At 67.1% G+C, this 57,671-nt stretch carries 44 protein-coding genes, 1 tRNA gene, 1 rRNA gene and 1 riboswitch (1 of these 47 running past the window's edge); of the genes, 26 read left to right on the top strand and 20 right to left on the bottom strand.

Annotation, left to right across the window (positions count from 1 at the left end; all coding sequences use genetic code 11):
• The 4 genes from rrf to AC3A3W_RS10650 form a co-directional block, all read left to right on the top strand.
• A 5S ribosomal RNA gene (rrf, locus tag AC3A3W_RS10635) occupies window positions 1–77 on the top strand; the annotation flags it as partial.
• An 835-nt stretch (window positions 78–912) separates the two neighbouring features.
• The gene (locus AC3A3W_RS10640) at window positions 913–1,200 is read left to right on the top strand and encodes an HU family DNA-binding protein (RefSeq protein WP_056625601.1); all 288 of its coding nucleotides are present in this window, start codon (window positions 913–915) and stop codon (window positions 1,198–1,200) included.
• 171 nt (window positions 1,201–1,371) lie between these two features.
• The gene (locus tag AC3A3W_RS10645; protein WP_487442724.1) at window positions 1,372–3,501 is read left to right on the top strand and encodes a bifunctional copper resistance protein CopD/cytochrome c oxidase assembly protein; all 2,130 of its coding nucleotides are present in this window, start codon (window positions 1,372–1,374) and stop codon (window positions 3,499–3,501) included.
• Window positions 3,501–5,510, top strand: coding sequence for an NHL domain-containing thioredoxin family protein (locus AC3A3W_RS10650; RefSeq protein ID WP_487442616.1), 2,010 nt, complete (start codon window positions 3,501–3,503; stop codon window positions 5,508–5,510). The genes AC3A3W_RS10645 and AC3A3W_RS10650 overlap by 1 nt, the downstream gene beginning before the upstream one ends.
• A gap of 146 nt (window positions 5,511–5,656) precedes the next feature.
• On the opposite strand, the gene AC3A3W_RS10655 is transcribed toward AC3A3W_RS10650, so the two are convergent.
• Window positions 5,657–6,649, bottom strand: coding sequence for a hypothetical protein (locus AC3A3W_RS10655; RefSeq protein WP_487442618.1), 993 nt, complete (start codon window positions 6,647–6,649; stop codon window positions 5,657–5,659).
• A 128-nt stretch (window positions 6,650–6,777) separates the two neighbouring features.
• Window positions 6,778–8,472, bottom strand: coding sequence for a helicase HerA-like domain-containing protein (locus AC3A3W_RS10660; protein ID WP_487442620.1), 1,695 nt, complete (start codon window positions 8,470–8,472; stop codon window positions 6,778–6,780).
• 167 nt (window positions 8,473–8,639) lie between these two features.
• Here AC3A3W_RS10660 and AC3A3W_RS10665 point away from each other — a divergent pair, with 167 nt between their 5' ends.
• Both AC3A3W_RS10665 and AC3A3W_RS10670 read left to right on the top strand, forming a co-directional pair.
• Entirely contained in the window at window positions 8,640–9,629 is a 990-nt protein-coding gene (locus AC3A3W_RS10665; RefSeq protein WP_487442622.1) for an LLM class flavin-dependent oxidoreductase, read from the top strand.
• 181 nt (window positions 9,630–9,810) lie between these two features.
• Entirely contained in the window at window positions 9,811–12,441 is a 2,631-nt protein-coding gene (locus AC3A3W_RS10670; protein WP_487442624.1) for a trehalase-like domain-containing protein, read from the top strand.
• A 30-nt stretch (window positions 12,442–12,471) separates the two neighbouring features.
• On the opposite strand, the gene AC3A3W_RS10675 is transcribed toward AC3A3W_RS10670, so the two are convergent.
• The 4 genes from AC3A3W_RS10675 to AC3A3W_RS10690 form a co-directional block, all read right to left on the bottom strand.
• Complete coding sequence (locus tag AC3A3W_RS10675) at window positions 12,472–13,599, bottom strand: FAD-dependent oxidoreductase (RefSeq protein WP_487442626.1); 1,128 nt, start codon at window positions 13,597–13,599, stop codon at window positions 12,472–12,474.
• A 49-nt stretch (window positions 13,600–13,648) separates the two neighbouring features.
• Entirely contained in the window at window positions 13,649–14,575 is a 927-nt protein-coding gene (locus AC3A3W_RS10680; RefSeq protein WP_487442628.1) for an AEC family transporter, read from the bottom strand.
• 110 nt (window positions 14,576–14,685) lie between these two features.
• Window positions 14,686–15,114, bottom strand: a complete 429-nt coding sequence (gene panD / locus AC3A3W_RS10685) for an aspartate 1-decarboxylase (RefSeq protein WP_205652731.1) — start codon at window positions 15,112–15,114, stop codon at window positions 14,686–14,688.
• Between the two features lie 53 nt (window positions 15,115–15,167).
• Window positions 15,168–16,100 (bottom strand): LysR family transcriptional regulator, encoded by a 933-nt coding sequence (locus AC3A3W_RS10690; RefSeq protein ID WP_487442630.1) that lies wholly within the window; start codon window positions 16,098–16,100, stop codon window positions 15,168–15,170.
• A gap of 138 nt (window positions 16,101–16,238) precedes the next feature.
• Between AC3A3W_RS10690 and AC3A3W_RS10695 the strand changes: the two genes are divergently transcribed.
• Window positions 16,239–17,699, top strand: coding sequence for an amino acid permease (locus tag AC3A3W_RS10695; RefSeq protein ID WP_487442632.1), 1,461 nt, complete (start codon window positions 16,239–16,241; stop codon window positions 17,697–17,699).
• Window positions 17,700–18,016: 317 nt separating this feature from the next.
• Window positions 18,017–21,553 carry a proline dehydrogenase family protein gene (locus AC3A3W_RS10700; protein ID WP_487442634.1) on the top strand — a complete coding sequence of 1,179 codons (3,537 nt, stop codon included), beginning with the start codon at window positions 18,017–18,019 and terminating at the stop codon, window positions 21,551–21,553.
• A gap of 111 nt (window positions 21,554–21,664) precedes the next feature.
• Here the strand turns inward: AC3A3W_RS10700 and AC3A3W_RS10705 are convergent, their stop codons facing one another.
• Window positions 21,665–21,919 carry a hypothetical protein gene (locus tag AC3A3W_RS10705; RefSeq protein ID WP_487442636.1) on the bottom strand — a complete coding sequence of 85 codons (255 nt, stop codon included), beginning with the start codon at window positions 21,917–21,919 and terminating at the stop codon, window positions 21,665–21,667.
• Window positions 21,920–22,074: 155 nt separating this feature from the next.
• Window positions 22,075–22,929, bottom strand: coding sequence for a LysR substrate-binding domain-containing protein (locus AC3A3W_RS10710; RefSeq protein WP_487442638.1), 855 nt, complete (start codon window positions 22,927–22,929; stop codon window positions 22,075–22,077).
• A gap of 144 nt (window positions 22,930–23,073) precedes the next feature.
• On the opposite strand from AC3A3W_RS10710, the gene AC3A3W_RS10715 reads away from it, so the two are divergent.
• On the top strand, window positions 23,074–24,402 hold the full coding sequence (locus AC3A3W_RS10715; RefSeq protein WP_487442640.1) for an MFS transporter: 1,329 nt from the start codon (window positions 23,074–23,076) through the stop codon (window positions 24,400–24,402).
• A gap of 3 nt (window positions 24,403–24,405) precedes the next feature.
• Here the strand turns inward: AC3A3W_RS10715 and AC3A3W_RS10720 are convergent, their stop codons facing one another.
• Together AC3A3W_RS10720 and AC3A3W_RS10725 are read right to left on the bottom strand one after the other, a co-directional pair.
• Window positions 24,406–25,566, bottom strand: coding sequence for a N(5)-(carboxyethyl)ornithine synthase (locus AC3A3W_RS10720; protein ID WP_487442642.1), 1,161 nt, complete (start codon window positions 25,564–25,566; stop codon window positions 24,406–24,408).
• Window positions 25,567–25,799: 233 nt separating this feature from the next.
• Window positions 25,800–25,873: transfer RNA gene (locus AC3A3W_RS10725), tRNA-Gly, on the bottom strand.
• A 189-nt stretch (window positions 25,874–26,062) separates the two neighbouring features.
• On the opposite strand from AC3A3W_RS10725, the gene dcd reads away from it, so the two are divergent.
• Window positions 26,063–26,638, top strand: coding sequence for a dCTP deaminase (gene dcd / locus AC3A3W_RS10730; RefSeq protein WP_205652723.1), 576 nt, complete (start codon window positions 26,063–26,065; stop codon window positions 26,636–26,638).
• A 7-nt stretch (window positions 26,639–26,645) separates the two neighbouring features.
• On the opposite strand, the gene AC3A3W_RS10735 is transcribed toward dcd, so the two are convergent.
• The 3 genes from AC3A3W_RS10735 to AC3A3W_RS10745 all read right to left on the bottom strand — a co-directional run bounded on the left by AC3A3W_RS10735 (window position 26,646) and on the right by AC3A3W_RS10745 (window position 29,854).
• On the bottom strand, window positions 26,646–27,830 hold the full coding sequence (locus AC3A3W_RS10735; RefSeq protein WP_487442644.1) for a cation:proton antiporter: 1,185 nt from the start codon (window positions 27,828–27,830) through the stop codon (window positions 26,646–26,648).
• A 5-nt stretch (window positions 27,831–27,835) separates the two neighbouring features.
• A complete protein-coding gene (locus tag AC3A3W_RS10740; RefSeq protein WP_205652721.1) occupies window positions 27,836–28,318 on the bottom strand; it encodes a cation:proton antiporter regulatory subunit in 483 nt (160 codons plus the stop codon).
• Window positions 28,319–28,450: 132 nt separating this feature from the next.
• Window positions 28,451–29,854 (bottom strand): MFS transporter, encoded by a 1,404-nt coding sequence (locus AC3A3W_RS10745; protein ID WP_487442646.1) that lies wholly within the window; start codon window positions 29,852–29,854, stop codon window positions 28,451–28,453.
• Window positions 29,855–30,045: 191 nt separating this feature from the next.
• Here AC3A3W_RS10745 and AC3A3W_RS10750 point away from each other — a divergent pair, with 191 nt between their 5' ends.
• From AC3A3W_RS10750 to AC3A3W_RS10785, 8 genes are all read left to right on the top strand, one after another.
• Window positions 30,046–33,120, top strand: coding sequence for a Na+/H+ antiporter subunit A (locus AC3A3W_RS10750; RefSeq protein WP_487442647.1), 3,075 nt, complete (start codon window positions 30,046–30,048; stop codon window positions 33,118–33,120).
• Window positions 33,117–33,689: a Na(+)/H(+) antiporter subunit C gene (locus AC3A3W_RS10755; RefSeq protein WP_487442649.1), complete on the top strand. Its 573-nt coding sequence runs from the start codon at window positions 33,117–33,119 to the stop codon at window positions 33,687–33,689. Before AC3A3W_RS10750 ends, AC3A3W_RS10755 begins: the two co-directional genes overlap by 4 nt.
• On the top strand, window positions 33,686–35,329 hold the full coding sequence (locus AC3A3W_RS10760) for a Na+/H+ antiporter subunit D (RefSeq protein WP_487442650.1): 1,644 nt from the start codon (window positions 33,686–33,688) through the stop codon (window positions 35,327–35,329). Before AC3A3W_RS10755 ends, AC3A3W_RS10760 begins: the two co-directional genes overlap by 4 nt.
• The gene (locus AC3A3W_RS10765) at window positions 35,326–35,871 is read left to right on the top strand and encodes a Na+/H+ antiporter subunit E (RefSeq protein WP_487442652.1); all 546 of its coding nucleotides are present in this window, start codon (window positions 35,326–35,328) and stop codon (window positions 35,869–35,871) included. The genes AC3A3W_RS10760 and AC3A3W_RS10765 overlap by 4 nt, the downstream gene beginning before the upstream one ends.
• Entirely contained in the window at window positions 35,868–36,146 is a 279-nt protein-coding gene (locus AC3A3W_RS10770; RefSeq protein ID WP_487442654.1) for an MrpF/PhaF family protein, read from the top strand. Before AC3A3W_RS10765 ends, AC3A3W_RS10770 begins: the two co-directional genes overlap by 4 nt.
• Complete coding sequence (mnhG, locus tag AC3A3W_RS10775; RefSeq protein ID WP_487442656.1) at window positions 36,136–36,537, top strand: monovalent cation/H(+) antiporter subunit G; 402 nt, start codon at window positions 36,136–36,138, stop codon at window positions 36,535–36,537. The genes AC3A3W_RS10770 and mnhG overlap by 11 nt, the downstream gene beginning before the upstream one ends.
• A 121-nt stretch (window positions 36,538–36,658) precedes the next feature.
• Window positions 36,659–39,487 (top strand): PEP/pyruvate-binding domain-containing protein, encoded by a 2,829-nt coding sequence (locus AC3A3W_RS10780; RefSeq protein WP_487442658.1) that lies wholly within the window; start codon window positions 36,659–36,661, stop codon window positions 39,485–39,487.
• Between the two features lie 88 nt (window positions 39,488–39,575).
• Window positions 39,576–40,388 (top strand): universal stress protein, encoded by an 813-nt coding sequence (locus AC3A3W_RS10785; RefSeq protein WP_487442660.1) that lies wholly within the window; start codon window positions 39,576–39,578, stop codon window positions 40,386–40,388.
• Between the two features lie 12 nt (window positions 40,389–40,400).
• Here AC3A3W_RS10785 and AC3A3W_RS10790 read toward each other — a convergent pair whose 3' ends face one another.
• The 4 genes from AC3A3W_RS10790 to AC3A3W_RS10805 form a co-directional block, all read right to left on the bottom strand.
• A complete protein-coding gene (locus tag AC3A3W_RS10790; protein WP_487442662.1) occupies window positions 40,401–41,636 on the bottom strand; it encodes a TerC family protein in 1,236 nt (411 codons plus the stop codon).
• A gap of 203 nt (window positions 41,637–41,839) precedes the next feature.
• Complete coding sequence (locus AC3A3W_RS10795) at window positions 41,840–42,115, bottom strand: hypothetical protein (RefSeq protein ID WP_487442664.1); 276 nt, start codon at window positions 42,113–42,115, stop codon at window positions 41,840–41,842.
• Window positions 42,116–42,139: 24 nt separating this feature from the next.
• On the bottom strand, window positions 42,140–42,403 hold the full coding sequence (locus AC3A3W_RS10800; RefSeq protein ID WP_205652710.1) for a DUF4235 domain-containing protein: 264 nt from the start codon (window positions 42,401–42,403) through the stop codon (window positions 42,140–42,142).
• Window positions 42,404–42,439: 36 nt separating this feature from the next.
• Window positions 42,440–42,991: a heme-degrading domain-containing protein gene (locus AC3A3W_RS10805; RefSeq protein WP_487442666.1), complete on the bottom strand. Its 552-nt coding sequence runs from the start codon at window positions 42,989–42,991 to the stop codon at window positions 42,440–42,442.
• A gap of 85 nt (window positions 42,992–43,076) precedes the next feature.
• Window positions 43,077–43,218, top strand: a riboswitch (TPP riboswitch).
• Window positions 43,219–43,289: 71 nt separating this feature from the next.
• On the opposite strand from AC3A3W_RS10805, the gene AC3A3W_RS10810 reads away from it, so the two are divergent.
• Genes AC3A3W_RS10810 through AC3A3W_RS10820 form a run of 3 tightly spaced genes read left to right on the top strand, consistent with a single transcriptional unit; the run spans window position 43,290 to window position 46,347 of the window.
• Entirely contained in the window at window positions 43,290–43,910 is a 621-nt protein-coding gene (locus tag AC3A3W_RS10810; RefSeq protein ID WP_487442668.1) for an ECF transporter S component, read from the top strand.
• A complete protein-coding gene (locus AC3A3W_RS10815) occupies window positions 43,910–45,547 on the top strand; it encodes an ABC transporter ATP-binding protein (protein WP_487442670.1) in 1,638 nt (545 codons plus the stop codon). The genes AC3A3W_RS10810 and AC3A3W_RS10815 overlap by 1 nt, the downstream gene beginning before the upstream one ends.
• On the top strand, window positions 45,544–46,347 hold the full coding sequence (locus AC3A3W_RS10820) for an energy-coupling factor transporter transmembrane component T family protein (RefSeq protein ID WP_487442672.1): 804 nt from the start codon (window positions 45,544–45,546) through the stop codon (window positions 46,345–46,347). The genes AC3A3W_RS10815 and AC3A3W_RS10820 overlap by 4 nt, the downstream gene beginning before the upstream one ends.
• Before the next feature lie 39 nt (window positions 46,348–46,386).
• On the opposite strand, the gene AC3A3W_RS10825 is transcribed toward AC3A3W_RS10820, so the two are convergent.
• Window positions 46,387–47,352, bottom strand: a complete 966-nt coding sequence (locus AC3A3W_RS10825; protein WP_487442674.1) for a hypothetical protein — start codon at window positions 47,350–47,352, stop codon at window positions 46,387–46,389.
• A 272-nt stretch (window positions 47,353–47,624) separates the two neighbouring features.
• Between AC3A3W_RS10825 and AC3A3W_RS10830 the strand changes: the two genes are divergently transcribed.
• The 3 genes from AC3A3W_RS10830 (at window position 47,625) to AC3A3W_RS10840 (ending at window position 51,368) form a co-directional block, all read left to right on the top strand.
• On the top strand, window positions 47,625–49,148 hold the full coding sequence (locus AC3A3W_RS10830; protein ID WP_487442676.1) for a UDP-N-acetylglucosamine 1-carboxyvinyltransferase: 1,524 nt from the start codon (window positions 47,625–47,627) through the stop codon (window positions 49,146–49,148).
• Window positions 49,149–49,265: 117 nt separating this feature from the next.
• Window positions 49,266–50,501 (top strand): glutamate--cysteine ligase 2, encoded by a 1,236-nt coding sequence (locus tag AC3A3W_RS10835; RefSeq protein ID WP_487442678.1) that lies wholly within the window; start codon window positions 49,266–49,268, stop codon window positions 50,499–50,501.
• Window positions 50,502–50,714: 213 nt separating this feature from the next.
• On the top strand, window positions 50,715–51,368 hold the full coding sequence (locus AC3A3W_RS10840) for an aspartate/glutamate racemase family protein (protein WP_487442680.1): 654 nt from the start codon (window positions 50,715–50,717) through the stop codon (window positions 51,366–51,368).
• A 16-nt stretch (window positions 51,369–51,384) separates the two neighbouring features.
• Here AC3A3W_RS10840 and AC3A3W_RS10845 read toward each other — a convergent pair whose 3' ends face one another.
• Window positions 51,385–53,979 (bottom strand): AMP-binding protein, encoded by a 2,595-nt coding sequence (locus AC3A3W_RS10845; protein WP_487442682.1) that lies wholly within the window; start codon window positions 53,977–53,979, stop codon window positions 51,385–51,387.
• 73 nt (window positions 53,980–54,052) lie between these two features.
• On the opposite strand from AC3A3W_RS10845, the gene AC3A3W_RS10850 reads away from it, so the two are divergent.
• Both AC3A3W_RS10850 and AC3A3W_RS10855 read left to right on the top strand, forming a co-directional pair.
• Window positions 54,053–54,358, top strand: a complete 306-nt coding sequence (locus tag AC3A3W_RS10850; protein ID WP_487442684.1) for a DUF1905 domain-containing protein — start codon at window positions 54,053–54,055, stop codon at window positions 54,356–54,358.
• Window positions 54,359–54,535: 177 nt separating this feature from the next.
• The gene (locus tag AC3A3W_RS10855) at window positions 54,536–56,737 is read left to right on the top strand and encodes a PKD domain-containing protein (RefSeq protein ID WP_487442686.1); all 2,202 of its coding nucleotides are present in this window, start codon (window positions 54,536–54,538) and stop codon (window positions 56,735–56,737) included.
• Between the two features lie 37 nt (window positions 56,738–56,774).
• Here the strand turns inward: AC3A3W_RS10855 and AC3A3W_RS10860 are convergent, their stop codons facing one another.
• Window positions 56,775–57,671, bottom strand: the 3' portion of a protein-coding gene (locus AC3A3W_RS10860; protein ID WP_487442688.1) for an O-succinylhomoserine sulfhydrylase. The gene runs 312 nt beyond the window's last position; only the last 897 of its 1,209 coding nucleotides appear in the window; the start codon falls outside the window, past its right edge — the gene reads right to left on this strand; it ends in the stop codon at window positions 56,775–56,777.

A 57,671-nucleotide genomic window follows, 5' to 3' on the forward strand; every position in this document is an offset into this window, starting at 1 on the left:
CGAACCCGGAAGCTAAGACCCACAGCGCCGATGGTACTGCACCCGGGAGGGTGTGGGAGAGTAGGTCACCGCCGGACAACCATTAGGTCGAGAGCCCCAACCACACGGTTGGGGCTCTCCCGCATTTAAAACCACCCCCACCCCACGGACGCCCCACCCCCACGGACGCCCCCACACATATCTCCGGGGGCGCACCGGACGCCCCCTCACTACCCGCCGCCTTCCAGGGCACGCCCCCTCACACGGACGCCCCCACACACGGACGCCCCCACACACGGACGCCCCCACACACACCGCCGCGGCTGACCGGACGCTCCCACACATATCGCTGGCCCGAACGCCACGCTCCCTCACTACCCGCCGCCTTCCAGGGCACGCCCCCTCACATACTCGCGGCAGCTGACCGGACGCTCCCTCACATACTGCGGCAGCTGCGTGGACGCTCCCTCACATAATGCGGCAGCTGAGTGGACGCCCCCCGCCCCCCCAAGCCCGGCCCCGGGCACCCCACCCGCCACACCACCGTCGTACCCCGCAACAACCGAGGAAACGTCCCGTGATAACCCGGCAGCAAGTGAGGGAGCGTCCCGTGATCAAGCGGCGCAAAGTGAGGGAGGGTTCCCGTGGGGGAGCGGCGAAAGGTGAGGGAGGGTTCCGCCGCCGCCGTGGCCGGGCCGGGTCGACAGGGTTTCGACAGCCGTGCCTCACGCTCATGCTGTGACCCGAAAGATCGTCCGCCGAGGGCCGAATTCCGGGGAAAAGCCGCCAAACTCCGGTGATTTAGGTCAAAAAGTCGCGGAAACACGCGGAATTTGTCCCCCTTACGGGTGCAAGCTGGTAAGTTTTCGAACAGTGGCTTGCACGCATGCCGTGTGCAGGCTCCAGAAATCCAAAGCGTCCAGGAGGACATAAATGGCTAAGAACCGTAGTGAACTTGTTGCAGAGGTAGCAGGCAAGGCCGGCACCAGCCAGGCTGCCGTCAACTCCGTGCTCGATGCACTGTTCGAGGTTTTCGAATCTTCCGTCGCCTCCGGCGAGAAGATCACCATCCCGGGCTGGCTCGCAGTTGAGCGCACCGACCGTGCAGCCCGCACTGGCCGCAACCCGCAGACCGGCGAGACCATCCAGATCGCAGCCGGCCACAGCGTCAAGCTGACCGCCGGTTCCAAGCTGAAGGCCGCTGTCTCCAACAAGAAGTAGTCTTTCCACGCAACTCAGCGGAGCGGCAACCATCTGGTTGCCGCTCCGCTTGCGTTAAAGCGTCGACGTGCCCGGATTCACTCTGGCCGATTCGCCGCGCAGGCAGCGTTAGCGGACAATGGATAGGTGCCCTCCGCCGCAGAATCCCGTACTCCACAGCCTGCCCCCAACATGGGCGGCGGGTTGAACCTGGCCAATGCCGGGCTGGGCATTACGCGGTCCTGGCAGCTGGCTGGCTTGGCCGCGCTGTTTCTAGGGCTCACTGCAGCCCTGCTCTTCACGGGTGCAGCCGTGGCCCGCGAGGTCTCCGATCCAGGCGCCGTGGTGCGCTGGGGCCTTCCCATCAGCAAGGCGATCCACAACGTCTCGCTGGCCACAGTGATCGGCGGGCTCATCTTCGCCGCCGGCATTCTGCCCAGGACTCTGGACCGCCGCCGGGCCAAGGACCAAGAGGCACCTGAGCACCCGGCGTTCTCCCGGGCCTTGGCCATTGCGGCCGCAGCCGGCGTGGCCTGGACGCTGTCCTCCATCGCCGTCCTGGTGCTCACCTATGCCGATGTGGCTGGGCAGGGTGTCTCCGGCGACGCGGAGTTCACCAGGGCGCTCGTTTTCTTCATGACCGACATTCCCACCGGACGCGCCTGGCTGTCAGTGACCATCATCGCGGCCGTCGTCACAACCGCACTGTTCGGCGTCCGGTCACTGACGGGCCTGGCCCTGACCCTGGTGCTGGCGCTCGTCGGCCTCGTACCCGCCGCCCTGATTGGCCACTCCGCGAGCTCGAACGACCACGAGGGAGCCATCAGCTCACTCGGTCTGCACCTGGTGGGTGTCAGCGTCTGGGTAGGCGGCATCATCGTGCTCGCCCTGCTCTCGGGCCTGGTCTCCGGCGCCCGCCCCTCCACACCGGGTGCCGCGGTGTCCCGCCCGACTGGAACGCCGGACATCACCGAACCCACGCTGCGGCGGTTCTCCTCACTTGCTGGGTTCGCCTTCCTGCTGGTGTTTGCCTCCGGCGTGGTCAACTCCACCGTCCGGGTGGCCAGCTGGGCAGATCTGTTCGGCTCACCCTACGGCCGGCTGATCCTGGCGAAGACCGCCGCCACCGTCGTCCTCGGCGGCATCGGATTCATGCACCGGCAGTGGGTGATCCCGCAGCTGAACCGCAAGGGTTCGGGGCTGTCCGCGCGCCGCGTGCTGTGGCAGCTGATTCTCATGGAACTCCTCATTATGGGGGCCACCTCGGGAATCGCGGTGGCACTCGGCCGCTCCGCGCCACCGGAACCGACCACCTACGCCCCTGATGCGTCGCCGGCATTCATCCTGTCGGGCTACGAGCTGCCCCCTGAACTGACTCCGGAACGCTGGCTCACCGAGTGGCGCGTGGACTGGATCTGGGTGGCCGTCGCCGTGTTCGGGCTCGTTTCCTACATTCTGGGCGTGGCCAAGGTCCGTGCCCGCGGGGACAAGTGGCCGATCTTCCGCTCCGTGAACTGGGTAGTCGGCCTGCTGGTGCTGACGTACATCACCTCCGGGCCTCCGGCGGTCTACGGGCGGGTGCTGTTCTCTGCGCACATGGTGGACCACATGGCCCTCACGATGGTGGCTCCGCTCTTCCTGGTCCTGGGTGCCCCGGTGACGCTTGCCCTGCGTGCACTGCCGGCCAGGAGCGACGGCTCGCGCGGCCTGCGCGAGTGGCTGCTGATTTTCGTCCACTCGAAGGTCTCGCAGCTGGTGACGCACCCGCTGTTTGCGGCTGCGAACTTCGCCGGTTCGATCGTGCTGTTCTACTACTCCGACGCGTTCGGTTTCGCGATGCGCGAGCATGTGGGACACGAGCTGATGACCCTGCACTTCGCCCTGACCGGGTACATCTTCGTGCTCAGCATGATCGGCACGGATCCGCTGCCGCGTCGGGCACCGTACCCGCTGCGGCTGGTGCTTCTGCTGGCCACCATGGGCTTCCATGCCTTCTTCGGCGTGGCCATCATGGGCGGTACCGGGCTGCTCGCCGCGGATTACTTCGGCAACCTCGGCCGGGAGTGGGGACCATCGGCGATCGTGGACCAGCAACTGGGCGGTGCCGTGGCCTGGGGCATCGGCGAAGTGCCCACGCTTCTGGTGGCGATCGGCGTCGCCATCATGTGGTCCCGGTCCGATGCGAGGGAGACGCGCCGCACCGACCGGGCGGCGGACAGGAATAACGACGCCGATCTCACCGCTTACAACGATATGTTTGCCAAATTGGCCGAACGCGATGCCAAGCTGGCTGAACGCAACTCAAAGCTGGAAGGACGCTGATGAGCGAAACCGTACGCACCCACCACCGGGTCCGCGCCTCCGAACTGGTGGGCCGTAACTGGCTCAACACGGGCGGCAAGACCCTGGACCTGGAGGCCCTGCGCGGCAAGATCGTGCTTCTGGACTTCTGGACTTTCTGCTGCATCAACTGCCTGCACGTCCTGGAAGAACTCCGGCCGCTCGAGGAGAAGTACTCCGACGTCCTGGTGACGGTGGGCGTGCACTCCCCGAAGTTCGAGCACGAGGCCGATCCCGTGGCCCTCGCTGCGGCAGTGGAGCGGTACGAGATCCACCACCCGGTCCTGGACGACCCCGAGCTGGAAACCTGGAAGGCCTACACGGCCCGCGCCTGGCCCACGCTGGTGGTCATCGACCCCGAGGGCTACATCGTGGCCCACCTCTCCGGCGAAGGCCACGCCGACGGCCTCGGCGTGCTCATCCCAGAGCTCATCGCCAAGCATGAAGCCCGGGGAACACTTCACCGCGGCAGCGGCCCCTACGTTGCGCCTGAGCCCACCTCGGGCACCCTCCGCTTCCCCGGCAAGGCACTGTTCCTCCCGGCCGGCCGGGGCTCTGCATCCGGAACGCCCGACGGCGCCGCTGCCGCCGGCTCACGTGCCGGCACATGGCTGGTCACGGACACGGGCCACCACCGCGTCGTCGAGCTCGACACCGACTTCCACACCGTGCTCGGCACGTTTGGCACCGGCAAGAAGGGCTACGCCGACGGCCCGAGCGCAGCTTTGGACTCCCTGGAGCCCGTGGCGGAATTCAACGAACCCCAGGGCCTGGTCCTGCTGCCGGAAGACGTGGCAGCGAAGACGGGTTACGACGTCGTGATTGCCGACTCCGTCAACCACCGCCTGAGGGGGCTGTCCCTCGCGGACGGAACCGTCACCACGCTCGTCGGAAACGGCGTGCAGCGCCTGCTGGAGACCGGCCCCGCCCGCGTGGACGAGGACGCTGCGGGCTTCACCGGACGCCTGAGCGAGCACCCGCTTGAGGTCTCGCTCAGCTCGCCGTGGGATGTCGTGTGGTCCGCCAAGCTGAATGCCGTCGTGATCGCCATGGCCGGTGTGCACCAGATCTTCAGCTTTGAACCGCTGACGGGGGCGGTGTCCATCATCGCCGGCAACGGGCTGGAAGGTCTCCTGGACGGACCCGCCCACGAGGCCTGGTTCGCCCAGCCATCCGGCGTTGCCGAAGACGCCGACGGCAACATCTGGGTGGCCGACTCGGAGACCTCCGCCCTCCGGAAGCTGGTGATTGACGACGACGGGACGGTCACCGTTGAATCCGCCGTGGGCAAGGGCCTCTTCGACTTCGGGTTCCGTGACGGCGAAGCCTCCGAGGCGCGCCTGCAGCACCCGCTCGGGGTCACTGTGCTCCCAGATGGCTCCGTGGCCATTGCCGACACGTACAACGGTGCCGTGCGCCGCTACGACCCCGCGGCCAAGACCGTGTCCACCTTGGCGCGTGGCCTGTCCGAACCGTCCGACGTCATCGTCGACCACACACGGGTGGCCGGCAAGGAACCGCTTCTGGTGGTGGTCGAGGCGAACAAGCACCACCTCGTGTACGTGCCCATCCCCAAGGAAGCCCAGCAGGTGGACGAGGGCGCGGTCCAGACCCACCGGCCGAAGAGCCCCGTGGCGCCCGGGCTGCTGGACCTGACGGTCCGCTTCACGGCGCCCACGGGCCAGAAGCTCGACGACCGCTGGGGCGACCCCACGCAGCTGAAGATCTCGTCAACCCCTCCGGAACTGCTCGTGGCGGGCGGCGGCACCTCCGTGGGCCTGCTCCGCACCCTGGAGCTGGCCTCGGACGTCCCCGAGGGGGTGCTGCACATTACCGCGCGCGCTGCGGCCTGCGACGGTCCCGAGACTGAAGACGGCGAGATTCCGGACCACGCGGCATGCCACCTGTACCAGCAGGACTGGGGCATCCCGGTGGTGCTGCAGCCCGACGGCGACGCCGAACTGGTGCTGGACCTCCGCGGCATGGACTGAGCCGGCAGGGCCCGCCGCACCTGGCTGCTGAATGGCCCGGTTTTCGACCCGCAGGGGTTGGGAACCGGGCCAGTTTTGTTTGTGGCTGAATTCAAGACTGGGCCAGTTCCGCAGGCGGACTCTGCCCGGCGCTGGAAGGCCCGGCTCTAGAAGCTGAGGAGGGGCGTGACCTTGATGGTGTCGCCGTTGATGTCCAGGCGCGTGGTGAAGCTGAAATCGTGCTCCACATCCAGGGGTGAGACGCCGCCCGTGAACAGGTCGACCTGCTCGGCGGTGATCCTGGCCTTGCCGTCCAGGGGCGCAACCACCCATTTACCCTCGAACGGCTCAATGCTGATCTTCGGATACTCGGTGATGCTCCACTTGATGGTGCCGTCCACCACCCTGTTGGGGGTGGCGTGGTAGAACGGGCAGTCGGGCTGCAGGCGTTGCTGCTTGACGGCGTCCGCGGCGCACGTGTCCAGGAATTCCTTGACCCTGGAGGCCACAGCCTGGTTCAGTTCGTCTGTGGCCTGGGTCAGGAGATTCAGCGGCGCAGCGGGAAGATCCCGGCCGGAGACCGTGGCCCGGGTGGGCTTCGCCGAGAAGAACTCCCCGTTGAGGGAGGCCTCGAACTCGCCCGGATAGAACACGGCAAAGGTGCTGCGGCCACCGGGCATGTTCACCGGCACCCCGTTCAGCGTGGCTTCGTTTGAGTTCACCACAGTGACGTCGATGGTGGGCAGGGCGGAAGGAACGAAGGCCCACTTGCTGAAGAACAGCCACTCTGTACCGGTGCTTTCCAGCAGAAACTCGGTGCGCAGGCGGCTGCCGTCGATCGTGTACTCCATGGGCACCATGACCCGCTTGCCGCCGCGCGTCTCCGCACCGCCGATCTTCACGTTCGCGATGCGTGACGCGGAGGTCTGCAGGGCCGTGCCGTCGAGCATGGCGGCGTCTGCATCCGGCACCGAAGCGCGGAGGAGGCCCAGCGCCCGCTCGCCCTCACCCTTCTGGAGGGCATCCAGATATTCCCGGACAGGCTGCTGCGGGCTGGCCACCGAGTTGTTGACCAGATTGACCGAAACGATGGCTCCGGCGACGGCAAGCATGAGGCCCAGCAGCCACCCGGCCGCCAACTTCACCAACGCTTGACTCATCTGCACGCACCTTACGTTACCTGCTAGTTATGCGAACGCAGGAGTCGCGGGTGCCCAGCATGACGTGGCACAGCCACGGAGGAACGTCCGACGGCGGGGCGTCGCCGACGGGGTGACGCCCCCTGGCGTTAGCGGCGGCGCCGGGACGAGGTGCCGAAAACGCCGCGTAACAGCTCGCGGCCCAGCTGGGTTCCCATCGACCGGACCATGCTTTTCAGGCCGCCGCCGATGGCTCCGCCAAGCGCCCCAGTAATGTCATCCATCATGCCGCCGGCGGCAGGGGGCGCGGAGCGCGGAGCCGGTTCACGAGCGGGTTCCGGGGCCGGCCGGCTGCTCGGGCGTCCGAGGATTTCCTCCTCGATGCGACGGGCCTCGGCGTCCACGGTGCCCGGCGTTATGCTGCCGGGGACAAACACGTCAGTCGCCGGAGTCGGGGGCTGGCCCGGTGCCGCTGGCCCGGTCGGAGCGGCGGCCTGGCCGGCCAGTTTTTCGTATGCGGAGACGCTGTCCACGGCTGTTCCGTACTTTGCCAGCAGCGCCGAGCCGGCCACCGTGCTTTTAACCAGCTCATCCGTGCTGGGACCCATGACGGATTCGGGGGCGCGCAGGCGGGTGAGCGCCACCGGCGTAGGCGCGCCTCTCTCATTCATGACCGTGATGACGGCCTCGCCGATGCCCGCGGACGTGAGGGTCTCTTCCAAGTCGTAGTCACTGACAGGGAATGTCGAGACCGTGGCCTTGAGTGCTTTGGCATCCTCCGGCGTGAAGGCCCGGAGCGCGTGCTGGACGCGGTTGGCCAGCTGGCCGAGCACATCGGCAGGGACGTCTTTCGGGGTCTGCGTGACGAAGAAGATGCCGACACCCTTGGACCGGATCAGCCGAACTGTGGTGGTGATGGCATCGAGGAAGGCCTTCGAGGCGTCATTGAACAGGAGATGCGCCTCGTCGAGGAAGAACACGAGCTTCGGCTTGTCGAGGTCGCCCGCCTCGGGCAGGTCTTCGAACAGGTCCGCCAGCAGCCACATGAGGAAGGTGGAAAACACCATGGGCTTGGTCTGCAGCGTGGGAAGTTCGAGGCAGGTGATGACGCCGCGGCCGTCGGGGGCAGTGCGGAGGAGCTCGGCCGTGTCGAACTCCGGCTCGCCAAAGAAGCGTTCCATCCCCTGGGCTTCCAGTGCCACGAGCTCGCGGAGGATGACGCCGGCCGTGGCCTTCGACAGGCCGCCGAGTTCCCGCAGCGCCTCCTTGCCCTCCTCGGAGGTGAGGTGCTGGATGACGGCGCGGAGGTCCTTGAGGTCGACCAGCTCGAGGTTGTTCTTGTCGGCGAAGTGGAAGACCAGCTGGAGGCTGGACTCCTGCGTGTCGTTGAGCTCCATGATGCGCGAAAGCAGGATGGGCCCGAAGGACGTGATGGTGGCGCGGACCGGGACGCCGTTGCCGTCGCCGCCAAGGGCCAGGAACTCCGCCGGGAACGCCTTGGCCGCCCACGGCTGTCCGATGCTTTCGGTCCGCGCCGTGAGCTTGTCGCTCGCCGTGGCTGGCGTGGCCAGGCCCGACAGGTCGCCCTTGATGTCGGCGAGGAAAACGGGCACTCCGGCGGCGGAGAGCTGCTCTGCCATCATGTGCAGCGTGACGGTCTTGCCCGTGCCGGTGGCGCCGGCCACCAGTCCGTGCCGGTTCATCATGGACAGGGGCAGCCGGACCGGCGCATCTTTGTGGAGTTCGCCGTCGACGATGGCGGCGCCCAGCTCGATGGTGGCACCCTCCAGCGCGTAGCCTTTTTGGATCGTGGCGACTTTGTCTGCTGTTGATTTGTTGGCCATGCCGCTAGCTTAGCGGCGGACCTGCGGCCGCCGGCCAGCTCCGGAGCCCAAAACTGTGGACAGTATCACCCGGACTGGCAGAAATAACGTTCACGCCGCCGTCGTTGTCGAAGGTGTGCCGCGCAACCTTCCGCGCCGGCCCATCCGCAATGAAAGGCCGGCTCCCCGTGACTGTTCCCCTCTCCATCCTTGACCTGGCGACGATCGGCGAGGGCCAGACGGCGGCGGAGAGCTTCGCCGGGAGCGTGGCCATGGCGCAAAGCGCCGAGGAGCTTGGCTACCGGCGGGTCTGGTACGCGGAGCACCACAACATGTCCTCGATTGCGTCCTCGGCGACGAGTGTCCTGATCGCCCATGTGGCTGCCCATACCGAGAGCATTCGGCTGGGAGCGGGGGGAGTGATGCTGCCCAACCACTCGCCGCTCACCATCGCCGAGCAGTTCGGCACGCTGGAAACGCTGCATCCGGGGCGCATCGACCTGGGCCTGGGCCGCGCACCCGGGAGCGACCAAAACACCATGCGGGCACTCCGCCGCGACCCGTCGTCGGCCGATACCTTCCCCCAGGACGTGCTGGAACTGCAGGGCTACCTGAGCGGACCCAGCCGCATCCAGGGCGTCGAAGCGACACCGGGCAAGGGGACGAACGTGCCCTTGTACATCCTCGGATCGTCCCTGTTCGGTGCCCGGCTCGCCGCCCAGCTGGGGTTGCCCTACGCCTTCGCCTCCCATTTTGCACCGAACGCGCTTCAGGACGCGGTGGCCATCTACCGCCGGGAATTCAAGCCCTCCGAGCAGCTGGAGGCGCCGCACGTCATCGCCGGCGCCAACGTCATTGCCGCCGATTCGGCAGCCGAAGCACAGGAGATGCTCCGGGGCACCCTGCGCGCCCGCGTCTCGCTCTTCTTCGGCGGCGGGCGGGAGTTCACGGATGACGAAGCAGACATGATCCTGGACTCTCCGCAGGGCCAGCACGTGTCCCAGATGATGAAGTACTCGGCGGTCGGGACACCGGACGTGGTGCTGGAGTACCTGGACGGATTCGCCAGGCATGCCGACGCCGACGAACTCATCGTGGCCCACCAGAGCACGGGCACCCCGGCCCGGCTGCGCTCGGTGGAACTGCTGGCGGAAGCCGCGGGCCTGGTCCGGGCCTAGGCGGCTGCCGGTTTCTGCGGCTGCCGGTTCCTGCGGCAGCGGGGAAGACGCGGCAGCGGGGACGACGGGGCCGCCGTCGAAGTTACATGACCGCAATGACCGGGATATTCAGGGGAAACGGCCGCGCCGGACACTGAGAGGGTCCAAATCCATTTGGGGATGATCCTAAGGAATTCCGAGCATGCCAACTCCGCTCAACCAAACGGTGGCCGACTCCGCACTGCTGACCAAGTCCCTGCCGCTTGGCCTGCTGAGGGCGTTCGTCCAGTCGGATGCCGCCGATGACGGTTTGACGCCCCAGCTGCTCGGCGAGCTGAAGATCCTGGCACGCACTCCGGGGCTGCTGGTGGCCTGCAATTACGGCGGAACGCTCTGCGCGGCGGAGGGCATCTCGACCGAGACCCTGCCCCTGGCCGGCGCGGCCATTGCGCTCCGCGCGTTGGCTGCCCTGCCCAACACGCACGCCGCGGTCATCTCGGGCCGGTCGCTGCGGGACCTGGCCGCGGTGTCACGGCTCCCCGCGGAAGTCCACCTCGTCGGGTCCCACGGGGCAGAGTTCGATATGGGGTTCGCCCACGGCCTGTCCCTGGCCACCGAATCTGTCCTGCAGCAGGCCAACCAGGCCCTGCTCGAATCCGTCGGCGCCTACAAGGGCATCACCATCGAGCGGAAGCCGGTGGCGGTCTCGGTGCACACCCGGCCGGCTGCGCCGGAGATCGTCGCCGAGGCGACGCAGAAGGCCGAGGAAGTGGCCAAGGCCCTGGGCCTGTTCTTCATCGTGGACGGCTCGGTGCTGGACCTGTCGGTGGTGGAACCCTCCAAGGCCGATGCGCTGGAGCACCTGCGCTCCAGGCTCGGGGTGAGCGCGGCTCTGTACGCCGGTGATGCCATGAGCGATGAGCTGGCCATGGCAACGCTCCGCGGCCCGGACATGGGATTGTGGGTCGGAGAGCTCCCGAGCCGGGCCAAACACCGGCTGCGGGATCCGGAATCCTTCGCCAGGGTCCTGGCGATCCTCTTTGAGCTGCGGCGGGCGTGGCTGTTCGGTGAAGATGCGGTTGGCCTGGAGCGCCACTCCATGATCGGCAACGGCTCCTCAACGGCACTGCTCACGCCGGACGCCAAAATCTGCTGGATGAGCCACCCCCTGCCCGACTCGGGCTCGCTGTTTGCCCACCTCCTGGGCGGGGATGCCGCCGGCCACTTCTCGGTGGAGCCGGTCAAGGCCTCGCAGGTGCTGGGGCAGCGCTATGTGGACAGCACGATGATCGTGGAAACCCGGTGGGCGGACGTTACCGTGACCGACTACCTTGAACCGGCCCCCGAGGGGATCACCAGCCTGGTCCGCGTGCTGTCCGGCACCGGCGCGGCCCGGATCGTCTTCGCACCCCGGCCGGACTACGCAAACGCGCCGTTCAGCATGGAGGCACGCGGTGGTGAGCTGCACGTCGCCGGCACGTCCGATCCCATCGTCCTGCTGGCCCCGGACGTCAGCTTCTCCATCACCTCGGACGGCCGGCATGCCACGGCCACGGCGGAGGTCAACCTGCGGCAGGGCCCCGTGGTCCTCAACCTGCGTTGCGGCGACACCGAGGTCCAGCGCCATCCGGACGGGACGGACGAGGCCGCCCGCCGCGCCGCCGTCGCGCTCCACTCCCGCCGCTGGGTGCAGGATCTGGCGCTGCCGTCCGTCAAGCCGTCCCTGGTGCGGCGTTCAGCCCTCGTGCTCCGCGCCCTGGTCCATGAGCCCACCGGAGCCGTGCTCGCGGCGCCCACCACGTCGCTGCCGGAAGGGATCGGCGGAACCCGCAACTGGGACTACCGCTACTGCTGGCTGCGGGACGGCTCCATGACGGTCAACGCGCTCGTGGACCTGGGCTCGACGGAGGAGGCCGACGGCTTCCTCCGCTGGCTGGGCAGGATCCTGGCCAACGCCCCCGGCCCTGAATGGCTGCACCCGCTCTACTCGGTCACCGGCGCGCCGCTGTCCACCGAAGCGATCATTGAAAGCCTGCCCGGCTACGCTGGATCGCGGCCCGTCCGGATCGGCAACGCCGCGGACCACCAGGTCCAGCTGGACGTGTTCGGGCCCATCGCCGAGCTGATCCACGGGCTGAGCGAGGCACGGGGCTCACTGGCTGACCCGCACTGGGACCTGATGGTGCAGATGGCGCATGCGGTGCTGGCCCGCTGGCACGAGCCGGACCACGGCATCTGGGAGGCACGGCGTGCCCCGCGGCATCACGTCTACACGAAGGTGATGTGCTGGGTGACGCTGGACCGGGCGCTCCGCACCGCCGCCCGCCACGGCCGGGAGCCAGAACCCTCCTGGGCGAGCACCGCCGCGACTATCCGGGATGAGGTGCTCCGCGAGGGCTGGGACGATACCGCCGCTTCCTACACTGTGGCGTATGACAGCCCGGACCTGGATGCCGCGGTCCTGCACATCGGCCTGTCTGGCCTGCTCGACGTCGGCGACCAGCGGTTCCTGGACACCGTGACGGCCGTGGAACGGGAGCTCCGCGTGGGGCCCACCGTTTTCCGGTACCGGTACGACGACGGCCTGCCGGGTTTGGAGGGCGGCTTCCACATCTGCACCACTTGGCTCATCGAGGCGTACGTGGCCGTGGGCCGCATTTCGGAGGCCTGGGACCTGTTCGACCAGCTGGTGAACCTGTTCGGTCCCACGGGGCTGCTGCCGGAGGAATACGATCCAGGCACGGAAACACACCTGGGCAACCACCCGCAGGCCTACTCGCATCTCGGCTTCATCCGCTGCGCCCGGCTCCTGGACCAGCACCAGCGGAGCTAGGTCCGGGACGCAGCCATCCTCCGCGGCTGGCTAGCGGAGGGCCGGGCGGGTGGCCGAAAAGATGGCCGGTGCCCTGCCTTCGCCGGTGGCGAGGTCTGCCAGCATCCTGCCGACCACCGGCGTGAATTTGAAGCCATGGCCGGCAAATCCGGCCCCGAGCACCACGGGACCCAGCCGGTCCATGACGAAGTTGTGGTCCGGCGCGGTGGTGTAGGTGCAGCTGATGTCGGTCATGGAGTCGGCGTCCACGCCGGGCAGCCAGTGCCTCGCATAGCGTTGCAGCGCCGCGCGCTGCACAGGTTCGGGCTGGAACGATCTGTGGTCCGGGTCCACCACCGGCCCCACGCCGTGCCAGCCGGCCTTGATTCCCTCGCCGGGGGTGTGCATCCCGTACACGGGGGAGTACCAGCCCGCATAGTCGTCCCCCGTTCCCGGAAAGTGGTTGAAGCCGGGCCAGTCCGCGCCAGGGTCAGCGATGCCGAAATGGGCCGGCTGCTCCTGGGTGACGGTCAGCCGGGGCGTTCCTGCCATGTCCCCAAGCAGTTTGGATGTCCAGCCGCCCGCCGTGACCACCGCCTGGCGTGCGGTGAGCACTTCGGTGGCGCCGCCGTCCACGGTGACCCGGACGCCGTCGTCGAGGACCTGCAGGTCCACCACCTTTACGTGGTGCCGCACCTCCGCGCCGTGCCTGACGGCCAGCCGCTGGAGGGCCGGCAGCGCCAGCTCGGGGTTGAGCTGTCCGCCGTCGGGCATGTACAGGACCTGCTGGTCGAACCGGATGCCGCGCCAGCGCTCGCCGGCCTCCGCCGTCGGCAGGAACTCGGCCCGCAGGCCGGCACGGTTCAGCGCGGCATGCATGGTGCCAAGCTGTGGATCCGGGCCGTGGTTGACGACGCCGGTGCGGGCCAGCAACTGCTCGCCGCTCTCGTCTTCGAGCTCGCGCCAAAGGCGAAGCGTCTCCGCCAGCATGGCAACGTAGTCCGGCTCGGAATAGGCGAGGCTAAGGTTCCGGGTGGCGCCATGCGACGCCCCGATGAGGTGCCCCGGCCCAAACTGCTCCAGCAGCGTCACCGGCCGGCCGCGCCGCGCCAGCGCCCACGCCGCGGCGGAGCCCATCGCGCCGCCGCCAATCACCACAGTGTCCAGGGTAGTGTTCACGATTCCTCCAAATTCAGGCCGTTTCAGTCACAGTCATGCCAGCAGCACGTCATGCCAGCAGTACCGCCACGCCGACCAGGGCCGGCACCGCCACAACGGTGGTGATCAGCACCGTGTCCTTGGCGACAGTGAGGCCGGTCCGGTACCGGCTGGCTGCCACGAAGACATTCTGTGCGGTCGGCAGGGCGGACGTCACCACGGCGGCGAAGAGGGCGTGGCCCTCCATGCCAAGCGCGAAGCGCGCAAAGACGTAGGCGATCGCCGGGTGGACGATGAGCTTGAACGCACTGGCCACCAGGGCATCCACCCTGCGCGCTGTGGCGGCCTGCAGCGGCCGGGACCCGTTCAGGCTCATGCCGAAGGCCATCAGCATCGCGGGAATGGCGGCTCCGCCGATCAGGTGAATGGGCTGCAGGACCAGAGGCGGGACCTGCCACCCGGTTCCGGCTACCACGAGGCCAAGGGCAGAACCCACGATCATGGGGTTCCTCAGGATCATCAGGACGAACCGGAGCGGGGTGGTGCGGTGCGCGCTGGTGGTCGAATCCAGCGCCATCAGGAACAGCGGGGTAAAGAACGCGAGCTGAAAAATCAGCAGCGGAGCCACATAGCTGGCGTCGCCCAGGACGTACACGGCGATGGGAATGCCCAGGTTTGCTGAGTTGGCCAGGGAGGCGCTCATCGATGAGACGAGGGATTCCGGCATGCTGCGTTTGAGCAGGAACTTGACGATGATGAAGAAAATGGCGGCGGTGGCCATGGCCCCCACCGCGGCGACCAGCAGCGGGGCGGCAAAAACATCCTGGAGCCGGGCCTTGCTCAGGGTCTCGAAGAGCAGCGCCGGGCTGGCCACAAAGAAGGTGAGCCCGCTGAGGACCTGGCGGGCGTTATCGCCCAGGATGCCCCGCCGGCCAACGAACATTCCCACGAGGATGATGCACCAGACGACGAAGAAGCCTGCAAGGACGCCTAGCATCCGGCTGTCGCTGAAGGCTTGGAAGTACAGGGGGAGGCGTCCACCATCCCAGCTTAATCAGATTTATTCGCCGGAGGATTGCCTTGTGGTGGGGATCTCGTTATTCGGGCTCAGCTGAGGGAAGCGTTGTTCAGCGCGAACGGCGGGCGCATAAGCCCGGGGGTGAGGCCCTCCGCCGGATCGTTGCCCAGTTGGATGATCTTGTTGTTCTTGTCCACGTGGACCACCTTGGGATCGTAGGCCCTGGCTTCCTCGGTGGTCATCGCGGCATACGTGATCAGGATGACGACGTCGTTCTCGTGCACCAGGTGCGCGGCCGGACCGTTGATTCCGATCACGCCTGAACCGCGTTCGCCGGCAATCGTGTACGTCTCAAGGCGGGCGCCGTTGGTGACGTCCACAATGGCCACGAGTTCGCCGGGAAGGATGTCGGCAGCGTCCAGCAGGTCCAGGTCCACGGTGACGGAACCCACGTAGTGCAGGTCCGCGTGCGTGACAGTGGCGCGGTGGATTTTGGACTTAAACATTGTGCGATTCATAACGTGAACAGTCTAACGCCGGGGTCAACGTTCTGGCTGTGACCCAGGAAACACTACGCTGGGCCCTCCATCTCGTGGTCTTTCGAGGCTGCGATGGAGGCGGCAGTGGTTGCCAGGATCTCGCGGGCCGCGAGAATCGCTGGGCGCTGGGCGCTCGAGCGGCGCACAGAGGTGAACACTGTCCTGCGCGGCTTCTCGGGCAGTTCAATGAGCTCGGCTGTGGTGCCGCGGCCGGTCCACACGAGATCCGGCATGAGGCCCACGGCGTTGCCCGACTCGATCAGCCGGATCTGGGCCTGGAGGTCAGCGGTTTCGAAACGGACGTCTGGCTCGAACCCGGCGCTCCTGCAGGCCTGCTCGGCCCAATGGCGCGAAGCGGCACCGCGCGGCTCCATCACCCACGCCATCTCCGCCGTGTCTTCGAGCGACGTGACGGGCGGATGGTCCTTTGACTCGGGCGGAACTGCCAGCCGGATGGCATCGGTGGTCAGTTTGATCCGGTCCAGCTCCGGATACCGCGGAGCGGCATGGCCCGGATATTGCTCAGCGATGACAATGTCGAAGTCCCTGGCCCACGTTTCGTGGAGCGCCGTTTCGGGTTCCCGCTGGGTCATTTCGATCCTGACCTCGGGGTAGGTGCCGGCCATGAGCGTCAGGGTGTCCGGCATAAGTGCCAGCGCCGCGGACTGGAAGACGGCGATCCGGACGGTGCCTGAGACGGTCGTGAGGGAGGCGGCCAGGTCGGCTTCGGCCTGTTCCAGCGTCTCGAGCAGTTGGGCGGTGTGGGCCACGAGGACTTCAGCCTGGGGCGTGAGCTGCACTTTCCGTCCGGTTTTCCTCAATAGTTCAACCCCTGCTTCCTTCTCAAGAAGGGCCAGTTGCTGGGAGACTGATGACGGACTGTACTGCAGGGCTGCGGCCACCTCTGCGAGGGTGCCCCGGATCTTCAGCTCGCGGAGCAGTCTGAGGCGACGAACATCGAGCATAGACTGTTCCTTCGTTAGCTCTAATGAATATTGGTTAGTATTAGTCACTTTATCTAATGCAACGTTGCTTGCATACTGATCAGTGTTACCCCCATCACAGGGCGGATGATGGGGCCGCACCTACGCAGGAGTCCCCGTATGACAACCAAAGATCCCACCCAGTCCATCCTTAGACGCAAGCCCATTGATGACATCGAAATCGAGAACAAGCACAGCGGCCTCTTCAAGTCCCTCGGACTGTGGCAGCTCACTGCCATCGGCGTCGGCGGCATTATCGGCGTCGGCATCTTTTCGCTGGCGGGGCTCGTGGCCCACGGCAGCGAGGGCACGCCCGGCGTCGGCCCCGCGGTGCTGTTTTCCTTCCTGATTGCCGGCCTGGCCTCGGCTGCCGCGGCCCTTTCCTACGCCGAGTTCGCCGGCATGATCCCCCGCGCCGGCTCCGCATACACCTACGGCTACGTGGCGCTCGGCGAAGTGATCGGCTGGTTCATCGGCTGGGACCTCCTGCTGGAATACATAGCCATCGTGGCTGTGGTGGCCATCGGCATCTCCGGCTACTTCGATGCCTTCCTGTCCGGCATCGGCATCCACATGCCCGTCTGGATGACCTCGACCCCGGATGAGGGCAAGGGCGGCATCGTCAACATCCCCGCCATCCTGGTCTGCCTGCTGGTCACCTGGATCCTGTCGCGCGGAACCAAAGCCTTTGGACGGTTTGAGCTCGTGGCGGTGGCCATCAAGGTGGTCCTCATCCTGTTCATCATCGGACTGGGCGCCTTCTATATCAACGCCGATAACTTCAATCCGTTCATGCCCAGCGGCATCGGCCCGGTCTTCGCCGGCGCGGCCACCGTCTTCTTTGCGGTGTTCGGCTACGACGCCATGAGTACGGCGGCGGAAGAAGCCACCGACGGCAAGAAGCACATGCCCAAGGCGATCATCCTGTCCCTCATCATTGCCATGCTCCTGTACGTTGCGGCCACACTTGTCCTCACGGGAATGCAGAACTACCAGGACATTGACCCGACCGCCGGATTCGCATCGGCGTTCGCCGGAGTCGGCCTGCCGGTCGTCGCCACCATCATCTCCGTCTTTGCCGTGCTGTCCATCCTCACCGTCATGCTGACCTTCCTCCTGGGCGTGACCCGCGTCTGGTTCTCCATGAGCCGCGACGGACTGCTTCCGGGCTGGTTCTCCAAGACGGACCGCCACGGCACGCCCCAGCGCGTCACCTGGATCGCCGGCGTGGCGTCAGCGCTGCTGGCCGGCGTCTTCCCCATCAAGGCCGTGGCCGATCTCACCAACATCGGTATTCTCGCCGCCTTCGTGGTGGTCTGCTTCGCAGTCATCATGTTCCGCTACAAGAAGCCCGACGCCCCGCGGGAGTTCCGCCTGCCGCTGATGCCCCTGGTCCCGGCCTTCGGCGTCCTCGCTTCTGCCTTCCTCATGTTCCAGCTCCACTGGGAAACGTGGGCGCGGTTCGGTGTCTGGCTCGTCATTGGCCTCGTCATCTACTTCGGCTACAGCCGCAGGCACTCCCTGATGAACCCGAACAGCCCCAGGCACGACGAGGCCGTGGAGATGCACACCCCGGTGTAGTTCCACGCTCCCTCACTTACTGCGGTCAATCCCGCGACGCTCCCTCACTTTTGGAGCGCCACACGCGAACCCTCCCTCACCCTGTGAGGGAGGGTTCGTTGTCTTGCGGCGAAAGGTGAGGGAGCGTCGGGCGGGAGGCGGCGAAAGGTGAGGGAGCGTGGGGGGGCGGCGGGGATTGTGCGGGGCCGTAACCGCCCGACGAAATGATCGGCTTTTCTAACCTGTATCGCTTAGGAAAGATCGCTTTATCTTACGTGAGTTGAAGCCCATACTGATGAATAAGAGCTCACTACCCACGGAAAGAACGAGAACAAGCCATGACCCACATCGCAACGGATCACCGTGTTTCTGCAGGCGAGGACGCCGCTGAGACCGGCGCCGTCGCTACCCGCCCGGCGGGTTCCCACGTCGCCGAAGCGGCGTCCCTGTCCGACCAGGCGATCGCCCTTGTGCGCCGCTGGCTGACCGAAGCCGCCAAGATTCCCGCTGACGCTTCCGCGGAACAGCTCGCCGGGGTCCTGAAGGACCCGAACGGGCTGGACTTCACGGTTGGCTTCGTGGACGGCGTGGTCCGTCCCGAGGACCTCAAAGTTGCCGCCCGGAACCTTGCGGCCCTGGCGCCGAAAGTTCCGGCGTTCCTGCCCTGGCACATGCGCAGCGCCGTCCGCCTCGGCGGCACCATGGCGCCCGTCCTCCCGAACGTCGTCATCCCGATCGCCCGCCGCGTCCTGCGCGAAATGGTGGGCCACCTCATCGTCGACGCCACGGACGCCAAGCTGGGGCCGGCCATCGCCAAAATCCGCAAGGACGGCATCAAGCTGAACGTCAACCTCCTCGGTGAGGCAGTCCTGGGCGAGCACGAGGCATCCCGCCGGCTCGAAGGCACCCACACCCTGCTGGCCCGGCCCGACGTGGACTACGTGTCCATCAAGGTGTCCTCCACCGTGGCCCCGCACTCGGCCTGGGGATTCGACGAGGCCGTGGAGCACGTCGTTGAGCGGCTCACCCCGCTGTTCGCACGCGCCGCCTCCTACGCCGGCACCGGCCAGAAGGCGAAGTTCATCAACCTGGACATGGAGGAGTACAAGGACCTGGACATGACCATTGCGGTCTTCACCAGAATCCTGGACAAGCCCGAGTTCAAAAACCTCGAGGCCGGCATCGTGCTGCAGGCCTACCTCCCGGACGCACTGTCCGCCATGATCCGCCTGCAGGACTGGGCGGCCGCCCGCCGCGCCGATGGCGGCGCCGCCATCAAGGTCCGCGTCGTCAAGGGCGCCAACCTGCCCATGGAACAGGTCGAATCCTCCCTCCACGACTGGCCGCTGGCCACCTGCGGCAGCAAGCAGGAATCGGACACCAACTACAAGCGCGTGATCAACTACGCGCTGCACCCGGACCGCATCAGGAACATCCGGATCGGCGTGGCCGGCCACAACCTCTTCGACATCGCCTTCTCGTGGCTGCTTGCCAAGCAGCGCGGCGTGGAATCGGGTATCGAGTTCGAGATGCTGCTCGGCATGGCCCAGGGCCAGGCGGAAGCCGTGAAGAAGGACGTCGGTTCCCTGCTGCTCTACACGCCCGTGGTGCACCCGGCTGAGTTCGACGTCGCCATCGCGTACCTGATCCGCCGCCTCGAAGAGGGCGCCAGCCAGGAAAACTTCATGTCCGCCGTCTTCGAGCTCAGCGAAAACGAAGCGCTGTTCGAGCGCGAGAAGCAGCGCTTCCTCGCCTCCGTGGCAGAACTCGACGACGAGGTCCCGCCGCCGAGCCGCCAGCAGAACCGCAGCCTTCCGCCCGTGCCGATGCCGCGCGACCACTTCGAGAACACCCCGGACACCGATCCGTCGCTGCCCGCCAACCGTGACTGGGGCCGGGCCATCCTGGACCGCGTTCCGACCTCGACCCTGGGCAACGCCTCCGTCGAAGCCGCAACCATCACGGACGCGGACGCCCTCAACACGGTGATCGCAACCGCCGTCGAAAAGGGCAAGGCCTGGGGCGCGCTGTCCGGCGCCGAGCGTGCGGAGATCCTGCACCGCGCCGGCGACCTGCTGGAAGCCCGCCGCGCCGACCTGCTGGAGGTCATGGCCAGTGAAACGGGCAAGACCCTCGACCAGGGCGACCCCGAGGTCAGCGAGGCCGTTGACTTCGCGCATTACTACGCCGAATCCGCCCGCAAGCTGGACGACGTCGACGGCGCTACCTTCGTGCCGGCCAAGCTCACCCTGGTGACCCCGCCGTGGAACTTCCCGGTGGCCATTCCCGCCGGTTCGGTGCTGGCGGCGCTTGCCGCAGGTTCCGCCGTCGTGGTCAAGCCCGCCAAGCAGGCCCGCCGCAGCGGGGCCGTGATGATCGAGGCGCTGTGGGAGGCCGGGATTCCCCGCGACGTGCTGACCATGGTGCAGCTGGGCGAGCGTGAGCTCGGCAAGCAGCTGATCTCGCACCCGGCCGTGGACCGCGTCATCCTGACGGGCGGCTACGAGACGGCAGAGCTGTTCCGCTCCTTCCGCAAGGACCTGCCGCTCCTGGCGGAAACCAGCGGCAAGAACGCCATCATCGTCACCCCCAGCGCGGACCTCGACCTCGCGGCCAAGGACGTGGCCTACTCCGCCTTCGGCCACGCCGGACAGAAGTGCTCCGCGGCCTCACTGGTGATCCTGGTCGGCTCCGTGGCAAAGTCGAAGCGGTTCCACAACCAGCTGATCGACGCCGTGACCTCGCTGAAGGTGGGCTACCCGGAAGATCCGACGAGCCAGATGGGCCCCATCATCGAGCCTGCCAACGGCAAGCTCCTCAACGCGCTCACCACCCTGGGTGACGGCGAGAACTGGGCCGTGGAACCCCGCAAGCTGGACGACACCGGCCGGCTGTGGAGCCCGGGCATGCGCTACGGCGTCAAGCGCGGATCCTACTTCCACCTGACCGAGTTCTTCGGCCCGGTACTGGGCGTCATGACCGCGGAAACCCTGGAAGAGGCCATCGCCATCCAGAACGAAGTGGACTACGGCCTCACCGCGGGCCTGCACTCCCTCGACACCGAGGAGCTCGGCCTGTGGCTCGACACCATCCAGGCCGGGAACCTGTACGTGAACCGCGGCATCACCGGGGCCATCGTGCAGCGCCAGCCCTTCGGCGGCTGGAAGAAGTCGGCCGTCGGCGCCGGCACGAAGGCCGGCGGACCCAACTACCTTGTCGGCCTGGGTGAGTGGACCAGCAGGGAGAGCTCGCAGGGCGCAGCTGCCCGCATCACCCACCCGGGTGTTCGCCGCCTCGTCGACGCCGTGCAGGGCGAGCTTGACCCGGCAGGGCTGGAGTCGGTGGAGCGTGCACTCGGTTCCGACGCCATCGCCTGGGCTGACGAATTTGGCACGGCGAAGGATGTCTCCGCGCTGAGCGCCGAGCGCAACATCTTCCGGTACCGGACGCTTCCGGTCACCGTCCGGCTGTCCGACGGCGAGCCCCTCCGTGCGCTCGTCCGCACGGTGGCTGCCGGCGTGCTTGCCGGTTCGCAGCTGACCGTCTCTTCCGGCGTCGAACTTCCGGCACAGCTCCGCGCGGTGCTGACCGGACTGGACATCCCGGTGACGGTGGAGGACGACGCCGCTTGGCTGGCTTCCGCCGGCAGGCTCGCCGCCGCCGGCAAGCTGTCCGGTGCGCGCATCCGCCTGATCGGCGGGTCCGCCACTGCCCTGGCCGAGGCGACCGGCGGCCGTCCGGACATCGCCATCTACCCGCACGAGGTGACGGAGGCCGGCCGCGTTGAACTGCTGCCCTTCCTGCACGAGCAGGCCGTCAGCATCACGGCGCACCGGTTCGGTACGCCGAACCACCTGTCCGATTCGCTGATCTAGCAACCGCAGGCCACACAAGAACTGGCGGGCACCATCCGGTGCCCGCCAGTTTTTGCGATATTGGTGATGAGATTCTGCGGTGTGAGACCTGGCCTGTTGAGTTGCCCGGGCCTAGCCCAGGTACCAGCCCGGGGGTGCCCAGGATGAGGGGACGCTGTGGGCGGAAAATTCCTCGCACCGGGTGCAGGTGTAGGCGGCTTCGCCCAGTGTTCTGACGGTGCCGTCCTGGCGATACTTGGGGGGAACGAAAGACTCGAGGTAGATGAACTCGTCTGTTCCGCACTTGTCGCAGTTCGGCTTGGCGACGTACTCGGTGTCAACTGTCATGGAGTGGTGGGGGAAATGGCGGTTTGCGGCTGTGGTCACGGCGTGCCTATCCCGAATATGCCCCGCGTCGTTGCAGGATATATTCGTCATCGAATGACTGTTCTCAGCCGCTGCATGACCTCCAACAGTCACAGCATAAGCGAGCTGCGAACCGTTATCAATGATTTTCTGCCAGTACCCGGTTACGGCAGGGTTCAAACCTGCTTCTTCAGCGTCCGTCCCATGATGGTCTGCGTCAGCGCATCGATGACCTCGGCGTTGGCGAGGGGGTTCCGGATCAGGGTGAAATCCACGTCGCCCACGGGCGGCAGTTCAAAGCGGCGCGTGATGATTTTCAGGTCTTCGGGCACCAGCGAGGACGGCATGACGGCGACGCCGATTCCCGCGCGGACGGCCGCGAGCACTCCGCTGATCTGCTTGGTGGTGCAGGTGATGCGCCAGGTCCGGCCGGCGGATTCCAGGGCGTCGATGGCGAGCTTGCGGCTCAGGCTCGGGGACGGGTACGCGATCAGCGGGACGGGGGAGCCCGGTTCCAGCGTGGTTTGCTCCAGGCCCACCCACGAAAAGGAGTCATGCTGGACCACGGTGCCGTCTTTCGCTCCTGCCACCCACTTCACGAACACGAGGTCCAGCTGCCCGGAATTGAGCCGTTTGTAGAGCTGGTCGCTTTGGCCAACAGTGAGCTCCAGGTTGATCTGCGGGTAGACCTGCCGGAACTCCCTGAGGATGCGGGGCAGCCCGGTGATGGCAAGGTCGTCCGCTGTGCCGAACCGCAGGCGTCCCCGCATCGCTGAGCCCGAGAAGTAGCGCGCCGCGGCGTCATGGGCCGAGAGAATGTTCCGGGCGAATCCGGCCATGGCATCCCCGTTGTCCGTCAGCCGGACGTCGCGGGTGTCGCGGGAGATCAGCACCCGCTTGGCCGCTGTCTCCAGTTTGCGCACATGCTGGCTGACCGTGGGCTGGGCGAGACCCAGGCGGTCCGCGGCCTTGGTGAAGCTGAGCGTTTCCGCAACGGCCAGGAACGACCGGAGCTGGGCCGGTTCGAACATGCGCCCTCCCTTGTCCTTGCCTTCTCATCGCATCTGTCATTGCATTCCGCAATGGTAGTTATAGAAGCAATAGTCTTCCATAATCGCAGGCACCAACCATAGCGTTGAAGGCATCCCGCCGGCCCGATCTCCTGAGGACTTTCCGTGACACCGCCACCGCCGTCAACGGCACCCGCCACCCTGCCCGTCGCCGTCGTCACTGAACGCCTCCCGTGGCGCCACACGTTCATCTCCCTCCGCGTCCCCAACTTTCGGATCTTCGCGGTCGGTCACTTCGTGGCCGTCGTCGCGATCTGGATGCAGCGGATCGCGCAGGACTGGCTGGTGCTCCAGCTCTCCGGCTCCGTCACCGCCGTCGGCATCACAGTGGCGCTGCAGTTCCTGCCGGCGCTGGTGCTGGGGCCGTGGGGCGGGATGGTGGCCGACCGCTTCGCAAAGCGCAGGATCCTCATCCTGTGCCAGTCCGTCGCGGCTCTCCTGGCCGCCGCCCTCGCCGTCCTCGCGCTCAGCGGCGCCATCGAGGTCTGGCACGTGTACGCCATCGCGTTCGTGCTGGGCCTGGTGACCGTGCTGGACCAGCCGGCCCGGCAGGTGTTTGTCCACGAGCTCGTGGGGCCGCAGTACCTGCGCAATGCCATCAGCGTGAACTCCACAACGTTCCAGCTGGGCGGGCTGATCGGTCCTGCCCTGGCGGGGGTGCTGTTGACCGCAGTCGGGGCGGGCTGGGCTTTCGCGGGCAACGCCGCCGCGTGCTGCTCCACCGTGGCCATGCTGCTGCTCCTGCGCAAGGACGAGCTGTATGTCAGCACGCCGGCGCCCAAACGCAAGGGCATGCTCCGGGAAGGGCTGCGGTACGCCCTCAGCAAGCCCACCATCTACTGGCCGTGGCTGATGGCCGGGTTCATCGCCGTATTCGCCATGAGCCTGCCGGTGGTGCTTGCCGCCTTTGCCGACCGGGTCTACGGCATCGGTGCCGGCGGCTACGGCATGCTGAACGCGCTGGTTGCGTTGGGAGCGCTGGCGGGAGCCGTGGCCTCCACGCGGCGGCGCCGGCTCCGGCTGCGGTCGGTGATACTCGGCGCCGGAATGTACGGACTCATGCTGTGCCTGTCGGCCTTCGCGCCGTCCGTGGTGTGGTTCGGCGCGGCCATGGTGCTCGCCGGCTTCTGGTGCCTGATGTTCCTCACGGCGTCCAACCAGCTGGTCCAGATCAGCTCCAACATGGGGATCCGCGGCCGGGTGATGAGCCTGTACATCATGGTGCTGATCGGCGGCCAGGCCATCGGCGGGCCCATGATCGGAAGCATCGCCGAACACCTCGACCCGCACGCAGCACTGCTGGTGGCGGGCGGGGTGCCGGCGCTCGCGGCGGCGACAGTCGCCGTCGTGCTTGCCCGCAAAGGTGAGCTGCAGCTCAAGGTGGACTTCCGGGACCGCCGGCGCCTGCTGCGGGTGGTGCAGCGGGCGGCGTAAGGGCTAGCTTCCCGCGAACGCGTGCGGGTGCTCTGCCTCGCGCCCCTGGAACTCGAGAACGCCCTTGTTAAGGACCACGCCGTCGCGGATTTCGATGGCACGGCTGATGGTCTCATTCCCCAGCCATGCTTCCGGTCCGGACATCACGGTTTCCAGGAACGGCAGGAGCGCCTCGCTGATTTCCCAGCTGGAGGAGTTCCACAGGTAGGACGGGCTGTGATCCACGGCGTAGTACGAGATACGGTCACCCACAGTGAACATGGGCTCGGCGAACGTGGTGCTCTTGGCCCAGCTGAAACCCATGCCTTCGTCGCAGGAGACGTCCACAATCAGGCTGCCCGGCTTGAACGCGGCCAGGTCGTCCTCCTGCAGGTAGGTCAGCGGGTTGTTGGGGTCCTGAAGGGTGCAGTTGACCACGATGTCGCTCTCGGCCAGGAACGGCGCCAGCGGCACGCGGCCGCGCTCAGTGATCACCTGGCTGAGGAAAGGCGCCTGGGCGTCATGGTCGAACTGCGTGATCCGTACCGAGTGGATGGGGGACCCGACGGCGGCGACCCCACGGTTGGTAAGGACCTGGACATCGTGGATGCCGTGCGCGTTCAGTGCCGTGACAGCTCCGCGGGCCGTGGCACCGAAACCGATCACGACGGCGCTGAGACGGCGGCCGTAGTCGCCCGTGCAGCCGGTGAGGGCAAGCGCGTGAATGACGGAGGAGTATCCGGCCATTTCGTTGTTCTTGTGGAACACATGCAGGCCGAAACCGCCGTCGCTGGCCCAATGGTTCATGGCCTCGAAGGCGATGAGCGTGAGCTTCTTGTCGATGGCCAGCTGGGTGATGGCACGGTCCTGGACACAGTGCGGCCAGCCCCACAGAGTCTGGCCGTCGCGGAGCTCGGCGAGGTCCTGCGGCTGGGGCTTCGGCAGGAGGACGACATCGGCCTGGGCCACCAGCTGGTCGCGGCTGGCCATGCGGCCCACCAGCGGTGCGAGCTGGGCATCGGAATAGCCGAAGCGTTCTCCATAGCCATGTTCAAGGATCATCCGGTCACGCAGTTCGGGTGCGATCCGCTCAAGGTGACGGGGGTGCAGGGCCAGGCGGCGCTCGTCGGGTTTTCGCGAGGAGGAAACAATCCCCAGGGTGAGATGGTTCGCCGGGCGGGTCACTTCTTCTTTGCCGGCATCGGTTTCGCGCTCGTCTTGTCCAGTGAGCTGGCCGGCGCTGCGGCGGCCCTTTTGTCAGCGCGCTTTTCCTTGATGGATTTGCCGGATTTCTTGGATGCTGCTTGACGGGGGGACTTGTCAGCCATGATTGCTCCTGTAGCGGAACCGAAGAGGTTCCTGACTTCCGACGATACAGGTAGCGACCTAATGCGCCCTCGCGGGCGGGGATGACAATCTGGAGCGGCTGACGGGAATCGAACCCGCGTATCGAGCTTGGGAAGCTAGCGCTCTACCATTGAGCTACAGCCGCATGCACCGGATTCCGCCGGGGCAGAACCAGCTTAGCGCAGTTGCCGGGCCGGTCCGTCCTCCGGCTCCGCGTGTCCCGTGCCAGGGTCATCGGCGTTAGCGCGAATCCCCGCCCTCGAATCCCCGTCCGCGCGCGTTCCGGCCGCAGCCAAGAAGCTCCCGGCGGCGGGTTGATGCTATTTTTGGAGGTGTGCTGATCTCTGACCGCGACATTCGTGCCGAAATTGATTCCGAACGGATCGTCCTGGACCCCTACGATTCCGCGATGGTGCAGCCCTCCTCGGTTGATGTCCGGATCGACCGCTTTTTCCGGCTGTTCGACAACCACAAGTACGCCCACATCGACCCCGCCGAGGAACAGCCCGAATTGACCCGCCTCGTGGAGGTGGAGGAGGGCGAGCCGTTCATCCTGCACCCGGGCGAGTTCGTCCTGGGTTCCACCTACGAGACGGTCAGCCTTCCGGACGACATCGCGGCTCGCCTTGAGGGCAAGTCCTCCCTGGGCCGGCTCGGCCTGCTGACCCACTCCACCGCGGGTTTCATCGACCCCGGTTTCTCCGGCCACGTGACGCTGGAACTGTCCAACATGGCCACGCTGCCCATCAAGCTGTGGCCGGGCATGAAGATCGGCCAGCTCTGCTTCTTCCGGCTGACCTCTGCCGCCGAATACCCCTACGGTTCCGGCGAGTACGGCAACCGCTACCAGGGCCAGCGCGGACCGACCGCGAGCCGCAGCCACCTGAACTTCCACCGCACGGACATTTAACCAGCCCTCAGGCCCGCACCGCTTCGGGGGTTGCCGGGCGGGAGAACTTCTTGAGCACGGGTTCCACATAACGGGCACCGAGCGGCCCCAGGATCGCCATGATCAGGACATAGGCCGTGGCCAGTGCGGCCAGTTCGCCGGACACTGCTCCAGACGCCACGGCCAGCCCGGCGATGACGATCGAGAATTCGCCGCGGGCAATGAGGGCGGCTCCTGCGCGGAAGCGGCCGCGCCGCGCAATGCCTGCCCGCCACGCCGCCCACACCCCGGTCACCACCTTCGTGGCGGTGGTGACCACGGCCAGGACGAGCGCCCAGCCCAGCACCGGGGGAATGGAGGTGGGGTCCGTGTTCAGGCCGAAGGCCACGAAGAAGATGGCCGCGAACAGGTCGCGCAGCGGCTCCAGGATCCGCGTCGCACTGTCGGCCGTGGCCCCGGAAATGGCAATGCCGAGCATGAAGGCGCCCACGGCGGCCGAGACCTGCAGCGCAGCCGCCAGGCCTGCCACGAGCAGCGCGGCACCGAGCAGGTTGAGCAGGAAGACCTCGGAATTTTCGCTGTGCACCGCCTTGGAGACGTGATGGCCATGCCGGAGTGCCACCGCCAGCACCACAGTGACCACGGCCAATGAAATGGCGACGGTCAGCATGCCTTCGACGAAGCTGATCCCCGCGAGCGTCGCTGTAAGGATCGGCAGGTAGATGGCCATGGTCAGGTCCTCGAACACCAGGATGGAGAGGACCACAGGCGTTTCCCTGTTGCCGATGCGGCCAAGGTCGGTGATGACCTTGGCCGCAATGCCGGAGGAAGAGATGTAGGTGACGCCGCCCATCACCATGGCGCCCACGCCGCCCCACCCCAGCATCAGGGCGAGGGCTGCCCCGGGCAGGAAATTCAGGACAAGGTCCAACACGCCGCCCTGCCAGGAACGGCGCATTCCGGTGACCAGCTCCGGCGCGGAATATTCCAGACCGAGCATTAACAGCAGCAGGATCACACCGATCTCACCGGACAGATGCGCAAAGCTCTGGATGCCTTCGAGCTTCATCAGGCCGCCGGCTCCGAAGAACAGGCCTCCCACCAGGTACAACGGGATGGGCGACATGCCGATCCTCCCGGCGAGCCGGGCAAGGAGGCCTAAGCAGAACACGACGGCCCCCAGTTCGATGAGGGTCAGTGCCAGCTCATCCATCGCGGTCAGCCGTTGCGCAGGATATCGGCCGCTGTATCAAGGCCTTCCTGTGTGCCGACAGCGACCAGCAGGTCGCCCGTGTGAAGAACGACGTCGGGTCCCGGCGACGGGACCACCTCACCTTCACGCATGATCGCCACAATCGAGACACCGCACCGGGTGCGGATGCACGCCTTGCCCATGGGCTGGTTTTGGAACGGCGAGTCCGCCGTAATCGAGAACTGTCTCGTGACGATCCCGGGCACCTCTTTATGTGCCTCTGTCAGCTTCATGGCCAAATGCTGGCCGCCGAGCAGGTTGCCCAGCGTGGCGGCTTCATCGCCGGTCAGCGGAATGGAGGCCTGACAGGTGTCCGGATCGTCCCACGTGGAGACGAACAGTTCCGTCTGGCCCTCGCGCAGTTCCACCACGCCGATCCTCCGTCCGGAGGCTGTCATGAAGTCCTTGCGTCTGCCAAGGCCGGGGAGGTCTGTCTCTTCCACGTTCATACCATCAGCCTAATCCGCGAACGGACACTTAAGGCCCCGTTTGCGCTGCGAAACGGGGCCCCATGTGTACGTTCGCGCCAGGGGTGGGGGCGGGGCAGGGGCTTAAGTGTCCGTTCGCGCTGGGTGTACCCGCTAGGAGGCGGGGACGACGGCGATCGGGGCTTCGCTCGGCGGCTTCACCGGGAGGAGGACCAGCAGCCCGGCGAGGAGCACCACCATGATCCCCAGGATGCCCCAGCGCTGCGCCTCCCCTTCCGCGACGAGGGGCGTGGCCACGGCGATGCAGATCGTAAACAGCGTGGGGGCCAGGAAGCTGACGGCCCGGCCGGTGGTGGCGTACAGGCCGAAGAGCTCGCCGGATTCGCCTTGCGGGGCCAGCCGGGCCAGGTAAGCGCGGGAGGACGACTGGGCCGGCCCGACGAACAAGCAGAGGAACAGCCCGAACACCCAGAACGTGGTGCTCCCCGCCCAGTCCGTGCCGAAGAAGACGTAGCTGCCGTTGCCGAGCACCAGGATCGCGGTCCCGGCAACCAGCAGCCCCACCAGGGACCCGAGGATCACGGCCTTGGGGCCTACCCTGTCGTCCAGGAATCCGCCGAGGATCGCCCCCACCGCCGCCACGATGTTGCCGAAGATGGCGAAGAAGATCACCTGCGACAGTTCGAAGCCGAAGGTGCCGGCCGCGATGATCCCGCCGAACGTGAACACCGCAGCGAGCCCGTCCCGGAAGATGGCGCTGGCCAGCAGGAAGTAGATGGTGTGCGGACTGGTCCGGTAGATCGCCTTGATCCGGCGCGCCAGCAGGCCATAGGACGCAACGATGCCGAGCCGGGTACCGCGCTGGGGCCTGGGCAGTTCCGGCACCGCGAACATCACCGGCAGCGCGAAGACAAAGAACCACAGCGCGGAGAATACTGCCACCAGCCGGATGTTGAGGCTGTCCTGCGTCGAGGCGCCGAACCACTCGAAACGGGGCTGGACGAAAAGCTGGAGAACGATCAGCAGCGCCACGATTCCACCGAGGTATCCCATGCCCCAGCCAAAACCACTGACCTTGCCGATGTTTCCGGGCGTGGAAATTTGCGCCAGCATGGCGTTGTAATTGACGCCGGCGAACTCGAAGAAGACGTTGGCCAGCGCAATCAGCGAAACCCCCAGCAGCAGAAACTCCGGGCGCGGAAACACGAAAAAGCACAGCGCGGTCAGCAGCGCGACGAGGACCGTGTTGACTCCCAGCCACAGCTTCCGCCGGCCGCCCGTGTCGGAGCGCTGTCCCGTAACCGGAGCCAGCAGGGCAATCGCCGCCCCGGCAACGGCCAGCGCCCCGCCGAGCACGGCCGACGCCTGGTCTTCGCTGCCGAAGGCCTGGGACGTCAGGTAGACCGTGAAAACGAACGTGGTCATGACGGCGTTGAACGCCGCGGACCCCCAGTCCCACGCCGCCCAGGCCAGGACGCGCCCTTTGTTGGAGACCGTGGTGCCGGCTTCAAGGTCGGATGACGGCTGCATGGCCTCGGGAGCCGTGGCGGAGTTCATAACGCCGATGCTATCCGCCCGCGGCGAACACGCAACGGAAGGGACCCCGGGGAACCGCGGAATCTTACGCCACCTGCAGGCCCGGAGGGAAAAGTGTCGGTGCCCCCTTGATAAACTGTCCAGACCGAACCCAACGATTAGCCGCCTGCTCCAACTTTGATAATCGAATTCTTGACTTTGCGGAGATAACAGTGATCACAGTCCTTGCCGTGCACTTTGCGGTTGCTGCTGTGGCGCCGTTTATCTTCCGGAAATTCGGCCGGAGTTCCTTTTATGCGTTGGCGGCAGTACCAGCCGGCTCATTCGTCTGGCTGCTGCTGCAGCACGGCGCGGTCTATGCGACGGCAGGCCCGCACGGCAGCGGCGGCGGAGGTCACTCCAGCGAGGTCACCCCCTGGATCCCGGACCTCGGCATGGAGTTCGCCTTCCGCCTGGACGCCCTGGCGTGGGTCATGTCCTTGCTGGTGCTTGGTGTGGGCGCCCTGGTGCTGCTGTACTGCGCCCGTTACTTCCAGAACAAGGACCAGTACCTGGGCGGCTTCGGCGCCCAGCTTCTCGCGTTCGCCGGGGCGATGTTCGGCCTGGTCACAGCCGATGACCTGCTCCTGCTCTTCATCTTCTGGGAACTCACCACCGTCCTGTCGTACCTCCTGATCGGCTATGCCCGCACCCGCCTGGCCGCACGGCGCTCGGCCCTCCAGGCGCTCATGGTCACCACGGCCGGCGGACTGGCGATGCTTGTTGGCCTCATCATGCTGGGATCCGCCGCAGGAACGTACCGGATCTCGGCCATCCTGGAGCAGGCACCGGACCTGGTCGCCGGGCCGGCAGCGGGGGCGGTGGGCGCCGCCGTCGTCCTGATTCTCGTCGGTGCCGTGACCAAATCAGCGCTGGTCCCGTTCCACTTCTGGCTCCCCGGCGCCATGGCCGCACCCACGCCTGTGAGCGCCTACCTGCACGCCGCGGCGATGGTGAAGGCCGGCGTCTACATCGTGGCGCGACTGGCGCCGGGATTCACCGAGACGGCGTACTGGCTACCGCTGGTCCTGGGTCTGGGCCTCGCCACCATGCTGGTCGGCGGCTACCGTGCGCTGCGGCAGACCGACATCAAGCTCATCCTGGCCTACGGCACGGTCAGCCAGCTCGGCTTCCTCACCATGGTGGTGGGGCTGGGCAAGCCTGACGCTGCCCTGGCAGGCCTCGCCATGCTGCTGGCCCACGGCCTGTTCAAGGCAACACTCTTCCTCGTGGTGGGCATAATCGACCACCAGGCCGGCACCCGCGACATCAACAAACTGTCAGGTGTCTTCCAGTCCTCCCGCGCGCTCGCAGTCGTGGCCGGCATCGGTGCCGCATCCATGGCCGGGGTCCCGCTGCTCGGCGGCTTCGTGGCCAAGGAATCGGTGCTGGAAGCGTTCGTCCATTTTGCGGGCGAGCCGGGCTACGGGCCGTGGGGCGCGGTGGTCCTCGCCGGCGTCGTGCTCGGGTCCGTGCTGACCTTCGCGTACAGCGCCCGGTTTCTGTGGGGCGCCTTCGCGGTCAAGCCCGGGGTGGACCGCACCCCGTTCAAACACATCAAGCCGTCCTTCCTCGCAGCCCCCGCGGTCCTGAGCGTCCTCACCGTCGTGTACGGCCTGTGGCCGGCGCCCGTGGACGGGTGGATCCAGCCGTACGCTGCCCTCTTCACCGAAGCAGCCTCCGACGCCGGTGCCGAGGCGGGTGCCGCCGGCCACCTTGCGCTGTGGCACGGGTTTACACCGGCACTCGGCCTGACCGCCGTCACCTTTGCCCTCGGTCTGGCCATGTTCTTCGCCCGGGGGGCGGTGGGCCGCGCCCAGAGCCTGGTCCCGGACTGGATCGACGCGGACCGCGGCTACCGGCTGACCATCGGCGCCCTCGATGACGTGGCCGTCTGGCTGACGGGCCGCACGCAGCGCGGTTCGCTGTACTTCTACCTGGCCGTGATCCTGACCGCGGCCTTCGTGCTTCCCCTGGCTGCGCTGGTCTCAGCGAACAAACCGCTGCCGGAGGGGCTGTACTTCATCGATCCATACTCACCGCTGCAGATCGTGGCGGGCGCCGGCATCGTGATCGGGGCGCTGGCCGCCGTCCGCGCCAACAAGCGTTTCCTGGCCGTGCTCATGGTTTCGGTGACCGGCTACGGCATTGCGCTGATGTTTGCCCTGCAGGGGGCGCCGGATCTCGCCCTGACCCAAATGCTGGTGGAAACCATCATCCTGGTGGCGTTCGTGCTGGCCATGCGGAGCCTCCCGGCAGAGCTTCGGGACCGCACGGGCGGCAAGTACCGGGTGGTCCGCGTGATCATCGGGCTGGCGTTCGGAGCCACCATGGTCTTCGCGGCGATCCACGCCATGGGCGCCCGGGTGGCCACACCTGTTTCGCTGGAATTTCCGGCGCTGGCGTACGAGGGCGGCGGCGGCCTGAACATCGTCAACGTGACGCTCGTGGACATCCGCGTCTGGGACACGTTCGGCGAGATCTCCGTGCTTGCCCTCGCCGCAACCGGAGTGGCCAGCCTGATTTTCCTCCGCGGCCGCGGCGACGGCATCCGTGCGTCGTCCACGGTGGAAGAGGGTACCGTGGGCCGGCGCCGCGGGGTAGACAAGTCCTCGCGCGACGGCGCCGCCCTCGCGCTGACCCGCAAGTTCGCCGCCGCCACGCGGGACGCATGGCTTGTGGCCGGCCGGACGCTGGCTCCGGAGCGGCGCTCCATCATCTTCGAGGTGGTAACGCGGCTCATCTTCCACTCGATGATCATTTTCTCCCTCTACCTGCTGCTGGCGGGGCACAACCTTCCGGGCGGCGGATTCGCGGGAGGGCTCATGGCCGGCCTGGCTCTCACGCTGCGGTACCTGGCCGGCGGCCGCTACGAGCTTCGTGAGGCCACCCCCATCAGCGCCGGAACGCTGCTGGGGGTGGGCCTCGCAACCGCCGCGGCGTCCGGCGTCGCCCCGCTCCTGCTGGGCGGCCAGGTGTTCCAAAGCGCCATCATCGAGTTGTGGCTGCCGGTCTTTGGGGACATCAAATTTGTCACTTCCACCATCTTCGATACGGGCGTGTACATCGTGGTCGTCGGGCTTGTGCTGGATGTGCTGCGAAGCCTGGGGGCTGAGATCGACGAACACTTCGAGGAACAGCCCGCGGACACCCGGCCGTCCCGGCGCGCAGAGCCGGCTGAGGTGCACCCCGCCGCTGACTGGGAAGCCGCCGCCGTCCCCGCGGACACGTGGAGGGGAGAGGCATGAGCGTCAACCTCACCCTGCTGACCGTCATGGGTGCCCTCTACGCGTGCGGCATCTACCTCCTTCTCGAACGCAGCCTCACACGCGTTCTGCTGGGGCTGATGCTCCTGGCCAACGCCACCAACCTGCTCATTCTGGCCACCGGTGGCTACGCCGGCCTGGCGCCGTTCTACAGCAAGGACACGGACCCCGCCGCTTACAACGACCCCCTGCCCCAGGCGCTGATCCTGACGTCCATCGTGATCTCCTTCGCCGTCACCGCCTTCATGCTCGGCATCATCTACCGGACCTGGGTGCTGGCCCGCCAGGATGAGATCCAGGATGACCTCGAGGACCGCCGCGTGGCGGCGACCCCCAGCTTCGACGCCGAGGACGATGCCGTCATTCCGGTGGAAACCTCAGAGTTCCCGCTCACCATGCTTGGCGCCGACGGCGGGGGAGTGTCGGACGCTCCCATCCCGGATACTCCTGTACCGGCCGGTGGCCGTGACATCTCGGGGGCCGCCGCCGCACGGGAAGAGAAACCAGGGTCCGCCACCATCGACAAAAAACCGGAAGGAGACGGAACGTGAGCCTGACAAGCCTTGCCCCGCTCGCCGTCGTTCTTCCCATCCTGGGCGCGGCGCTGACGTTCGTGCTGATCCGGCATTCGCGTGCGCAGCGGGTGGTGAGTGTCGCGCTGCTGTCGCTGACGCTGCTGCTCGAGTGCCTGCTGCTGGCGTCGGTCTGGAACGGGGGAACCGAGGCGGTGAACATCGGCGGATGGCTGCCGCCGTGGGGAATCGTGCTGGTGGTGGACCAGTTCTCGTCCCTGATGCTGGTGGTGTCGTCCGCGGTGAGCCTCGCCGTCCTCGTGTACGCCACCGGGCAGGGCATGGCCGACGGCGACCAGGACGCGCCGCTGTCGATCTTCCACCCGACCTACCTGATCCTCGTGGCCGGGGTCTCCAACGCGTTCCTGTCGGGAGACCTGTTCAATCTTTATGTCGGCTTCGAGATCCTGCTGACGGCCAGCTACGTGCTGATGACCCTGGGTGGCACCGGCCCGCGCATCCGCGCCGGTGTCACCTACGTGGTGGTCTCGGTGGTGTCCTCCGTGCTGTTCCTCATCGCCATCGCCATGATCTACGGCGCCACGGGCACCATCAACATGGCGGATCTGGCCATCAAGCTGGCCGAGCTGGACCAAGGAACCAAGACCCTCCTGCACGTCATGCTGCTCGTGGCGTTCGGCATCAAGGCCGCCGTGTTCCCGCTGTCCTTCTGGCTGCCTGACTCCTATCCCACGGCACCGGCCCCCGTGACCGCCGTGTTCGCAGGCCTGCTGACCAAGGTGGGTGTGTATGCCATGGTGCGGACCGAAACACTGCTGTTCCCGGGCGACACCCTCAATACGCCACTGATGATCGCTGCCCTGTTGACCATGGTGGTGGGGATCCTCGGCGCCATCGCCCAGAGCGACATCAAGCGTCTCCTGTCCTTCACCCTCGTCAGCCACATCGGCTACATGGTGTTCGGGTTGGCCATGTCCTCCGTGGCGGGCCTCGCCGCTGCCGTGTTCTACGTGGCCCACCACATCACCATCCAGACCAGCCTTTTCCTCGTGACGGGGCTGATCGAGCGCCGCGGCGGAAGCTCGTCAGTGGACCGCCTCGCCGGGCTCGCGAAACTGTCCCCGATTCTGGCACTGCTGTTCTTCGTTCCCGCCATGAACCTCGCGGGCATCCCCCCGTTCTCTGGTTTCCTCGGCAAACTCGGCCTGATGCAGGCCGGAATCCAGCTCGGCACGCCCCTGGCATACACGCTCGTCATCGGCGGCGTGCTGACGAGCCTGCTGACGCTGCTGGCCGTCGCACGGGTGTGGAACCGTGCGTTCTGGCGGAAGCCCGAGGACGCCGAACATCCCCACCCCGTGCTGCTTGCGGACGCCATGGATTCGCCGGCGGGCCTCCGGACCGGCAAGCGCGGCCTGATCCTGCTGCCCCGGACCATGGTGGGCTCCACACTGGGGCTGGTGGTGCTGGGCGTTGCGCTCACAGTCTTCGCCGGTCCGCTTTTCCGGGTGGCCGGCCAGTCCGCCGACGCCATGCTGGACCGATCTGCATACATCCACGCAGTGCTCGGCCAGCAGGCGCCGGTACCGAACCTTGCCCTCAACGGTTCCATTGACAGCGAGCCCGACGGCAGCGTACCGGGTGGTGGTGGGAAATGAGCCGGAGACGGATCTCCCTGCGGCAGGAACTGCCGCTGCTCGTGTGGCTCGTCATCGTCTGGGGCGCCCTGTGGCAGGACTTCACCCCGGGCAACCTGCTGTTCGGCGCCCTGCTCGCCGTAGCGGTGGCCCGCATGTTCTACCTGCCGCCGGTGGAGCTGAGCGGGCGGTTCAGCGTCCTCCGCGCCATCCCGTTCGCCGTGCAGTTCCTTGGCCGGGTGGTGGCCGCCAGCTTCCAGGTCTTCTATCTGGCCGTGGCGCAGGGCCCCAGGGTGACCAACGCAGTCGTCGCCGTTCCACTCCGGAGCCACTCGGACCTGATGGTGACCGCCACCGGCCACGTGATCTCCCTGATCCCGGGATCGCTGGTGGTGGAGGTGGACAGGTCAACCTCCACGCTGTACATCCACGGCCTGAACGTCCGGAACGCCAACGACGTGCGGAAGCTCCGCAAGGAAGTGCGGGACACCGAGGCCGGGCTGATCCGCGTCATGGGGTCCAAAGAGGAACTTGCAGCACTGAACCTGGAGGCCGGAACGTGATGGAACTCGTCCTGGCAGTCACCGCCGTGGTGCTGTCGCTCGCCGCCGCGGGCGCGATCGTGCGGATTGCCCGTGGCCCGTCCCTGCTGGACCGGGTGCTCGCGGCCGACGTGCTGCTCGCCATTCTTGGCGCGGCGCTGTGCATCGACATGGCCGTGAACAGGCACCTGAACAATCTGATGCTGCTCGTTGCGGTGTCGGTCATCGGGTTTATCGGCTCAGTGACCGTGGCGCGCTTCGTGGCCGACCGACGGGAGCAGCTCAATGAATCCTGATGCCAGCGCCGTGGATGCCGCCATCGATGTGGTGTCAGCCGTCTTCATGATCGTGGGGGCGGTGATGTCCCTTGCAGCGGCCATTGGCCTGCTGCGGTTCCCGGACCTGATGAGCCGCATGCACGCCGCCACCAAACCGCAGGTGCTCGGACTGTTCCTGCTGCTGGCCGCCGTGGGGCTGCAGCTTCGCACGTGGTGGGTGTGGCCGGTGCTGCTGGTGGCCTGGATCTTCCAGCTGCTGACCGTGCCGGTCTCGGCGCACATGGTGGGCCGGGCCGGCTACCGCACCAAGCACCTCCACAGGGAGCTGTTGAGTACGGATGAACTTGAGGCCGTGGTGCTGAAGGCCGCCGAGGCGGCCAGGGAACGGGAATCCGACGGCGGCCGCTGACTCAGCACCGAGAGCCCCCGGCCGCTGTCGCGGTTCGGCGGATATTGCGCGGCCTCCGCTCTGGGTCTAGCGTGATCGCATCCTCAACGATGAGGCCGCGGACAGTTCGCAGGAGCAAAGTATGGATCACTCGGGCAGGGGTTCCGCCCGTCACGATTCCCAAGACAGGCTCGTGGTGGAGTTGCACCATCTTGGGTTCCAGCCGCTCGCCCGCGTGGGCGGCAAGGCACTGAACCTCGGCAGGATTGCTGCTGCCGGGCTCCCGGTGCCCGCCGGATTTTGCTTGACGACCTCCGCCTACCGCTCGGCCGTGCCCGCGGAAGTGCAGGTCCTCGCGGCCCGTATCGAGAGCCTCGATCCCGGGGATGCGGAACAGCTGGGCAGGCTTGCACGGGAGGCCCGGGAATTCGTGAACGCGGCGCCGGTGCCGCCGGAGGTTGAGTCCGCCGTCCGTACCGCCTACGCCGCCATGGGCGCCGCGGGGCGGGAGAAGGGGAGGAACGGCGAACCGGCCGTGGCCGTGCGCTCTTCCGCCACGGCCGAGGACCTGCCCTTCGCCAGCTTTGCCGGTCAGCAGGACACCTTCCTGGGCGTCACCGGGGCCGACGGGGTGCTGGAGGCGGTCCGCCGCTGCTGGGCGTCGCTCTGGAGCGACCGGGCGGTGGCCTACCGGGCAGCCAACGGAATCAGCCAGCGCGAGGTGAGCCTCGCCGTCGTCGTTCAGAATTTTGTGGAAGCCGCGGCGGCGGGCGTCCTGTTCACCGCCAATCCCGTGACCGGAACCCGCGGCGAGACGGTGATCGACGCCCACCGGGGAGCGGGACAGGACGTGGTCTCCGGCGCGGTCAATCCCGATCATTTCCAGATCCACACGGCCAGCGGCCGGCTCGTGGCCGAGACCCACCACCACAGCAACCAGCACGACGGCGGCGCGCACGGGCCGGTTCTGGACGCGCAGCAGCTCCGCGAGCTCACCTCGCTCGGCACGGCCGCCCAGCGCCTCCTCGGTGCACCCCAGGATGTGGAATGGGTCATTGACGGCAGCGGGACGGTCTGGCTGACCCAGTCGCGTCCCATCACCACGCTGTATCCGCTGCCCGTGCCCCTTCCGGCACCCCTGCCCGCGGGCGGTCTCGCCGCCGGATCGATGCTTGGCTCGGGGGACTCTGCGGACACGGAAGCGCCGGCCGGAGAGGAGACCCGCGTCTACCTCTGCGGCTCACTGCTGCAGGGCCTGACCCGGCCCATCACCCCCATGGGTCTCACCGCACTGAGCCTGATGCGGGGCGACCAGGGGCCGTGGCGGCAGTACGCCACCCCCGGCCTGCGGCTCTACGTGGACCTGACCCCCGCCTTCCACAGCAAGCGCGGCAGGCAGACACTGCTGAAGGCGCTTCCCCTGGCGGATGGCAGATCCGCTGCCCTTCTCCGGGCGCTGATGGAAGATCCCCGCTTCGCTGTCCGGAAGGGGCGGCACGCGGATAACCGCACCCCGCAGCCCAAGGGCCCACGGAAGCGGGGCGCCCGCGGCGTGCGCAACTTTGCCGCGACGGCCACAATGCTGCCCGCCGTGGTCCGGGCGGTGGTGCGGCCGGAAGCGGAGTTGCGCCGTGCGCATGCCTACGGGAAGCGGCTCCAGGCCGGCCTGGCAGGCCACGCAGCCGCGGCAACCAGCGAACAGCGGCTCGAGTACGTCGAAGGCGCCATGCGCGGGACGGTCGAGGAACTGATCGGCGCAACCCTGCCCGCCCCCGCCGCCGGCTACCTCCTGTTGGCGGCCGCCCGCCGGCTGCTTCGCGGCATCGTGGAGCCCAGGGAGCTGGAAGCCGTCCTTCGCGGGCTGCCGCACAATGTCACCACCGAAATGGACCTGGAACTGTGGCGCCTGGCTGCGTCACTCGGCAGGCATCCCGATTCCCGGGCGGCCTTCCTCGGAAAGAGCCCGGAGGACCTCGCCCGGGATTACGGTGCCGGCACGCTTCCCGCGCCGGCGCAGAATGCTGTTCGCGGGTTTTTGGACAAGTACGGCCACCGGGCGGTGGGGGAAATCGACCTTGGGATGCCGCGATGGTCAGACCATCCGGACCATGTCCTGGGCATGATCGCCAACTATCTTCGCGTGGAGGACCCGGAGCAGGCCCCGGACCGGCAGTTCGCCCGCGCCGCCGGACAGGCGGAGGCCGCTATGCGCGGGATGGTCGAAAAGGCCCGTGGGAGGGGGAGGCTCCGGGGCCGGCTGGTGGGCTTCTGCCTGCGCCGAACCAGGCAGTTGGCTGGCCTGCGGGAGCTGCCGAAGTTCAACATCGTGGTGATCCTGGGTGAGATGCGCCGGCAACTCGCCGAGGTGGGCAAGGACCTTGCGGAGACCGGGCGGATTGCGGCCCCGGAGGACGTCTTCTTCCTCACCTTCGACGAACTCCGCGGGGGGCTGCGGGGCGCCGATCTGTCCGGTATCGTGGCCAGCCGCCGGCGGCAATACGACCTGGAACTGCGCCGGCGGCACATTCCCCGCCTGCTGCTCTCCGACGGGACCGACGTCGAGGCTGCCCTCGCGCCGAGGGCGGAGCCCCCGACAGATGGGGTGCTGACGGGTACGCCCGCTTCGGCCGGCAGTGCCGCCGGCAAGGTGCGCGTCATCCTGGACCCCGTTGGCGCGCATCTGGAACCCGGGGAAATCCTGGTGGCGCCCTCCACGGATCCGGGCTGGACGCCGCTCTTCCTGACGGCCGGAGCCCTGGTCATGGAGATGGGCGGAGTGATCTCGCACGGGGCAGTCGTGGCCCGCGAGTACGGCATTCCTGCCGTGGTGGGCGTCCCGGATGCCACCTCTCGCCTGCACAGCGGCGATGCGGTGACCGTCGATGGATCGGCAGGAACCATCTCACTTTCCGGGAAACAGGACGTGTTGCAGCCCTCCCGTGGGGAAGATCCGGGGACACCGGGGCGTTAAATTCAATAGGACCAGCGAGCGGCACGGAGGCCTTCCGCGGGGTCCGCGTGAGCTGGCGTGGGGAGTCAGGGGGCCGGTAACAATGGGGATGAAGGTAGCAGTCGGCTATGACGGCTCGGACCAGTCCAAGCTGGCACTGAGCTGGGCCGCGGAGTATGCGCTGGCATCGCAGGCCGTCCTGCGCATCGTCCACGCGTGGATTTGGCCCATGTTCACCCACGACGTGGGACCCGTGAAGGGAGTTGCCGACAGCGGGTTACGGCACGCAGCCGAGGCAATTCTCTCCGAGGGCGTGGAAGTCGCCCGCGGGATCTCGCCCGATCTGGACATCGAGCCGCGGATGGTCGCCGGTCTGCCCGCGGACGTCCTGCGCCGGGAATCCCTCGATGCGGACCTCCTGGTGGTGGGCAGCCGCGGCCTGGGAGGCTTCCTCGGAAAGCTGGTCGGTTCCGTGTCCGTCGGCTTGGCGGCCACGTGTCCCGCCCCGGTGGTGGTGGTCCGTGCCGCGCGCGAGGAAGGAAAACCGGTGATCGCCTGCGTGGACGGGCACCTGAGGAGCAGCAAGGTCCTTGAAAAGGCAGTCAGCGCGGCGCAGACCCTGCACACGAAGTTGCGGATCGTTCATGTGGACCCGCCGATGCCGGCCTGGGGGCGTCACGCACCCTCGCAGTTTCATGGCCGTGACGTCCTGCGCAATGCCATGCTCCACGTGCAGGGGCTCGACCCAGGACTTGCTGTGTCGGAGGAGCTTCTCTCCGGTCACTCCGTATCCGCCGTGTTGGTCGACGCGGGGGCTGAAGCTGAACTGCTGGTATTGGGTGCACGCCGTCGCGAAGGCCATCCCGGAACCTTGGCCAGTGTTCTGACCCACGCACACTGCAACGTCATGATCGCCAGATAACAGCTGCTTGGCTCAACGGCTGCCGTTGTCCGGTCCGTCGAAGCGGCCCGGCCTTGGGCGGTCCTCCGGTGTGTTCTCATCGTGTTGCCGGCGGGCCTGGGCGATCAGGTCCATCACTTCCTTCTCGTCCTTTGCCTGTTGCCGGTGTTTGGGTCCGGTCCTGCGGAGCTGCTGCTCTTCCGCGAGCAGTTTGGCGAAGATCCGGTTCCGTTCCCCTGGGTCCGCGGTGTAACCGGGGTCCAGGTAGTTGACGACATCGCGGCGGGCGGCGGAAACGGCCGCTCGAACCTTCCCGCGCGGACTGAGCAGGGACGCCAGGACGGTGACGGCCAGCACGGCAATGATCACTGTCAGCGACAGGGCAGTACCGAACTCGACTACCGGCACGGGTTCGCCGTCATTGATGAACGGCACGTTGTTTTCGTGCAGGGCATGGAGCATGAGTTTCACGCCGATGAATCCCAGGATCAGCGCCAGGCCGTAGGAGAGGAAGATGAGCCGGTTCAGCAGGCCGTCGATCAGGAAGTACAGCTGGCGAAGGCCTAGGAGTGCGAACGCGTTCGCCGTGAAAACGATGAAGACGTCCTGGGTCAGGCCAAAAATCGCCGGGATCGAATCCAGCGCGAAGAGAATGTCGGTGCCGGCGATGGCAACCATCACGAGCAGCATCGGCGTCAGGGTGCGTTTGCCGTCCTGCAGCGTGAACAGCCTGTCGCCGTCGTAGTAGTCAGCGGTGTGAAACAGCCGCTGGGTTAGCCGCGTCATGATGTTGTCCGCGGATCTTTCCTCCGTGCCCTCGGGCCTGAACATGTTGCCCGCGGTGATCAGCAGGATCAGTCCGAAGAGGTAGAAGACCCAGGCGAAGGTGGTGATCAGCGCAGCCCCGAGGAGAATGAAGACCGTGCGCGCAACCAGCGCAAACGCTATGCCGAACAGCAGCACTTTCTGCTGGTCTTCGCGCGGCACCCCAAAGCTGTTCATGATCACCAGGAAGACGAACAGGTTGTCCACCGACAGTGCCTTCTCGGTGATGTATCCGGCGAAATACTCTGCGCCGGGGGATGCCCCTCCGAAGACGAAAACTCCAAGCCCGAAGCAGAGCGCGATCCCCACATAGACCGAAGACCAGATGACCGCTTCCTTGAGCGTTGGAATGTGCGCGCGGCGGACGTGGAAAATGAAATCGAAGACCAGCAGCGCAACGATTCCTGCGACGGTCAGCACCCATATCAGTGGAGGAACGTCCATCATTCCTGCTCCCAGTAGCCAATGAAGGCATGGCAGGATGATGCAGCGCGTACGGGAGCTGCACCGCTTCCCGCCTTGCGGACAGGCTACCCCCTATTGCGGCTCCGGCGTACTCCGCCCTGAACTTGATGCGGAGGAACAGCGGAGGAACAGCAGCCAGGCCAGGGCTGGCGGTCAGGAATCCCCTTGGCCAGGAACGTCCCTTAGAGAGCAGGCTCGCGGCTGCCGCTGATTGAAAAGCAACCGTCACCGTCACCGTCATCACGGGAGATGTAGGTGGTGAAGTCAGCAAGCGACATGAAGCAGTAGAAGTCGCTGTAGCGGTAGTTCGATTTTTCTGCCTTCGTCGCCACGGTGATCATCACTTTCGCAGTCGAGGTTTTGGTTGCCTGTTGCGTCCATGATGTGTGGCCCCGATCAAGGTTTGCGGCGGTTGGCTGCAGCGTTTGGTCAAGACTAGGGAAGAATTTGCGCAGCACGCGGCAGCGCCGCCGGCCCTGCCGCTAGACGATGTCCTGGGACTTGGCGAAGCGGGTGATGGCCCGCTGCGTGCCGCGGTTGGCCAGCACCTGGATGACGGCGCTGACTGATGCGGAAATGAGGGCGAACGTCAGGGCGGTGCGCAGCGTGGTGGGGACGTCGTCCTTGTCGCCCTTGGGCGGCTTCCGGCCGGTGACCTTTTCCCAGATGGTATCCACGGCCTTGGTGCCGGCGAATCCTGCCAGCAGGCTGACGCCAGTGCCAAGCAGCTTGATGAAGAAACTCATTCCGGAACTCCTTGCGTCACGAATACTGGTCTTCCCCTAGCCTAGCCGCATGGAACGGTGGATTTCCCGCAGCGCCTGAACTACCAGGTCGTGGTCCGCCACCTGCGGCAGCCCGGAGACCGTGACCACCGCTACGGCTCCCACCCCGCGCACGTACACGGGGAAGGCCCCGCCGTGGGCAGCGTAGGTGGACTGGTCGAACCACGCGTTGTCCTCGATCCTGCCCCCGCCCAGCCGGCCGCGCAGGCCCACCAGCAGGGACGGCTCCTCGTAGCGCGCCGCGGTCCGCTGCTTGGCCCGCACCCAGCCCTCGTTGTCCGGTGTGGCGCCCTCGAGCGCCACATGGAAGAGGACCTGGTCCCCCTTGATGATGTCGATGGCAATCGGCAGGTTGCCTTCCTTGCCCATTTCAACCAGCTGGAGCCCCAGCGCCAGGGCATCATCCTTGCTGAACCGGGGGAACTGTAGCTCGGCCATTTCCCCCTCAATCCGGCCGATCATGGCCTCCAGGGCGCCTCCCGGCTGCTGCTCCGGAGAGTCGGGGTCAAAGGCGGGCGCGGCTTTGCTGCCGGAATCCTCATGCGTCATGGCCCCAATGTACCCGGAATGTGACTGCCGCCCCGGGCAGCCGGGGCTGTCCCGGTGTAAACTGGATCAGCCCACAAGGGCAGATTTATTACGACAGGGGAGCGCCGCCGTCGGGCATCACTGGCATTGCCAGCGAACCGCGGAAGGGCGCTGAGAGTGCGGACAGCCGCAGACCCTCGAACCTGATCCGGCTAGTACCGGCGCAAGGGAGTCGAGTTCTCAGAGTGTCCGGCAGCAGGCAGTCCCACCGCCCGCAGCCGGGGAGCGCTTTCCCCTCCTGATCCTCAGGAGGACCATCATGACAACTGCAGCAATCAAGAAAACCGGTTACAACTGGCGCGTGGCCGACATCGTCGTGGCGGCACTGATCGCCGTCGCCGGCGGCGTCATCTTCTGGGCCTGGTCCCAGGGCGCCAACCTCATCTCCGCCCCCATCAATGCGGTCTACCCGCCGCTTACCGGCCTCTACGCCGGCGGCTGGATGATCCCGGCGGTGCTCGGCATGCTCATCATCCGCAAGCCCGGCGCGGCACTGTTCTGCGAAACCGTGGCCGCCACCGGTGAGCTGATCATGGGATCCCAGTACGGCACCACCGTGCTGATCTCCGGCATCCTGCAGGGCCTGGGTGCGGAACTCGTGTTCGCAGCCTTCAGGTACAAGAAGTTCAACCTGCCCGTTTCGCTGCTTGCCGGCGCGGGCGCAGGGCTGTTCTGCGGCCTGAACGATGCGTTCGCTCCCTGGGGCTGGAACATCGCCTACGCGGCCGGGGACAAGCTGGCCTACATCATCTTCACCGCCATCTCGGGCGCCATCATCGCCGGTGCGCTGTCCTGGATCGCCACCCGCGGCCTGGCCAGGACTGGGGTGCTGAGCTCGTTCGCGTCCCGCAAGGCAGCCACGGAGCCCGTCTTCAACTGATGCCCGCAGAACACGACGGCGGGGTCCGCCCAGCCGCGGTCACCGCCCGCGGCTGGGGCTGGCGCCACGCCGGCCGCACCAGGCCTGCCGTCAACGCCCTGGACCTGGACATCCGCCCGGGGGAGCGGGTGCTGCTCCTGGGACCCTCGGGCGCCGGCAAATCCACTCTGCTGCACGCCCTTGCCGGCGTGCTGGGTGACAGCACCTCGGGAAGCAGCACAGCCGACGACGGCGGGTCAGCCGACAGCGGCGACGCGGACGAGAGCGGCAGCCTTCTGATCGACGGCGAGCCGCCGCGCGCCCAGCGCGGCCGCGCCGGACTGGTGCAGCAGGACCCCGAAACGCAGGTGGTCCTCTCCCGCCTCGGCGACGACGTCGCGTTCGGCGCCGAAAACCTCTCGGTGCCCCGTGACGCCATCTGGCGCCGCGTGCACGAGGCGCTGGACGACGTCGGGCTCGCACACCTGCCGCTGGACCACCCGACGTCGGCCCTGTCCGGGGGCCAGAAGCAGCGCCTCGCGCTGGCCGGCATCCTGGCGATGCGCCCCGGCCTCATCCTGCTGGACGAGCCGACCGCCAACCTGGACCCGGCAGGCGTCCTGGAGGTCCGCGACGCCGTGGGCCGCTGCCTCGACAAGACCGGCGCAACGCTGGTGGTGGTGGAGCACCGCGTTGCGGTGTGGAAAGACCTCGTGGACCGGATCATCGTGCTGCAGCCCGGCTCCGCCACCGAGCCGGCCGTGCTGATCGACGGCACTCCCGACCAGGTCCTGGTGCAGGCGCGCGAGATGCTGATCGCCGCCGGGGTGTGGGTTCCGGGCTACGTTCCGCCCACCCGGCACCGGTCGCCCGGCGGCCTCGCCGGCGCCGGGATCCAGCCGGACGTCGCGCCTGGCCAGCTGCTCCTCGCGGTCGAGGGTGTCAGCGTTTCCCGCGAGCGTCCGCGGAGACGCGGCTTCACGTCCGTTCCGCCGCCGCCGGTGCAGCGGGACATCACGGCGCAGGTCCGCGCCGGTGAAGCGTTGACCATCACGGGGGCCAACGGTGCGGGTAAGTCCACGTTCGCGCTGACGCTCGCCGGCCTGCTCCCTCCTGTCGACGGCAAGGTGTCCGCTGCCGTGGAGCTGAGCCGCGGAGCCGGGATCGACCCCTACAAGTGGCGGGCCGAGCAGCTGATCGCCAGGATCGGCACGGTCTTCCAGGAGCCCGAGCACCAGTTCGTCACCGGCCGGGTCCTGGACGAGCTGCAGTTTGGCCCGCGGCACCTGGGCCACGGCGAAGAGCGGGTGGACGAACTGCTCGAAAGGCTGCGCCTGACCGGCCTCGTGGACGCCAATCCGTACACGCTCTCGGGCGGGGAAAAGCGGCGGCTCTCGGTGGCCACCGTCCTGGCGGCCCATCCGCAGGTCCTCGTCCTGGACGAGCCGACGTTCGGCCAGGACGCCAACACCTGGGCCGAGCTTGCCTCCTTCCTGTCCGAACTGCTCGACGCCGGCACCGCCGTGGTGTCCGTGACGCACGACCAGGAATTCACGCAGGTGCTGGGCGGCACCGAGCTCAAGCTGGGCGCACCCGAACTCCGTGTGCCCGGCGTGGGTCCGTCCGGCGTCGGGACGCCGAAGGCGGCCACGCCATGAGGGCCGCCCTGACCATTGCCGGGAACCGGGCCCTGCTGACCCGAGCCAACCCGCTGGCCAAACTCGCGGCCGTCTTCCTCATCACCCTGGTCCTCGCGCTGTCCATCGACTGGATGTCCGCTTCCGTGGCACTGGCCTGCGAACTGCTGCTCTTCCCGCTGGCCGGCCTGACATTCACGCTGCTCTGGCAGCGCGGCTGGCCGCTGATCGTCGCGGCCGCCGTGGGCGGTTGGAGCACGTCCATCCTCGCGCCGGACAGCGGAGGGATACTGCTCGACGTCGGCATCTGGTCCATGAGCGAAGGCTCCCTTGAGCTGGGGCTGGGTTTCCTGCTCCGGGGCCTGGCCATTGCGCTGCCGGCGGTGCTGCTCATGAGCTGCACCGACCCCACCGACCTCGCCGATGCGCTGGCGCAGAAGGCCCGCCTGCCGCACCGCTTCGTCCTGGGAACGCTGGCGGCCATGCGCCTCGTGGGCCTCATGGCGGAGGAATGGCAGACCATCGGCATGGCCCGGCGCGCCCGCGGCGTGGGGTCCCGCGGCAACCCGTGGCAGCGGCTGCGCGCCACCCTGGGCCAAAGTTTCGGGCTGCTGGTCCAGGCCATCCGGCGCGCGACCCGTCTCGCCGTCACCATGGAAGCGCGCGGCTTCGGCGGCGCGGGCAGGACCTGGGCCCGCGAATCAACCTACAGCCGCCTGGATGTCTGGGTGCTGCTGGGGGGACTGGCAATCGCGGCCGGCGCCGTGGTTGCCGCCGTGTGGGCGGGCACGTGGAACATGGTGTGGCTGGAGGGGCCGTAGGGCTCCTTTCCACGCGTCTCCGTGCCGCTCGGGCCGTTCCTAGATGCAGGAGTAGTTGTAGTCGAAGCCCTTGGCGACGAACTGTGTGAGCGTGACTTTGCCGCCGGAGGTCAGGGGAGGGAGTGAGCAGTTGCTCTTGGCTCCGTTCACTGTGTGGGCACCGGCGAGCCAGCTGGGCAGGCTGTAGAGGCTGCTGTCTTCGCTGACGGTGCCGACGATCTGCCCCCACTGCGAGCCTGTGGAATAGATGCCCACCTCCGCGCCTATGCTGTGGAAGAAATCCGCCATGCCTTCGAGGTCTGCCCTGTTGGCGTTTTGGTCGCGGGACCACGTGTTGCCGGTCTCCACGTCCAGCCACCACAGGTACTCCTCCGGGTCCGCGACGGTGCGGAGGAAGGCGTCGTCGAAAGCCTTGGCGTAGCCGTACATGTACGCGCAGGCTGCGTCTTCCCCGCCGGTGCAGGTACCGTAGGGGTTGGCAACAGTCTGGCCGCCGTAGTCGTTGCTTGTCGGCCACCAGGATCCGTCATGGCCGGGGTTGGCCGTGTTCACGTACAGGGCGACCTCAGGCTGCGCCGTCCCGCCGAGTGCGGTCTCTGCCCACTCCAACTGCTCGTGCAGGCAAGGGTTGGTGGTGTTGGCCAGCCCGTTGTTGACGCCGACGATCGCGAAGGCCGGGTCCTCGGGGAGCGCCACGGTGCATTGCGGCCAGGAAACGTCGTTGCCCAGCAGTGGTGCAGCGCCCCAAGATGGGCCAGCAGGCTGCCCCGGCGTGGCCGGGGCCGGCACCGAGGACGTCGGACCGGGGGTGGCCGCCGGAGCAGGGCCGGTGGCAGAGGCCGCCGGGGACGGCTGGGCCACGGATGACGGTGGCGGCGAGCCGTCGTCCAGGCGGGGGCCGGGAACGAATCCCACCGCTGTCGCGATCAGGAAGGACAGCAGGGCGGTGGCCTGCTGCCTGGTTGGGCGCTTGTTGCGGAGCGCCGCGGAACTGAAAAAGGACACGGCGGCCTCCCATTCCTCAATCCGGCCGCAACCGCTAAGTGCTAGCTTGCTCCCGAGTCGTTCCTCGGTCAAGGCCCCCGCGCAAGCGCAGCGCACTGGTGGCAGGGTGCGTGCCCGCCACTCGGCGGCTGGAGCTCCCGTACTGTCGCGGCCCCAGCAGGCAAACTGGCATTTATCGCATGAGGCGGGTATCGTGCCGCCCGCCGGGCCATTCTCCCGGCGTAGAGGGTCCGTTCCTCGCTGTAATAGATCACCTATGATATTTTTGATGCATGACACAAGAGACTGCCGAACACGTTGGCCTCCTGCTCCGCGACGCCCGCGGAGAGAAGGGCTGGACCCAGGGGCAGCTCGCTGCTGAACTCGGAACCAGCCAAAGCGCCGTGGCACGAATGGAGCAGGGCAAGCAGAATCTGAGCCTTAAGATGATCCAGCGCCTGGAGACGATCTTCGGCCGCAGCATCGTCAACCTCGGCAAGTCCCAGATGACCCACCTCCGGGTGGAAGGCGGCCGGACACTCTCCGGCTCCGTTGACGTCAACACCAGCAAGAATGCCGGCGTCGCCCTCCTTTGCGCCAGCCTTATCAACCGCGGCACCACCACCCTGCGCCGCCTGGCCCGCATCGAGGAAGTCAACCGGATCGTCGAGGTGCTGACCAGCATCGGCGTCGAGTGCACGTGGCTTAACGACAACGATCTCCGTCTCCGCCGGCCCGCCGAGCTGGACCTGGAATCCATGGATGTTGAGGCCGCGCGCCGCACCCGCAGCGTGATCATGCTCCTTGGCCCGCTGCTGGATGAGGCGGATGAATACCGGCTGCCCTACGCCGGCGGCTGCGACCTGGGCACCCGCACGGTGGAGCCGCACATGCAGGCGCTGCGGCAGTTCGGGCTGTCCGTGGAAGCCACCGCAGGCTTCTACTCCGTCCAGGCGCCCCCTTCCGACGTCCTCGACCGTTCCTTCGTGCTGACCGAGCGCGGCGATACCGTCACCGAAAACGCCATCATGGCTGCCGCCCACCGTTGCGGCACCACGGTCATCCGCAACGCCAGCCCCAACTACATGGTCCAGGACCTCTGCTTCTACCTGGAAAGGCTGGGAGTCGAGATCGAGGGCGTCGGCACCACCACGCTGAAGATCACCGGCAAGGCGACCATCGACGTCGACATCGAATACTTCCCTTCCGAAGACCCCATTGAGGCAATGAGCCTCATCACCGCCGGAATCGTGACCAACTCGGAGGTGACCATCCGCCGCGTGCCCATCGAATTCATGGAGATCGAACTGGCCACGCTGGAGCAGATGGGCCAGCAGTTGGAGGTGTCAGGCGAGTACACGGCCCGCAACGGCCGCACCCGGCTGGTGGATGTGACCACCAAGCCCTCGGAGCTGCGGGCGCCGGAGGACAAGATCCACCCCATGCCGTTCCCCGGGCTGAACATCGACAACCTGCCGTTCTTCGCCGTGATCGCGGGCAACGCGGAGGGCCAGACAATGATCCATGACTGGGTCTACGAGAACCGGGCCATCTACCTCACCGAGCTGAACAAACTCGGGGCTCGCGTGCAGCTGCTGGACCCGCACCGCATCTACGTGAACGGCCCCACCCGGTGGCGCGCCGCGGAGGTGGGCTGCCCGCCTGCCCTGCGCCCGGCCGCCTGCCTGCTGCTGGCCATGCTCGCGGCGCGGGGCGTCTCCGAGCTGCGCAACATCTACGTGATTGAGCGCGGCTACGAGGACCTGGCCGAGCGCCTGAACACCATCGGAGCCAAGATCGAGTACTTCCAGGACTGACCCGGAGCGCGAACGGACACTTAAGCCCTTGCGAACACGGAGGACCAGGGCCTTATGTGTCCGTTCGCGCTTCGTCATGTCCGGGACGTTTTGGCTGGTCTGACGGACAATGTAGGCATGCGGACTTTTGGGGTCGAGGAAGAACTGCTGATTGTGGACCCGAAGACCGGGGAGCCACTCGCGCTCGCTGACGCCCTGCTTGCCGGCCGGAAGCTTGCTGCCGACGACGCCCCGGACAAGCCGCGCTTCCCAGAGCCCGAGGGCGAAACCGGGTTCGACGACAGCGAGATGGGCCTGAGCTTCGAGCTCAAGCTAGAGCAGATCGAAACCCAGACCCGCCCGTGCCTGGACTACGACGAACTGCTCCGGCAGATCCGCGCCGGCCGTGCCATGGCGGATGCGGCCGCCCAGAAGCAGGGTGCGCGGGTGGCTGCGCTGGCCACCTCCCCGCTCGCCCTGGCCAGCCACACCACACCGAACCCGCGCTACGCGCGCATGCTGGAGCGCTTTGGCCTCACAGCGCGGGAGCAGCTCACCTGCGGCTTCCATGTCCACACCTACATCGAATCCCAGGATGAGGGCGTGGCCATTCTGGATCGGATCCGGGACAAGTTGGCGGTGCTGACGGCGATCAGCGCCAACTCGCCGTTCTGGAACGGGCTGGAAACCGGTTTTGAGAGTTATCGGACCCAAGCCTGGAACCGGTGGCCGACTGCCGGCCCCTCAGGCATCTACGGCAGCCTCTCCGCATACCGGCGGGTGGTGACCCGTCTGCTGGAGAGCGGCGTGATGCTTGACGAGGGCATGATCTATTTTGACGCGAGGCTGTCCCGCAACCACCCCACCGTGGAGGTCAGGGTCGCCGACGTCTGCCTCCGCGCCGAGGACGCAGCGTTGATCGCCGTCCTGGTGCGGGCGATGGTGGAATCAGCCGGCAGGGAAGCGCTCGAAGGGGTCGAACCCGCGCCGGTCCCCACCGTACTGCTGAGGATGGCCTCGTGGCAGGCCAGCAATTTCGGTCTGTGCGGTGAGTTGCTGGATTTCGGCAGCTTCCGCCCGGCGCCGGCCGCCGACGTCGTGAACTCCCTGGTGGATTACCTGGAACCTGTGCTGACTGAGCAGGGTGAGCTGGAGCTTGTCCGCTCGGGGGTCGCATCGATTTTGGAGCGCGGAACCGGGGCAGCGGAGCAGCGCAGCGTGCGGCGGACGGTGCTGGAGAAAGGCGCGCCCGACGACGGCGGGCTGGGTGCCGTTGTCGCGCATGCCGTGCGCGCCACACTCCGGGGGACGACCGGCCACGCTGATCCGGACTCGGAGCCGGCGCCCGAGCTGCTGCGCGTCCGCCAGCCCTGATCCCCTGATCCCGGAAGCGCGAACGTACACTTGAGGCCCCAAAGCGGACGGACTTTGGGGCCTCAAGTGTACGTTCGCGCCGTTCCGGTGGGTTGCGGAAAGGTGCGGGGAGACGTGGCGTTCGTGTTTCCGACGGTCATTTCCCGGCAAACCGCAGGAAATATTGGCTGGCTACGGTGGAACCACAGGATCCATTCGGGGAAGGCATGAATCATGCGTGTAGGCATCATCCGGGCTTTGACGACGTCAGACCGGCGTCTGCTCAATTCGCACGGGAAGCTGCTGCAGGACTCGTTCGGCTTCGATGCGACGTCGCGGTGCATTCCCGACCAGCCGTCAGGAGTCTACAGCGAGGAGTCGCTCCGGGCGGCCGTTCCAAAGGTTGTGGAGCTGGCCCTCGAGATGGCCGGCGACGTTGACGCCCTGATCGTCAGCTGCGCTGCCGATCCCGGCCTGGCCGAGGTGCGCTCCGTGGTGGGCATCCCGGTGATCGGCGCGGGATCCGCTGCCGCGGCGGCCGCGCTCACGTTCGGCGGGCGCGTGGGCGTGCTGGGGCTCAAAGACGCCGTGCCTGGTCCGATTTCCGAGGCACTCGGGGACCGCATGCTGCTGATCGACGGTCCTGGGAGTGTGGAGACGCCAGAGGGCTTCCTCCTGCCGACAGGCATTTTTGACTCCCTGGCCGCGGCCCACATGCTGGTTGACGCAGGAGCAAACGTCATCGTTGAGGCGAGTACCGGGCTGACAAGCATCGGAATGGCGGACGTTCTGCGGCGCCGGCTGGGGATACCGGTGATTGACCCCGTCATGGCCGCCGGCTCCATGCTCATCTCCGCGGTGGCCGCACGGGAGCTGCAGCCGGTCTAAATGGCCAGGCGGCCGGCTACGCCGCCTGCGCCGCGGCCGCGCTGCGGTGCCCGGCGGAGGCGCCTTTGCGGACGATCCGCCAGCGGCTCACGACGCCCATCACGCGCATGGACAGCGCCCAGTACGCCACGCCGGCGGCCAGCGAGGCAGCAACAGCCAACGCCGGACTGACCGGGGCGAGCGGCGGATAGACCAGCCAGTGGACCAGATATGCGTAGAGTGAGGCGCTGGCCAGCATGACGGTCAGCCCCCGCAGGCCCCTGGGTACAGGGATGCTGCGCAGCCAGATCAGCAGCAGGAGCCCGGCGAGCAGCGTCCCCTCGCGGGTCGCGTTCTCGAAGAATCCCGGGACGGTCAGGACTGCAAGGACAGACACCGCGCACCGCTGGCCCACGTTCCGGGTCCGCGCGATGGCCCACCCCAGGGCGAAGAGCCACAGCGCGGGGGCGGTGTTCGGCACTCCGGGATCGACAAGCTCAAAGCGGGTGAGCAGCCCCACGCCGGTCAGCGCCAGAGGGAAGAGCAGTGGAAAGCGCCGCTCGGCCTGGCTTGCCCACGGGATGGCGAGCAGTGCCGTCATCGCTACCAGGATGTACACCAGCACCTCGACGAACCAGAAATGCCACTGAGTGGTCACCGCTTCCGGTCCGATGATGGCGTTGAGCAGCAGGATGTTGGCGAGGCTGTAGCGGTCGGTGACCAGATATGCGACGGCGATAAAGGCCATGCTGGGAATCACCACCCTGGCCAGGCTGGTGAGCTGCCGTCGCAGCCGGGGAAGGCGCGCCCCGGCAACCTGGAACCGGGCGAAGTTGTAGCCCGCCACGGCCATGAGCACGTGCGCAGTGCCCTGCCAGCTGAACAGACCCACGTGCGTGCCCACAATGCACACAATCGCGACCGCCCTAAGGACGATGCCGGTCTCGAGCGGTGCGAAAAACCGCCGGATCTTTCGGCGCGGCGCACTGCGCGGACGCGGCTCCAAATCGCGGACCGGCGTGACATGCCAGTCTGCGGGTAGGTGGCCCAGCACCTGTTCGAGCCTGACGGAAGCCGCCACGTAGGACAGCGAGTCGCCGCCGAGGCTTACGAACGTATCGTCGTCGCCGACGTCGGTACATTCGAGCGTCTCGGCGAAGATGGCCCTGACGTTCCCCGCGCCCTTTACGGCCGCGCCCTTTACGGCCGCGCCCGTGGGGCCCGCCGCCGGTTCAGCCGTCCCGGCCGGTCCCGCCGCCGGCTGTCGGAGGGCCAGGACCGCGGGGTAGTCCAGTTTGCCGGTGCCCAGCCGGGGGAGGTGTTCGACGGCGTGGATCTCCAGTGCCGTCCGCGGCAGCCCCAGCCCCTGCGCCAGGACCTTGCCCAGCAACCGAGTGTCGTGGTCGCCTTCAACGGCGACCACCAGGCCATCGTCCGTTCCTGCGCTGGCGGCCTGGACTCCGAGGTCGGCCAGGATCCTCTCGACCTGCCCGAGGTCGACGCGCAGTCCCACGATTTTCACGAACCTGCTGCGCCTGCCCACCACTTCGTACACTCCGGCGGGGTGCTTGCGGGCCAGGTCCCCGGTGCGCAGTTCGGCGATGGTCCGGCCAGCCGCCAGGTCGCCGGCGTGTTCTGCGTAGCCCAGCATGACGTTCGGTCCGGTGTACACGAGTTCCCCGTCCGCCAGCCCGGGGACAGGGTCGATCCGGAAATCCCCGCCGGGTACCGGGATGCCTATGGCGCCGGGCACGGTGGTGGCCAGTTCCGGCGGCAGGTAGGCCATCCGGGCGGTGGCCTCCGTTTGGCCGTACATGACGAACAGGTCCCAGCCGTTTCGGCGTCCCAGCTCGGCGTAGCTGCGCACCTTGTCCGGCGCGAGGCGGCCGCCGGCCTGGGTGACGTAGCGCAGGCCCGGGAGTGCCATGTCGGAAAAGCCGACCCGCTCCAGGAGTTCAAACGTGTACGGAACTGCCGCGAAGGACGTTGCACCGTGGTGACGGAACAGATCCCAGAAACAGGGGTCAACCACGGACAGCTTCGTGAGAACGAGCCCGGCGCCGCGGAGCAGATGGCTGTTGATCACCGACAGCCCATAGCAGTAGGACATCGGCAGCGTGGTCATCGCTCGGTCCCCGGAGCGTATGCGCAGGTATTCGGCGATGGACTCGGCGTTGGCCTGCAGGTTCTGGTGGGACAGCCGCACGAGCTTGGGCGAGCCGGTGGAGCCCGACGTGCTGAGCAGCAGGGCGAGGTCGGGGTGCAGTTCGTGCAGCGTGCCCGGCCTGCGCTCCTCCAGGGCCGTGCTTCCCCCGCCAGGACGCAGGACGACGTCGGGATCGTACGCCGCGACGATCGAATCGAGGGCTGCAGGCTTGTCTTCAGGCAAAAGGATCAGCGGGTGGCCGGCCGTGAGGGCGGCCAGGTACGCCACGAGCGAGTCAAGGTCGTTGGCGGCCGCCAGCGCCACCAGGCGGCGGACGGGGCCTAGGCGGAGCGCCATCGCGGTGACGCGGTCTGCCAGCTCCCGGTAGGTGAGAGATCCGTCGGCGGAGAGAATGGCGGGGCTGTCTCCATAATTTGCCAGATCCGCGGCAAAGGACGCCCGCGCGAAATCAAGCTGCGTGGTCATTCGGCGATTTTATTAGCTGAGCCTTACCTAATTAAATCCAACAACTATTGTGACGAAGTGCCATACTCGGACCGTGACCACCTCGTATACGTTTCGCGCCGAACTGTGGCTCTACCCCGGGGAAGCGGGCTGGCACTTCATCACCCTGCCGCTGGACGTCGCGGACGAGATCCGTGAGACGACGGCCCTGCTCCGCAAGGGTTTCGGCTCGGTGAGGGTGACGGCCGAGATCGGCGGCCACGCGTGGCAGACCTCCCTCTTCCCCGACGCCAAGAGCGGGTCCTACCTGCTGCCCGTGAAAAAGGCCGTCCGGACCGCCGCGCGCCTCAGCACCGGGGACGAGGTGGAGGTCCGGGTCACTGTCGAGGGCGATGCCTGACAGCGCCCTGCTGGGCGTTTCAGAGCAGGCATGGCCCGAGACAGGCAAACAACCCCCCCCATTCGAGTGGGCAGCAGTCCGCTCACCGGTTTAACTTCCAAGGTTTTCAAGGGTTTTCCCCGACCCCGCAGGCGCATGATGGGGTATATTTCGCCCCACGAAGAAACGGCGCTGACGATGAAGAAACCGCTCCGCTGGCTCAGCCATCTGCTCGCCCTGTCCGTCGTCGCAGCGGCGGGCCTGGTGGGCGTCGCGGGCCCGGCCCAGGCGGCCACGGTGGGCACTCCCAGCATTGCGTATTCCGGTGTGAGCAATCCGCCGACCGCGGACAAACCGCAGAGCAAGCTGTGGTGGAACGACGGATCCTGGTGGGCGAACATGTGGACGACCGGCAGCGGGTGGAGCATCTACCGGCTGGACCGGAGCACCGACACGTGGGTGGACACCGGAGTGCGCAGCGACAGCCGGGCCAGCACGTCCTCGGACACCTTGTGGGACGGCACACACCTGTACATCGCCTCGAACGTGGTGACCGCCGGTGCGTCCGCGGCCGGACTGCCGGCCCGCCTCTACAGGTACAGCTACTCAAACGGGACCTACACGCGCAGCAGCGGCTTTCCCACCACGATCTCGAACAACAGCAGCGAGTCCCTGACCATTGCCAAGGACTCCACCGGAGTAGTCTGGGCCAGCTGGACCCAGGTGTCCGGCGGCACGAGCACTGTCTTTGTCAACAACTCCGCGCCCGGCGGGACAAGTTGGGGAGTGCCGTTCGTGGTGCCGGGGGCCGCGGATCCACACCCGACGCCCGATGACCTGTCCGCTATCGTCGCCTTCGGCGGTGATGAAGTGGGGATCATGTGGACCGACCAGGCCACTGGAACCGCGTGGTGGGCCACCCATGACGACGACGGAAGTGCGAGGACGGCGTCATCGTGGAAGGTCAGGGAAGCCATCAAGGGCAACAAGCAGGTCGATGACCACCTGAACATCAAGACGCTGCAGGCTGACCCTTCCGGCCGGGTGTTCGCCGCGGTGAAGACCAGCCTCAACGACGGTTCGAGCGACCCGAACCTGGCCCAGCTGGTGCTGGTGGTGTTCAAGCCCGCCACGGCTTCCTTCAGCCAGACGACCATCGCCAGGACCGGGGATTGTGTCTCCCGCCCGCAGATCATGCTCGATACCGAGAACAACCGGGTCCGCGCGTTCCACACTGCACCGTCGACGTCGGTCAGCGGCTGTCCGTTCTCCGGCGTTGCCGGCAGCATCTATGAAAAGACTGCCTCGATGGACAACCCGATATTCGGGAGCGGCCGCGGAACACCGGTAATCCAGGACGCCAATTCGGCCAACATGAACGACGTCACCAGCACCAAGCAGAGTGTGAATGCCGCCACCGGGATCGTCGTCATGGCCAGCAACAATGTCACCAAGCGCTACTGGTTCTCCGACCGCAGCCTCGGCTCGGGAAACCCTCCCGGTCCCACGGCGCCGACGGCATCCTTCACCGCCACTCCGACATCGGGCACGGCACCGCTGACGGTGGAGTTCACCGATACATCCACGGGGTCGCCCACGTCATGGGACTGGAGTTTCGGTGACGGCTCCACCTCAACCAGCCGGAACCCGTCACATACCTACAGCGCGGCCGGCACCTACACGGCACGGCTGACGGCCAGGAACGCGGAGGGCTCCTCGTCCACAACCAGAACGATCACGGTGGACCCGTCCGGCGGCACCAGCCCGGGGATCTCCGCCCGCAGCTCAAGCACGGCAAATGCCACAACGGCCACCAGCACGGTCTCACTGCCCGCCCCTACCGGACGCACAGCCGGGGACGTCCTGGTCGCCTCCTTTACCACTGACCTGAACCCCACGGTGGCTGTCCCGGCCGGCTGGACCGCCATCGTCAACGGGCTGAGCATCAACAGCACCACCACCACCGGGGCCAGAGTGTTCGCCTACTACCGCGTGGTCGGTTCCGGCGATCCTGCCAGTTACACCTGGACGTTGAGCAAGGCCGTGAAGTGGGGCGGCGGGATCACCGCCTACGACGGGGTCAGCAATACGACGCCTCTGGACAGCGCGGTCACCACAGCGGTCAACGCGACGTACACGGCCACGAGCATCACGGTCCCCAGCGTCACGACCACCAGGAACGGCGCCCGGCTGATTGGCGGCGTCGGCTTCGACACCGCCATCCCGGGGGCCACGGCGCCTACGGGATGGACGGAGCGGTGGGAGGCGGCCAACGGCCAGATCGCCCAGCAGGCAGACCAGCCGCAGGCCACGGCCGGCGCTGCCGGCACCGCCACCTGGACGTTCAGCGCGGCCAAGGCGGCCGCAGCCTGGCGGACCGCCCTAAGGCCGGCAGGCTGACCGGACGCCCGGCAGGGCGCGCTGTCAGCTCAAGGACTCAGATCTGCTTGAGCGCCTGCTCAAGGTCTCCGATCAGGTCGTCGGGATCCTCCAGGCCCACGGACAGCCGCACCACGCCGTCGCTGAGCCCGATGGCTGCGCGGCCCTCCGGCCCCATCGCCCGGTGGGTGGTGGTGGCCGGGTGGGTGATGAGGCTCTTGGCATCTCCCAGATTGTTGGAGATGTCGATGATCTTCAGGGCATCCAGCAGCGCAAAGGCGGCTTCCTTGGCCGACTGGCCGGCCGTTGTCGCGAGTTCCAGCGTGAGCACCGTGCCCCCGGCCTTCATCTGCTTGGCGGCAAGCTCGTACTGCGGGTGGGATTTCAGCAGCGGGTACTTGACCCAGCTGATGGCCGGCTGGTCCTCCAGCCATTCGGCGAGGCGCAGCGCGGTGGCCGATGAGTGGTTCACCCGCAGCGCCATCGTTTCCAGTCCCTTGGTGAGGACCCAGGCATTGAACGCCGACAGGTTGGGCCCGGTATGGCGCATCAGCTGCTTGACCGGTCCGTCGATGAATTCCTTGGTGCCCAGGATGGCGCCGCCCAGCACGCGGCCCTGGCCGTCGATGTGCTTGGTCCCCGAATAGACGATCACGTCCGCGCCGAGGTCGCCGCAGCGCTGCAACAGTGGAGTGGCGAACACGTTGTCGACGACGACGGTCGCGCCGGCAGCGTGGGCCAGTTCGCTGACCGCCGCGATATCCACGATTTCCTGCATCGGGTTGGACGGCGACTCGAAGAAGACGGCGGTGGTGGGCACCGAGAGTGCCGCCCTCCACTGCTCCAGGTCAGGTCCGTCGACGAACACGGTCTCCACGCCCCAGCGCGGCAGGATTTCGTTGAGGATCACGAAGCAGGAGCCGAAGAGTGAGCGGGCGGCCACCACGCGGTCCCC

The sequence above is a fragment of the Arthrobacter sp. Soil_N43 genome (assembly GCF_057655195.1).

Bases quoted from the DNA above. Each gene is read 5' to 3' on its own strand.
- AC3A3W_RS10840 (WP_487442680.1), top strand. From the start codon at position 50,715: ATGCGTGTAGGCATCATCCGGGCTTTGACGACGTCAGACCGGCGTCTG.
- AC3A3W_RS10765 (WP_487442652.1), top strand. From the start codon at position 35,326: ATGAGCCGGAGACGGATCTCCCTGCGGCAGGAACTGCCGCTGCTCGTG.
- AC3A3W_RS10690 (WP_487442630.1), bottom strand. From the start codon at position 16,100: ATGCTCGATGTTCGTCGCCTCAGACTGCTCCGCGAGCTGAAGATCCGG.
- AC3A3W_RS10695 (WP_487442632.1), top strand. From the start codon at position 16,239: ATGACAACCAAAGATCCCACCCAGTCCATCCTTAGACGCAAGCCCATT.
- AC3A3W_RS10800 (WP_205652710.1), bottom strand. From the start codon at position 42,403: ATGAGTTTCTTCATCAAGCTGCTTGGCACTGGCGTCAGCCTGCTGGCA.
- panD (WP_205652731.1), bottom strand. From the start codon at position 15,114: ATGAATCGCACAATGTTTAAGTCCAAAATCCACCGCGCCACTGTCACG.
- AC3A3W_RS10645 (WP_487442724.1), top strand. From the start codon at position 1,372: ATGGGCGGCGGGTTGAACCTGGCCAATGCCGGGCTGGGCATTACGCGG.
- AC3A3W_RS10670 (WP_487442624.1), top strand. From the start codon at position 9,811: ATGCCAACTCCGCTCAACCAAACGGTGGCCGACTCCGCACTGCTGACC.
- AC3A3W_RS10830 (WP_487442676.1), top strand. From the start codon at position 47,625: ATGACACAAGAGACTGCCGAACACGTTGGCCTCCTGCTCCGCGACGCC.
- AC3A3W_RS10780 (WP_487442658.1), top strand. From the start codon at position 36,659: ATGGATCACTCGGGCAGGGGTTCCGCCCGTCACGATTCCCAAGACAGG.
- AC3A3W_RS10740 (WP_205652721.1), bottom strand. From the start codon at position 28,318: ATGAACGTGGAAGAGACAGACCTCCCCGGCCTTGGCAGACGCAAGGAC.
- mnhG (WP_487442656.1), top strand. From the start codon at position 36,136: ATGAATCCTGATGCCAGCGCCGTGGATGCCGCCATCGATGTGGTGTCA.
- AC3A3W_RS10680 (WP_487442628.1), bottom strand. From the start codon at position 14,575: ATGCTAGGCGTCCTTGCAGGCTTCTTCGTCGTCTGGTGCATCATCCTC.
- AC3A3W_RS10710 (WP_487442638.1), bottom strand. From the start codon at position 22,929: ATGTTCGAACCGGCCCAGCTCCGGTCGTTCCTGGCCGTTGCGGAAACG.
- AC3A3W_RS10835 (WP_487442678.1), top strand. From the start codon at position 49,266: ATGCGGACTTTTGGGGTCGAGGAAGAACTGCTGATTGTGGACCCGAAG.
- AC3A3W_RS10660 (WP_487442620.1), bottom strand. From the start codon at position 8,472: ATGGCCAACAAATCAACAGCAGACAAAGTCGCCACGATCCAAAAAGGC.
- AC3A3W_RS10745 (WP_487442646.1), bottom strand. From the start codon at position 29,854: ATGAACTCCGCCACGGCTCCCGAGGCCATGCAGCCGTCATCCGACCTT.
- AC3A3W_RS10650 (WP_487442616.1), top strand. From the start codon at position 3,501: ATGAGCGAAACCGTACGCACCCACCACCGGGTCCGCGCCTCCGAACTG.
- AC3A3W_RS10820 (WP_487442672.1), top strand. From the start codon at position 45,544: ATGAGGGCCGCCCTGACCATTGCCGGGAACCGGGCCCTGCTGACCCGA.
- AC3A3W_RS10755 (WP_487442649.1), top strand. From the start codon at position 33,117: ATGAGCGTCAACCTCACCCTGCTGACCGTCATGGGTGCCCTCTACGCG.
- AC3A3W_RS10655 (WP_487442618.1), bottom strand. From the start codon at position 6,649: ATGAGTCAAGCGTTGGTGAAGTTGGCGGCCGGGTGGCTGCTGGGCCTC.
- AC3A3W_RS10735 (WP_487442644.1), bottom strand. From the start codon at position 27,830: ATGGATGAGCTGGCACTGACCCTCATCGAACTGGGGGCCGTCGTGTTC.
- AC3A3W_RS10785 (WP_487442660.1), top strand. From the start codon at position 39,576: ATGAAGGTAGCAGTCGGCTATGACGGCTCGGACCAGTCCAAGCTGGCA.
- AC3A3W_RS10805 (WP_487442666.1), bottom strand. From the start codon at position 42,991: ATGACGCATGAGGATTCCGGCAGCAAAGCCGCGCCCGCCTTTGACCCC.
- AC3A3W_RS10640 (WP_056625601.1), top strand. From the start codon at position 913: ATGGCTAAGAACCGTAGTGAACTTGTTGCAGAGGTAGCAGGCAAGGCC.
- AC3A3W_RS10810 (WP_487442668.1), top strand. From the start codon at position 43,290: ATGACAACTGCAGCAATCAAGAAAACCGGTTACAACTGGCGCGTGGCC.
- AC3A3W_RS10855 (WP_487442686.1), top strand. From the start codon at position 54,536: ATGAAGAAACCGCTCCGCTGGCTCAGCCATCTGCTCGCCCTGTCCGTC.
- AC3A3W_RS10815 (WP_487442670.1), top strand. From the start codon at position 43,910: ATGCCCGCAGAACACGACGGCGGGGTCCGCCCAGCCGCGGTCACCGCC.
- AC3A3W_RS10790 (WP_487442662.1), bottom strand. From the start codon at position 41,636: ATGGACGTTCCTCCACTGATATGGGTGCTGACCGTCGCAGGAATCGTT.
- AC3A3W_RS10845 (WP_487442682.1), bottom strand. From the start codon at position 53,979: ATGACCACGCAGCTTGATTTCGCGCGGGCGTCCTTTGCCGCGGATCTG.
- AC3A3W_RS10700 (WP_487442634.1), top strand. From the start codon at position 18,017: ATGACCCACATCGCAACGGATCACCGTGTTTCTGCAGGCGAGGACGCC.